Source organism: Siphonobacter sp. SORGH_AS_0500 (assembly GCF_031453245.1).
Taxonomy (GTDB): Bacteria; Bacteroidota; Bacteroidia; order Cytophagales; family Spirosomataceae; genus Siphonobacter.
Genome location: NZ_JAVIYT010000001.1, coordinates 4,640,858 through 4,698,528, shown reverse-complemented (window position 1 = coordinate 4,698,528; position 57,671 = coordinate 4,640,858). Strand labels below are relative to the sequence as shown.

Sequence of the window (57,671 nt, the reverse complement as noted above, 5' to 3'; positions counted from 1 at the left end):
CGAGTTACATTGCCATGCTGCCGCAGGAAACCAAAAACGAAGAAGTTTTGAAGTTTGCCAAAGCACTCGTAGAAAGCCATCCTGAACAAGTGCAGGGGCACGTCATTCTGGGAGATTTGCTGGCTCAGCGGGATGAAAAAGCCGCTGCCCGGGATAGCTATATTAAGGCTGCCCGGCTGGATAAATCACTCAATGAAGTCTGGCAACGGGTTATCCAGCTCGATGGGGATCTGAACCAAATGGATAGCGTCATTACGCACTCGGAAGAAGCTTTGGAAGTATTTCCCAACCAGGGTATTTTCTGGTACGCCAATGGCTCGGCTTACCTGGCTAAAAAGCAGTACAAAAAGTCGAGCGAATCCATGGAAGAAGCCCGGCGTTTGACAACGGATGCCAATTTACTAGGCTTTATCTACGCTCAACTCGGCGATGCCTATAATGCCATGGGCAAATTCGATGCCTCGGATCATTCCTACGAAGAGGCCCTCAAACTGAATGCCAATAACGAACATGTCTTAAACAATTACGGCTATTTTTTGTCTCTTCGAAAAGCCAAGCTAGAGAAGGCTACTGAAATGACGAGTCGGCTGGTAAAACTATTCCCCGAAAATGCAACGTATTTGGATACGCATGCCTGGGTGCTTTTTGTGAAAGGGGATTATGCCAATGCCCGCAAATTGCTTGAGAAAGCTACCCGGTTAGATGCCTCCAATGCCACTATTTGGGAACATTATGGGGATGTTCTTTTTCAGTCCAACGACAAAGAAAAAGCCCTGGAGATGTGGAAAAAGGCCAAATCATTGGGAGAAACTTCCGATCGTCTGGAAAAAAAGATCTCGACGGGTTCTATCTAGCCTGATCATCGCTCCAAAGGGGCCTTACGTAAAAGCAATGAAATACTGGATGTTATACGCCTTTATAATCGTTTTTTCATTAAGCGGTTGTAAGCGGCATAAAATGCAGAAATCAGCAACAGGTATTACGGTTGATACGCTCCAGAAAGGAGAAATATCGGTTCGTAGCCCGGAAAGTAAAGAGGGAGAGAACGTTAATTTCACGATCAAAGACGTGGATTTTTCGTACCTGACTACGCGATCAAAAGTTGGTTTTAAAGCGGGAAACAGCGGCATTGACAATGCGGACTTAACCCTTCGCATGAAAAAAGACAGCATCATCTGGTTTACTGCCGGGCAATTTGGCATTACCGGAGCCCGTGGTCTTATTACCCGTGATACGGTGACGATTGTTAATGTGCTGGATCGGAGTTATACCCAGTTAAGTTTTCAGCAATTAAGTGCCCGCTTCGGAATTGAGCTTAACTTTGATCTTTTGCAAGCCATAATCATTGGTACTATGCCCTGGAAATACGAGCCTGCCTCGGTCTCTAAAACCAGCGAGGCTTATTGGGTTCATCAGCAAGAGGGATCTTTAGTTATTGATAATCAGATTAATGTAGAAAATAACAAGCTTACAAACGTGAAAGCCACGCAGGGAAACCGAACGCTCGATCTAGCCTTTTCTGATTTTAATTCGTTGAATTCCTTTTTGTTTCCCTTTACCAGCCAATTGCAGTTACAGGCTCAGACGGCGGATGGGAAAACAGCCCAGACCTCGATTGAGTTGCGGCATAAGAAAGTGGATTTAACGCAGGAAAAACAGAGTTTCCCTTTTAGCATTCCATCCAGGTATACCCGTAAATAAGTTGGTCTGAAAGGCCTCAATTATACTGGTTTAACTATTTGTCTTTTAAAATCTTGAGTACCCCCAAACGTCATTCTATACTCCATTGGCTGCGGCGGCCCTCTCTTCTGTATCTGGGAGTAGGGCTTTTCCTGTTTTTAGTGCCCATGTCGGAAGCTCACGCTCAAAAAGGGAAGAAAAAAACGACTCAGCGTCAGCAGCCTGCCTCAAAGGCTAAGAAAGCTTCAGGGCAGAAGGCATCGGCAAAGGTCGCTCCTAAAAAGCAGCAGGTTCCCGTTAAAAAGACGACTACCCGGCGGCCCACTTCCCGGAAGACTTCGTCAGGGGGTGGAGATGAGATGGTCATCAAGCAAAGTCGTCAGCAACTGGAAGCCGAAAAACAGCAAAATCAGGAGCGAATCCGGGAAATCAACCGTGTACTAGGGCAGACTGCCACTAAAAAAACGGCCACCTTAACCGAATTGAAAGCCCTCAACAGCAAAATTGAAACCAAGACCAAGCAAATAGATCTGCTGGCTCAGGATATAAATTTATTGAACAGCGAGATGAAAGGCCTCTCGGTGCAATCGGCTGGTCTGGCCCGGGATTTAAAAAACCTTAAGAAAGAATACGCGGCCATGGTCTTTGCGGCTTCGAAAACGGCCAACACGTATAATAAACTCAGCTTTTTATTCTCGGCCAATAGCTTTAACTCGCTGGTAATGCGGTACCAATACCTGCGTCAGTATACGGATGCCCGCAAAAACCAGGCCCGGCACATTGAGCAGGTGCGGGGAGAGTTAAATACCAAGCAGCAAACCATTAAGTACAAACAGGTTCGTAAAAAAGACGTTTTACAGGCTCAGGTGAAAGAAAATGAGTCTTTAGAAGAAACAAAAGAGCGGCAGGCCGTTGTCGTCAACGAGTTAAGTAAACAGGAAAATACCCTTAAATCGGAGCTTACGGAGCGTACCAAAGCCATTAATCGACTCGATAACATGATTCGGGTTGTGATTGAACGGGAAATTCAGCGGGCCGCCCGCGAACGCGAAGAACGCCTCAGACGCGAGCGAATTGCCCGCCAGCAGGCCGAAGAACGCGAAGCCGCCGCCCGGGCCAGAGCCGAAGCTGCGGCAAAGGCTGCCGCCGCTCCAACGCCTGAAAAAGCCAAAGAAATTATCGAAAAAGCGGACGAGGCCTTAGCTAAAGCTCCTTCTGCTGAAGAGGTAGTCAAAAGTAAAGCGGAAGCCCGAGCCATTGCGGCTGCTCCCGAGGCTGAAGCCGGAGCTACTTTTGGCTCTTCCCGAGGCCGCTTGCCCTGGCCTGTTCGTTCGGGGTATATCTCTGAGCACTTTGGTGTACACTCACCCATGCCCGGAATTTCGGTGCGAAATCTGGGTGTGGATATTGCTACCAATGTTGGTGAACCCGTTCGGGCCGTTTATGACGGTATTGTTAGAAACGTTACTTCCATGTCGGGGGTAGGAACCGTCGTTATGATTCAGCACGGAGAATACTTTACTATTTATGCTAAACTTTCCAGTGCCTCCGTATCCGAAGGTCAACGGGTAAATGCCCGACAGGTCATTGGAGCGGCGAAAGCGGACCCCGATGGAGGAGCGGAGATTAACTTCCAGGTTTGGAAAGGAAACGGAAAGCTCAACCCCGAAGGATGGTTGGCTGGTAAGTAACCAATGTCGTATAAAAGCAAAAAGCCGTCCCTGCTATTAGACAGTGGGCGGCTTTTTGCCAGGTGGAAGTTGTTATTTTTTAGAACCCTCTTCGATATTTTCAATAATCTTTTCTAATAAGGTAGAATCAGCGTTAGGAAAATCGGAATTTTCTCTGGTTTCTACACTAGAAGGTTCTTCCTGATTGCCTTCATAATTAGGTTGTGGCTGGGGCTTAGGAGTAACTTTACTCCGTTCTTCATGGGTATTCATGGTCGTAAAGGTTTACTTGTTGCAACTATAAGACTAAAAAACCGTACCCTAGTTAAGCTATAAAAATAAATAATTCACTTATTTAAGAAATAAATTTTCCGTATTAATAAGCTCGAGCTCATCCTGCCTGCCTTGCTATTGTAGCTATTTCTGTATTGCCAAGAGGAGACTCTACTCACAAATTGACGTACTTGTCGTAATAAGAACGTCCCAAGGCCCTGCTTCAGCTCCGATCCCGATCAGAATGGAAGCAGGGTCTTGTATTTGATACCTCTTAGTCAGGTGTAATAATTAAGGCTAATTGCGAAAAGTACATAAAGGGTAAGCTTTGCCAAATTATATTTTTTTGATGTGCCTTAGTACTTAAATAACCTATTGAAATTTTATAAATATACTTTTATAAAATTTTTGATAATAGGTAATATCTTTACAGCAGTTACCCCAAAACCAAAACTACCTTATATGAAAAAATCTCTGTACTTCATCCTAGGGATGATGTGCTTGGCCTGGACGTCTGCCTGGGCCCAAGATCGCAAGATCACCGGTAAAGTCACGTTTGTTGACGACGGAACGGCCCTGCCAGGGGTCACAGTGCGAATCAAAAACACCGGAACGGGTACAAATACAGATGCCCGTGGTATGTTTAGCCTCACTATTTCGGGAAGTACCACCACGCTGGTTTTTAGCTCAGTAGGTATGCTCACTCAGGAAGTAGAAGTGGGGAATCAAACGACGGTGGATGTAGCTATGGCCTCCGACGCGAAAGGCTTGCAGGAAGTCGTGGTAACCGCTCAGGGGATCGTCCGCGAAAAGAAAGCTCTGGGTTATTCAGTTACCACTTTAGAACAGAAGCAGCTCGAGAATAGGCCCCAACCCGACATTGCCCGCGTCTTACAAGGCAAGATTCCTGGTGTAAATATTACCTCTACCTCCGGGGTATCGGGTACGGGTACCAGCATCAACATTCGTGGGTTTTCTTCCATTACGGGTTCTACGCAGCCGCTATTTGTAGTCGATGGAGTACCATTTAACTCCAATACCAACGGTCGGGGTAATTTTACCGAGGGTGGGCAGTCGTCTTCCAGCCGTTTTATGGATCTGGACCCCAATAATATTGAAAATGTAACCGTACTGAAAGGTCTGGCGGCAACGGTAACCTACGGGGATCAAGGCCGGAACGGCGTAATCTTGGTAACGACTAAAAACGGAACGAAAAAAGCTCGTCCAACCGAGTTCTCTGTTACGCAATCTTACTTTACCAACCGGGCTCACTTACCGCATTATACTGATAAATACATCGGTGGATTCCAGCAAAACTTAGGGTACTTCTTTAGTAACTTCGGTCCAACGCTCGACGAAGCCTATGCGTATCCTTCTCAAAATAAAAACACAGCCTTATCGACGCACCCTTACGCCAATTTCTCAAATGCCGCTCTGCGGGGAGCCTTTGCCGATTATGTCGCTTCCCAGGGTCCTTACCGGTTACAGATTTATCCTAACAACGTACGGGACTTTTTCCGTACGGGTCAGATTTCCAATACTTCCCTTAATATCTCCGGTGGAACGGATCGGGTGAGCTATAATATCTCGGCAGGATACAATGCTGAGCAGGGCTATGTTCCTGAAAATGGCATTAAGAAAATCACGCTGGGCACGGGCCTAAATGCTCAGTTAACCAAAAAACTACAGGTTACTACCTCATTTAACTTCACTAATACGGATCAGTATTCACCCCCGTTGAGTGGAGGTACGGGTAATAACGCTTTGAACTTTCCTTCGGTACTGGCGAACGTGATGTACACGCCGCGTCAGGTGGATTTGATGGGCTGGCCTTTTGAAAATCCTATCGACGGTAGCACAGTCTATTTCAGAAGTGGAAATGATATTCCTAACCCCCGCTGGATTCTTAAAAATTACAAGACTACAGGTCAGGTAAACCGGGTTTTCTCGGCTACTACGTTCACCTTCGATTTGGCGAAAGACCTTACACTTTTATATAAAGTTGGTTTAGACACCTACATTGAAAAGCAGCGGTACATGCTGAACAAAGGCGGTGTGTCCTATGTCAACGGTTTTTACGCGACCTACGACATTCAGAATACGATCTGGGATAACAGTATGATCTTATCTTACTCCAAGTCCTTTGGTGAGAAGTTTAGCTTTTCGGCCCGTGCAGGCGGAAACATGCGGAACGATTATACACGTTATTCGGGTGCCACTAGTGAAAATCAGTTAGCTCGTGGTCTCTTCCGTCATAGTAATTTTATTAATAACGTTGCTTTTGATAGTGAAGTTGAGCAAACCCGTATAGGGGTTTTCGGAGAGGTAACCGCCGATTTCAACAACTATCTATACTTGAATTTGGCGGGTCGTAACGACTGGACTTCTACTGTTGAGATACCCAACCGCCGGATTTTCTATCCTTCGGCCAGCCTTTCCTTCGTGCCTACAACGGCCTTCGGCATGCATTCGGATGTAGTTAACTTTTTAAAGGTAAGAGCGGGCGTTGGAACGTCAGCAGGCTTCCCTTATCCTTACTCTACCCGAAACATCCTCGATCAGAACGCTCGTGCCTGGCTTTCTGCCAGCGGAACAGCTTTGCAGTCGCAGTCGGTGAATAACACACTGGGTAACCCCAATCTTAAACCTGAATTACACACCGAATACGAAGCAGGTGTGGAAGGTAAAATCCTGAATAATAAAGTTAGCTTTGATCTGACGGCTTATCGGCGTATCACGCGGAATCTGATTACCAATTCTCCTCTGGATGCTTCAACGGGTTATACAGCTACGACGACCAACATTGGTAAAATCAAAAATGAAGGTATCGAAGCCAGCGTAACGATGACGCCCATTAGCCGGGGAGATTTTACCTGGAATGCAACGGTGGTCTTTAACCGTAACAAACCCAAAGTAGTAGACCTGGGTGGAACGCTTCAGGAAGTACAGATCTCAGGTTTTGGCGGAACGCTGGGTAACTACGCCGTAGTAGGTCAGCCTTTTAACGTAATTAAAGGCATCGGTTTCCGTCGGAACGAACAGGGACAGCTTATTGTCGGTGGTGATGGTTACTTATTATCTACGGCTAGTCCCGTCGTGTTAGGTGATCCTAACCCTGCTTTCACTACAAGCTTGATTAATAGCTTCTCTTACAAAGGTTTTACGCTGGATTTCATGATTTCTTACCGCCACGGCGGAGCCATGTATTCTACGACGGCAGGAGCACTGCTGGGTCGGGGAATGGTGGATCTGGCGATGGGTAAGAACGGCGGTTTTGATCGTGCACAGACCATCATTGTTCCTGGTGTGAAACTCGACGGAACTCCGAATGATATCCAGATCACTGCCTCGGATTTCTACTTTAATAACTACTACTTCTTTGGCGACGAAGGCCGTATTTATGACGGCTCGACCATTCGTTTGCAGGAGGCTTCGCTGTCGTATCAGTTCCCTAAAGCTTGGTTTAGTAAGCTAGCAATTAAAGGAGCATCGTTGTCTTTTACGGGTAATAACCTCTGGTACAGAGCTATTCACTTTCCTAAAGGACTCAATTTTGATACCGATAACCTGGGTCTGGGTGTAGGAAATGGGCTAGGTTTTGAATTCCTGACGGGACCAAGTTCTCGCCGTCTGGGAGGTACCGTCAAGCTAACCTTCTAATCCATACTCATCCGAAAATATAAAAAGATGATCAAGAAATTAAGTTTCGCTTTGCTGGCGGCACTAACATTGAGTGTAAGCTCCTGTAAGCTGGATCTGCTCGATAACCCCAATGCCGTAACCAACAGCAACACTGATATTAACTATTTGCTTAACAATATTCAGCTGAATTATGCCACACACTTCAATCAGGTGAGTGATCCGGGCATGCGATTAACCCGAATGCTGAATCAGGGATCGGCTATTTACGAAAATGCCGTTTCGCCTAGTAACTATGATGATACCTGGAGTAGAGCGTATGCCAGCTTGTTAACCGATATTAAAACGCTTATTCCGCTGGCGGAAAGCTCGCAATTGTATGTACACGCGGGAATTGCCCGCACGATTCGGGCTTCGGTTCTTCTGAATCTGGTAGATATGTTCGGCGATGTGCCTTACTCCGAAGCGATTGATCCAGCCAATTTTAATCCCAAAGTGGATGCCGGAGCTACCGTTTATGAAGTGGCACTTAAGGATTTAAATGACGCTATTTCCAATTTTGCGGCTAATTCGGCGAGTAGTCCTTCGAGTGATCTTTACTTCTCTGCCAGTAAAGACAATTGGACCAGAACGGCGAATTCACTCAAGTTAAAGGCCTATCTTAACCGTCGGTTAGTGGATAAATCGGGGTCAACTACGGCTATTAATGCCCTGATTGCTGGAGGAAAACTCATCTCGTCGGCGGATCAGAACTTTACCTTTAAGTACGGCTCAAACCTGACCAATCCTGATACGCGTCACCCGAGGTATGGGTATAGTAACACCGGAGCTGGAGATTATCAGTCGAATTCCTACATGGGAACGATGTATTACTCCAAGGGTTTCGTTGATCCCCGGATGCGGTTTTATTTCTACCGTCAAACGATTAAAAATCCGACGGACGTGAACGCTCTTCGTTGCATCACTAACTCAAAACCTAATCACTTTTCGGCGTCGGATTTCTTCTGCTTGCCAACGGATGTGGGCTACTGGGGACGCGATCACTTGAATAACGAAGGTATTCCACCCGATGGATTACTGCGGACGGCTTTTGGGGTATACCCTGCCGGTGGGCTTTACGATAACAATGCCGGAACAGGCGTGTTTTTAGGAGCCGGAGCAGGTGGAGCAGGTATTCAGCCTATTATCATGCGTTCGTTTGTAGACTTTATGCTGGCGGAATCAGCCCTGACTCTGGGTACGACGGGTTCGGCACGGAGTCTGTTACAATCAGCCGTTGAAAAGTCGATGGCCGATGTGCGAGCCATGGCCTTAGCCACCACCGAAAGTAGTAAGATTACCAGCTTCGAAGCGGCTAATAATATTGTCTGGACGACGGAAGTCAGCAAGTACGTAGCCAAAGTGCTTGAGAACTACGATGCTGCCACAACCGATGACGCTCGCCTGAATGTGATTGCTACGGAATACTGGCTGGCCCTATACGGGAATGGTGTTGAATCCTATAACCTGTACCGCCGGACGGGTAAGCCCGCGAATATGCAACCAGCTTTGGAGGCTAATCCGGGCTCTTTTCCTCGCTCGGTATATTACCCGGCTTCCTACATCAATCGTAACGCCAATGCTAAGCAAAAAGCCGGAGTTACCGTGCCCGTTTTCTGGGATAATAACGCAGCGAATCTGTTAAAATAAAGGTAAAAATTACTGATAATCAGACACATGATTGCACTGAAAAATAAACTGATCCTAGGTTTGCTGGCTATGGCTATGCTGGCCTGTAAAACCGATATGATCAACCGGATTGATACCGAAGAAATGGAAAACGGCGGTTATGTTCGCACAGTAACGCCTTACCCGGTATTATCCAGTACGTTCTCCTTTAATAAGGCTGCTCTCTCAAGCACGGCTATGAGCTTTGTTGCCGAGGCAATTACGCCTAATAAAGGAGGTTATTTATCTTCTTATGATTTAACGATTGGTTTTGTTGATAACACCCGAAGCCGGGGCAGTAACGCTTCGGTAAACCCGCTGACTTTAAAATCCATTGCCGCTTCGGCCTTTGCCAAAAACGATACAACGGGTTATCCGCGGACGGTGATTTCAGTAACGGCTACAGAGGCCCTGACTACCTTGAAGCTCCCCGCTGACAGTATAAACGTAGGGGATTACTTTGAAATCCGTGGGACGATGAAACTCACTACGGGTCAGAGCTTTAACGCTAACAATACCGGAGCCAACATTACTGGAGGAGCTTTCTATAGTTCTCCCTTTTACTACCGGGTAAATGTGGTAAGCCGTTAAGGAGAGTACCCTAGTAAACAGACGTAATCAGACCCGTTAAACGTACTTATGTTTAACGGGTTTTATTTTGTCGATATAGCTCTAGTTATTGCTTTTAATGAAGTATAAAAAGGTTAATTAAGCTGAATAAATACACAATACTTAAATTAAGTGATAGTGAAAAATTAAACGCTAAATGATAGCATAATAAGTGATTTATTTTATCCCCCTAAATCTTGGTATATTGTACTTCTTTGAGAAAAATAGCTCTCATGAGTAAACGATAAATAATAAATTGAATCGGAAATATGTAGTAATTATTTGCTCATAATGAGTGAATTAGGTGTATGTATATATTGGTATCTGTTTTTTTATAGGGCTTGCGGTTTAACTGCTTTTGATGGTTAGTAAGTAAAAGAATACTCAATTGTGAGTCTTACTTTACAGAGTGGTAAATAGGACGAATGCAAGAAAAGTATTACACTACTATTGTTACTTTACAAATGAAATAAGTACTTACGGTTCATTTATAAAAGGTCACAATAACTAATTTATCTGGGCAATACTATTCACCTTTTTCAAGCCCATTTATGTCAATTTTTTCTTCAGATACCCCTACGTCGGGTGATCTCATTGGCTCCAAATCTTCCGTGGGCCGTCGAACGTTTCTTCGGTTTGCAGGCATTTCTTCTGTTTCTGCCATGGCTTTGACTACGCTTGCCTGCGAAGATCACAGACCTACTCCTTTAAACGGAGCGGTAGATTTAGGAGCAGGTGATGTAGGAATCATGAACCTGGCTTATTCCCAGGAACAGCTCGAAGTGGCTTTTTATTCGCAGGTAGTTCAAACGCCTTATGCGAACATCTCTTCTGAAGAACTGGCCTTCTTTACGGATTTACGCGACCGGGAGCGAACGCACCTGGAGCTCTTCAAATACCTGCTGGGCGATAAAGCGATTCCCATGCTGACGCCTAATTTTTCTTCCGTAGACTTTTCCAGTCGCGAGAGTGTGTTGAAAACAGGTCATACGTTTGAAGACTTGGGAGTAGCGGCCTTAAATGGAGCCGGAAGATTTGTAACGGATATGGAGCTACTGGCTTTGTCGGGAAAAATCGTGTCGGTGGAAGCTCGTCACGCTGCTTTATTGCGTGATTTATTACACCCAAAATCGCAAGCGATGGGTTTTGCGGGGGATGATATCATCACTACGGATACGGGTTTGGATCGGGCCTTCTTGCCGCCGCAAGTTGTCATGATGGCTCAGCCCTTCATTCAGCAAAAAATTTCTGCGGAACGCCTACCCAAGGCTTAAGGTCCGTTTTGAAGTATCAAACACACCTGTTAGGTGCTGCTTTACCCTATTCATGCATCCTTTGAACAATCCAGTCAATGAATATTTTTCAACTGTTTTCTGATATTGAAAGCGTCGACGCAGACGCTCCTGAAAAGCTCTCATTTTATTCCAGACGGTTTTTCCTGAGAAAAGGCAGTAAAGCGGCTACGGCTGTGGCCTTACCCATGGCTTTGGCTTCCATTACACAGGAGGCTTTTGCTCAATCAACCGAAGTTCAGGAAGTACTTAATTTTGCTTTGAAGCTGGAATACCTCGAAGAGGATTTCTACAAAAAAGCCTTGGCCGAGGCCACGTTCGATTTTGGTGCAGACCGTCCTGTTTTCGAGCAGATTCACAAACACGAAGCTTCCCACGTGAAGCTCTTGCAAACCGCTTTGGGAGCTGCTGCGGCTCCTAAACCTGCCTTGAAATACGATGCCTTTCCAGACGTATTTACTAACTATCAGACGTTTCTAATCGTTGCTCAGGCTTTTGAAGATACGGGCGTTCGGGCCTATAAAGGGCAGGCTCCCAAACTCTATAAGTTACCTGAACTGACCACGGCTTTGCAAATTCACGCTGTAGAGGCTCGTCATGCTGCTGAAGTACGCCGTTTGCGGGAAGGACGGGTGTGGGTAACCAAAAATGAAAGTGATGGAGCTCCTGCTGCCGTTTATGCGGGCGAAGAAAACACCGTTCAAAAGGTAGACGTTCGCACGTTAGGACCCGGATTTTCGGATATCGTAGTGACTGAAGCGTTTGATGAACCGCTGACTAAAGAAGCGGTTCTGGAGATTGTGAAGCCCTTCGGCGTGGCTTAATCAGTAAGGGAGGGCTTAAAACCCTTTGAAGACCCAATAGGCAGGTTAGCTAACTCTTCATCTATAGAAGAGTTAGCTAACCTGATTTTTTATGAATTAAAAAGGCTAGGAGCACCAGTGTTCAGCCGCAGGCACTGGTCCCTCTTTTCGAATAACTTCCAGGCACTGCTCCCGATTGTTAAATCCCCAGGAATCCATTTGCTGGAGAACAGGGAGCAGAGACTGTCCCAAATCGGTGAGTACGTATTCTACTTTAAGCGGAATTTCAGCGTAGATAATGCGACGAATAATGCCGTGGTTTTCCAATTCCCGCAGTTGCAGATTTAATACGCGTCTGGAAGCCTGGGTGAGATAGCGTTGTAAATCAGAGGGACGGTGCGTGCCCCGGGAGATGGCTAGGATCAGGGCCGCTTTCCATTTACCACCAATAATTTCCATGATCAGGCTTATGCCGCAATTGTAAAGTTTAGGAATCTTTGTTTCGTACATAAGGGGTGTTTAGTAAGAGCTTCATATTCAGATAGGGTTAATTTTTTCCCCCTTTGAATCGAATTTCCCTGCTGGTAAGAATCCGTTTTATCCCTCGATTTTTAGAAGTGTAACCGGGAATACTCCCTTTTTATAACTTCCAATGAAAACTTTACTTTTATTTATTGCCGGGATATTCGGTTTTACGGGTCTGAGTGCCCAACACGTTTTGGCTCCGACTGGTTTCTTTTCTTATGCGTTTCATGATTATGAGATTACGGCTCTGAGTGACGGCTCGATTACTCTAGACTTTAATGCCCTGATTCCCCAGGCTAAAAAAGGCGTGGTCGATAGCTTATTAAATCTGGACCGGGTGAAGAATCCCGTGTCCGTCTCGGTGAATGCGTACGTGATTAAACACGGATCAAAACTGATTCTAATCGATGCGGGAGCGGGTAGTAGCATGGGCTCTTCGCTGGGTCAATTACCTGTTCATTTAAAGAGGGCGGGCTATGATCCTTCTCAGATTGATCTAGTTTTATTAACCCACATTCACGCTGATCACTCCAATGGTCTACTTGACCAAGGAAAACGCGTTTTTCCTAAGGCAACGCTCTATGTAAACCAGGTAGACCTTGATTTTTGGCTAAGTAAAACCCAGCAGGATGCGGCTGCCGAAAGCGAGAAAGAAGGCTTTATTCAGGCCCGTCGGGTGGTGGATGCTTATGCAAAAGCAAATCGCTTGAAGACTTTTCAGGCTGGATCATCGCTTTTGGAAGGCATTACAGCCCTGGCGAGTCCCGGCCATACCCTAGGTCATACGCATTACCGATTGAGCAGTGGGACAGAAACCCTGTTGTTTATTGGCGACGGCCTTCACTCGGCTCCGATTCAACTGCGAGAACCCTACTTGAGCACCTATTTTGATCGGGATAGAATGGCTGCGGCCACTCAGCGAAAAAAACTGCTGGAGCAGGCGGCTACCCATCATTACCTGATTGCCGGAGCTCACCTTGATTTTCCAGGGATGGGTTATATTCGAAAGAAAGGAGAAATCTATGAATGGGTGCCTTTAAAAAAATAAGTATTGACTAAGCAAAAAGCGGACTTATCTAAACTCATAGACAAGCCCGCTTTTCTTTTTCGTAGCCTTAAATAGCGGCTTCTGCTGATTCAGGCATGGTCATGCCTTCGGCTGGGTCTACTTTACCAAACCATTTCATACGTACTTTTTCATTGATGTAATAGAGACAGGGCACGATAACCAGTGTCAGGATGGTCGAGAAAATAACCCCATAGATAATGGTCCAGGCCAGGATGTTCCAGAATACGGCACTATCTCCACCGATCACAATGTTAGGGGCTAGGTCGGAGAAAAAACCAGCAAAGTCGATGGTCAGACCAATAGCCAACGGAATCAGACCCAGAATTACGGCAGAGGCTGTTAAAAGCACGGGGGTCATGCGAATGCCACCCGCTTCGATGATGGCTCTTCTCAAGGGAAACCCCCGCTGACGAAGCTCTTCGGTGAATTCAATCAAAAGAATGCCGTTTTTAATTACAATTCCAGCCAGGGCGAAAATCCCTACGCCCGACATGATTACTGAAAAACTTTGATTGAATATCGAAAAGCCTAGTAATACGCCAATCAGCGAAAGAAGAATCGTACTGAAAATAATAATGGGCTTCACCGCCGAGTTAAACTGCGTGGCCAGAATCAGATAAATCAGCATAATTGCTCCGAGGAAGGCTACGACTAAGAAATCTGTCGTTTCAGCCTGAGCTTCCTGCTCGCCACCCAACTGAATGTGGTAGCCATTGGGCAATTCCATCTGATTCATTACCTGGGTAATTTGCAGGTTAATGGCGTTGGCATTGGCTCCGGGTACGATATCTGAACTTAGGGTAATAACCCGCTGCTGATTTTTACGGTTAATCTGGCTGTAGGTGGTGGAGTAACTAATGGTTGCGACAGCTGATAAAGGAACTTTGCGAAGCTGACCGCCCATGTTCATATCCCGGTAGACGATTTCCTGACTCAAGAGTCGTTCAATTTGACTACGATCATCGGGTTTTAATCGAAGCATGATGGGATACTCATCTTTGGAATCGCGGAATTTACTGATCTCCAGACCGAATAAAGCCGTTCGGATTGAACCCGCAATTTGCTGAGAACTAATGCCTTCCCGCTCGGCTTTGATGCGATCAATCTGAACGATGATTTCGGGTTTGTTGGTAATTAAATCCGATTTTAGCTGATCAATTCCTTCAATACCCGCTTCCTTAATTTTTTGCCGAAATTCCTTCTCAATCTTCATCAAAGGCTCAAATTCATCACCTGAGATTTCAATCTGGATGGGCTTACCCGTGGCTGGCCCGTTTTGCTCGCGTTCGACCGAGATTTCAGTGCCTGGAATGCCCTGTACGGCTGTGCGGATTTTTTCCAGCATGGCTTGGGAAGAAACGCCATTCCGATCCACGCTTTTCACAAAAGCAATGGTAACCTTTGACTTATGCGGCGTGTCTGAGCGGTCGGGATTGAAGGGATCTCCTGCATTTTTACCCACGTTGGAAATAACTGAGTTCACGGCTCCCATGGCTTTGTTCTCCTGGAGAATCTTAAAGACCCGTCGCTCGATTTCCCTGGTGGTTTTATCAGTAACTACCGCATCTGTTCCCACCGGCATGACGTTATAAATGTAGACATAATCAGGCTCGCCGCTGGGAAAAAATACGACTGCTGGCTGGCGAATGCTTACGGCTATAAAGGAAATAATCAGTAAAGTTATGGCTGCTCCCACGGCAAAGACCGGGCGATACCCCGTAATGACCCAGCTAATAAGATTGCGATAGCCATGCTGAAGTTTAGGTAACATTCTTTCCTGAAAAGGCACCAGAATTCGAGGCGTCAGGATAAAATGATTAAAGTAATACAGCAGCAAAAGGAAAATAAAGAAGTTACCGACACCACGGTGAATAAGGTAACCTACCAAAGCTACTGCTAACAGGCTGATCGTAGGCTTGAATATCGCTTTGCGATGATTGACCTCTACGTGAGCCCCGTGCTGATCGTCGTGGCGTTGCATGAAAGTTACGGCAAAAACCGGGTTCATGACGTAGGCCACAAAAAGCGAAGCAAACAGGGTAATGATGAGGGTAATGGGTAGAAACTTCATGAATTCTCCCACAATGCCCGGCCAGAATAAGAGTGGGAAAAAAGGAGCAATGGTCGTCAGTGTTCCTGAGAGTACGGGCACGAATACTTCGCCCGCGGCTGCTTTGACGGCCTGCTTAATGTCCCAGTCTTTATGCTGATTAAACAGTCGGTGCGTGTTTTCAATAACTACAATTGCGTCATCTACCACAATGCCAAGGCCGAGTAAGAAAGCGAATAATACCAGCGTATTGAGCGTAAAGACCGAACCAATTAAGGGACCAACCAGCGGAAAACAGACGAAGGCTACGAGCGTTGAAAGTGGCACGGAAAGCCCTACGAAGATGGCATCGCGGACGCCCATAAAGAACATCAACACAAGCACTACGAAGATAAAGCCGAGAATTACGGTGTTAATCAAATCGTGAATGTCGGCCTTGGTTCGCTCGGACTGATCAGCCGTAATGATAACGTTCAGTCCCGCAGGCAACTGATTGGTCTTGTATTCTTCGATGATTTTTTCAATGCCTTCCGAGGCAGAAATCAGGTTAGTTCCCGCCCGTTTGATTACGTTTAGCGTGACAACGGATTTATTATTGAGACGGGCAAAGTCCTGCCGCTCTTCGTAACTGTCTTCTACCTGAGCCACATCGCCCAGGCGAACGGTTGCCCCCGTAGAGGTGCGAATCTGGAGTTCCCGCATTTGGGCTACATCCGTGAATTCTCCTTTTACGCGAAGCGTTCTTCTGACGTCGTTGACATTTAATTCACCACCCGAGATATTAATGTTTTCGCCCTGAACGGCCTGTTGAATATCATAGAAGGTTAAGCCGGAAGATTGCATGCGGGCTAAATCCACATTGATCTGAATTTCCCGCTCCAAAGCTCCCACAATATCTACGCGGCTGATTTCGGGTAAACCTTCAAAAGCATCCTGTAAATCTTCGGCGTAGTCCTTGAGTTTTTGCAGGGGGAAGTTACCCGCCAAATTCACGTTCATGATTGGAAACTCGGAAAACTCTACGTTTTGAGCGGTAGGACCCGCATCAAGCTTCACCGGCAAATCCTGCTTGGACTTATCAATCGCATCGCGAACCCGTTGCAGGGCTACTTCCGAATTCACTTCCGGCAAAAATTCTACCAGAATGACGGATACATCATTGAGAGCATTAGACTTCACTGATTTTACCCCATTGAGCGATTTTAACTGCTTTTCAATGGGCTTATTAATCAGGTTTTCAATATCGGCGGGAGCCGTGCCAAAGTATACCGTATTAATGTAAACCTGCGGAACTTTAATATCGGGAAACTGCTCTTTGGGCAAATTGCTGTAAACCAGCCATCCCGCCAGGGTAATAATTACCGTGAAGATGTAGACGGTGGTTCGGTTTTCCACGCACCAGTTGGTAAAACCGAGGGTTTTATATTCTTCGAATTTCATTTCGAATGAAGGTTAAATGGCAGATTAGTAACTAATGGGCTGTCCATCGGTTAACTCCTGATAGCCTACCGTAATAAGCTCGTCACCCGCAGAAAGGCCTTCGGTAATCTCAATTTTGCCGTTGTAACTCAGCCCCGTTTTTACTGGTCTGGCTTTAGCGATTTTTTTACCGCCTTCCTGCACGGCTACATACACGACTTGCCCATTTTCCGTATTTTGAATCAGGTTTTGTTCGATTACCAAAGCCTGAGGTTTAGTTACGTCATTAATGAGCATTTGAGCCAGCATATTAGGCTTGAACTCCTTGTTCGAAGGCAGGGTCGCTTCGATGGTAAAAGTTCTGGAAAGCGGATCAACGGTATTGGAAACAAACGTGATTTTGGCCTTAATTTCCTTATTCACATCGGGGAGCTTGATTGTTACCGCATCGCCCCGGCGGATGTTAGCCACGTACGTATCCGCCACTTTTCCAACTACTTTCAGACTACTCAAATTCACAATTCGCATTAAGGGCACGCCGGGCGTAGCCATCATACCCACTTTGCCGTCTACCTGATCGACCGTTCCCGCAATCGGAGCAGATACACGCGATTGGTTGAGCTGAACCTGTAGGGTTGCAATGCGTTTTTCCAGGGCCTCCTTATTATTCTTAGCCTGTAAATACTGAATCTCCGTACCAATTTGCTGATCCCAGAGCCGCTTTTGTTTGTCATAAAGCGTTTGAGCCAACGAAAGTTGATTTTTGGTTTCTTCGATGGATTCCTTCAAGATGCTATCGTCAATGCGGGCCAAGGTGGTTCCTACGCCCACGGCATCGCCTTCTTTGACCAGAATGGCTTTGATTACACCCGAAGCTTGAGGACTGATCTGTACGTTATTTTTGGCATCAACGCTGCCCTGCACCTCAATCATGTGTTCAAACGTGCTGGCTTGCAGCGGCTGAACCGAGACGGCTTTTACTTTTGCTTCTTCGGCTTTTTTAGGATCAAGCTTGGCAATTTCACCTTCCAGCTTTTTGATTTTAGTGTTGATTTCGGCCTGCTCACTTTTTAGTTCCGCTAACTCTTCTTTCTTACCTTCCAGACCTTCTTTTTTTTGAGAACAAGCGACTAAAAGAGCTGTGAGAATAAATAAGTAGGTGACTTTCATGATTGTATTTCTTGCGATGATAGGAGATGAGATTATTCGACGTAGAGCTTTCCGGCGGCTTTGTCGAGATCCACTTTAGCCACAATGGCGTTGTAAAGAGCCGTATAGTAGTTGGTCTGGGCCTCGCGGAAGCTGGCTTCGGCGTTGATGACTTCAATGTTGGAGCCTACGCCTTCTTTGTATTTGATTTGGGTAACCCGGAGGACTTCCTGAGCCAAATCCAGGTTCTTTTGCTGTTCCTGTAGCGTAAACCAGTAATTGCGAAGCTGAATTTCGGACTGACTTAGTTGTAGATCAATGCTTTGCTTAAGAAGCTCCATATTGTTTTCTACTTTCAAAAGATTGCTTCGCGATTGAGAAAGCTTGTAACGGCGGGTAAAACCATCAAACACAGGAACATTAATAGCAAAACCAATGGATCCCGCATCCAGCCAGGGACGAGTAATGAAACGGGCAATGCTTTGACGCCCATTATAATACCCATACGTTCCCTGCAAAGAAAGGGTAGGCCAAAGGCTCCGCTGAACGTTTTTAACATCAATCGTCTGTAAATCCCGCTGAGTTTGAAGCGTAGCATATTCAATGCGGTCGCCGTACTGGAAAGGGCGTTTAATAGCCTGAATCATTTCTTCAGAAAAAGAAAGCTTGGCTAGTTTCTCGCTTAATTCAAAGGATTGGTCCAGCGGATGACCCATTTGATACTTGAGCAGAATATAGGCCAGGTCCTGCAACCGTTGCACGTTTTGCTGCTCGGTGACCAAGTTGTTTCGCTGCACCTCAATGCGTTGTACGTCAATTTTCTCAACGAGCCCTTCCAGATTTGAAGCCCTCGTATCCCGCAGTAATGTATCGAGTCGATGCACGTTTACTTCTAGCAAATTCAAGCGTTCTTCATTGACTAAAACCGCATAATACGCCTTCGTAATGTTTTCAGCCACCGTAATCTTGCTGGCGGTAATGTTTTTACTGGACAGATCAGTATATACTTTCGCGGCTTTAAGGCCCAGTAAATACGAGTTACTGAATAACAGCCAGTTCAGACTAGCCACGGCACTGGAGTTGTAACGAACCCCGCCAAAAGCCAACGCAAGTTCTTCATCACCCGGCGGAGCAGGCTCGCCGGGAATAAAGCTCATGCCGGGGGGCATGAAAAAGGGTTGCGGCTTAATGGTATGCGAAAGGCCCAGAGCCACGTTGGCCTGAGGTAGACCCATGGCCTTGGTTTCGCCAATGCGGGCCTTGGCGATGGCTAGATCCAACTGAGCATTGGTAACGTTTCGGTTGTTTTTAAGGCCGTATTCAATGGCCTGTTGGAGTGAAAAAGCAGATTGAGCGTAACTGCCATAACTTGCCCAAAGCATACACAGCAGTAAGCCCCATCGATTTAGATAGAGTTTTTTCATTGGGAATGGTGGTCGTGCACAAGTTCAGATGCGTAATCTGAAGCGGCGGATAAATAGAGGAAAACGAGAGTAATGCACTGCGGACTTTAGCCAGAAAGCTGCTTAAGCCATTGGGTACGTTGGCTTACCTGAGGAGTAGACAGAGAGGTGTATAGAACTCCTGGTAATAGTCAACAAGGGGCTTTTTAGTGATACTAGTAATTCAGTCTGAAACTTAGCTGGGTCAGGTCGCCTAACGAGCGTGTTACCGATTCATGAAACGACTGGCATACAAAGATCTCCCTGGAAAATTTCGTATAATACCGCTTTGGGTGGAACGGGGATTTTTCGGGATGATCTACGAAGAATAGTACTAGCCCATACACCTACTTTCGCAGGCCAATGAAAGGATAAGAAAAGATCGAAACATACATAGAATTGAGGTTGTTAGAGAATTTGGCTGAATCGGTTCGAAAGTTCGTAAATATTCTTTTAAAACAAGCATGATGGTTGCTTAATTTGTTTAAAATATATTTTTTTTAGACAAAACCAGCAATAATGACTGAAAATGGCAGGTTGAATGATACGGTTGATTATAAAATTAACTCACGCTGGACGGTAGAGTCAAAAGTAGATGGTGGTTCTGACAACCCTATGTCAGCAGGAATTAGTAATTCAGGAATTTGATTAAATAGTTAACAAAATGGCCGATTGGATTCAACTGCGAGTAAAGGCAGTTCAGAATGAAACCTTAGAAAGTAAAACCTATACGCTTGAGCCCACGGATGGCCAGGGCCTGTCCTACGAGGCTGGGCAGTTTTTAACGCTAGGATTAATTCATGAGGGCCATGAAATCAGACGTTCGTATTCGCTGAGTTCTACGCCAGGAGTAGATACGGACGTTAAATTAACGATCAAGCGAGTGCCTAATGGAGAAATTTCCCGCTGGCTTTTGCAAACCCTGGAGGTAGGTTCAATTCTCAACAGCCTGCCCCCTTCAGGTCGCTTTACGCTGGTTTCGCCTTCGCAGGAAAAGTCAGATATCTTCCTATTTGCAGCGGGGAGTGGCATTACACCCATTTTTTCGATTTTAAAAGCCGTCTTAACCCAACAGCCGGATCGCCGGGTTGTTCTTATTTACAGCAATACCCATCCACGTAGCACTATTTTTCTAGCTGAACTTGAAAAGTGGCAAGAGTTATATCCCAACCGTTTGTTCATTGAACACATCTGGAGTAATCCGGGGGGAGATGCCGCAGGGCGACGCCTTAATAATACCTTACTTGAAAAACTTGTCAATCAGTATCATCACGCTCGATGGGGGAAGCCCGAATTTTACATTTGCGGCCCTGAAGATTACATGCGAATGGTTCGCATCGTGCTCATTTTTATGGGTTTTGACGCAGAATCAATCAGGAAGGAAAACTTTGTGATTCCGATGGTAACACCTCAGGTTCCCGAAGGCTTTGGCGTTGCTTCTAAAGTAACGATTCATTACCGTCAGCAGTCGCATGAATTAGCCGTAGAAGCCGGAACCTACATCCTCACAGCAGCTTTGAGAGCAGGCATTGAGTTACCCTACAGTTGCCGGGGTGGACGCTGTAGTACCTGCGTCGCTCTTTGTCAGGAAGGGCGGGTTAAAATGACCATTAATGACGTATTAACCGAGCGAGAACTCGCTGAGGGTGAGATTCTAACCTGCACAGCATTAGCCGAAACGAGTGAAATTGTGATTAGAGTAGAATAAGTTTAATTTTTTGGGAGATTCATGAGTTGAAAAGATTGTAAAACTGCTTTGTTTTGTAGTTGTTTACCTTTCACATTTCAACGTTAACATGAAAAAACCTCTTCTTGGGCTATGGGCTGCCGGATGGCTTGTGGCTGGATTGAGCACCATAGCCTCGGCTCAGTTCGGTACCCCTGCTCAACCTGTTACCCTAACCGACATGAGTGCGTTTCGTCCCACCAATGCTGGCAATTGGAAGATTGTCGGGGACGCAGCCGCAGATCTTCAGCAAAAAGAAGTATTAACGACCAAGCCCGGATCGGGCGTTTTAGTGAATCAGCCCAGTGATAAAAACCGGGCCAATTTACTGACGGCTTTCGAGCACGGTGATGCCGATTTTGAGTTTGACTTTATGATGGCCGTGCATTCCAATTCAGGTTTCTATTTGCAAGGACGTTACGAAATTCAATTGCTTGATAGTTGGGGCGTTAACGTGCCTACTTACGGCGATGTAGGCGGTATTTACAAGCGTCGTGAATTGCCTTCGGGCCGTTTATACGAAGGACACGCTCCCCGCGTTAACGCAGGTAAGGCTCCAGGACTTTGGCAGCACATGGAAATTTCTTTCCAGGCTCCCCGTTTTGATGCCAGCGGCAAAAAGATTGAAAATGCCAAGGTACTTAAACTGGTTCTCAACGGCGTTACAGTTCAGGAAAACGTAGAACTTTCAGGTCCTACGGGCGGCCCCATCTCAGAAGAAGAAGCGGCCAAAGGTCCCATAATGATTCAGGGAGATCACGGTGCGGTTGCGTTCAAAAACATGACGTACCGCAACTATAACGCACAACCCTTACAACTGACGGGAAATGCTTATAAGGTGTATCAACCTAGTAATGATGATGCCTTTTCTAAAATTCCTGATTTCTCGAAGCTTAAGGCCAGTAGCACCGGAAGCAGTCCAGAGGTAACCTGGGACGTAGCTAACCTGACGAATAATTTCGGTTTAGTTTCTACTTCCAAAGTAAAAATCCCGACGGAAGGCGAATATACTTTTTACCTTTCAGCCGGAGGTACTTCTCGCCTGAAAGTCAATAACAAAGTAGTAGTTGCGGAAGGTTTTGGTCAGCCTGGTCAGTTCCGTTCGGGTAAGGTGAAGCTTTCTCCTGGTGAAGCCACAGTGGAAGTTGAATACGTAAAACGCGATGAGTGGGTACGCCCTGGTCTGGCCGTTGAAGTAGAAGGTCCCGGCCTTCGTCACGCAACGCTGACGGCTGGTTCTTCCTTACTAAGTAACCCGGCTACGGATCCGATTCTGATCGATGCCCGTGAAGCAACTATCACTCGGAGCTTCATGGATTTATACACGAAAGAAGGCCGCAGAGGCAAACGCGTAGTTCACTCGGTACAGGTAGGTTCTCCTCAGGGCTTACACTATACGTTTGATCTGGACAATGGAGCTTTAGTGCAAGCCTGGAAAGGTGATTTCCTCGATGCTACGCCTATGTGGCACAATCGCGGCGATGGTTCTTCCCGTCCCCGTGGTGTGCTGGTATCTTTTAACGATTTTCCTGATTTTGCCGTTTTAGGTTCTTCGTCAGCCGCATGGAGTGATACGCTCTCAGGTAAAGAAAATTATAAACCCATGGGCTATGACGTAGACGAAGCAGGGTATCCTACTTTCCTTTACGCGTATGGCTCCACGCAGGTAAGCGATGCCATTCGTTTATCGGACGGAAATAAGGCCTTAAGCCGGGAAATTACGGTGAAAAACCCAGGCTCTAATCTCTATCACCTGGTAGCTACTGGGCAAGACATTAACGAAGTTGAGCCCGGTCTGTATGCCATTAATGGTAAGGCTTATTACGTACGCGTAAAAGGAGCGACGCTTCGCAAATCCGGGGATCGGCAGGAGCTGATTATGCCCGTTTCGGCTAACAAAATCAACTACGAAATTCTATTCTAAATAGTATAGTGCAGGTGCTGACTGCTTCGGCTTCTCGGGACTTGCCTAATAACGCATTGTCAATGAAACGTATTCTTCAAGCGACGCTTTTGAGTCTGGGAATGGCGACGGCTGCACTGGCTCAGGACAGTTCTCCGGCTGAAAGCGATCTCTATAAAATTGTTAAAGTAAGTACGCCGGAAGGCATCGTACTGGAAATTGGCGGGGTAACTTCCCTGCCCAACGGAGACGTGGCTGTTTCGACGCGTCGGGGTGATGTTTGGGTGATTGAAAATCCCAGTAGCCCTAGACCGCACTTCCGCAAATTTGCCAGTGGTCTGCACGAAATCCTGGGTCTGGTTTACAAAGATGGCTCTTTCTACTGTGCTCAACGCGGAGAGTTAACCCGTCTGACGGATACCAACGGTGACGGAAAAGCCGATCAGTACCATACCGTATACGCCTGGCCAATCTCTGGTCACTACCACGAGTATAGCTTCGGTCCTAAAATCGCTCCCGATGGCAGTTTCTTTGTGAGTGCTAACGTAGCCTTTGGTAATGAAGAGAATGGTGGAGAGGGGAGAGTAAAGTGCCTTACCGCGGTTGGGTCATGAAAATTTCTCCCGACGGAAAAATGGAGCCTTGGGCAACGGGTATGCGTTCTCCGTGCGGACTAGGCATGATTGACGGCGAACTTTTTTACACGGATAACCAGGGTGACTGGATGGGTTCAGGTGGCGTTTGGCACGTGAAAAAAGGAGCTTTCGTAGGACACCCTGCCGGGCTACGCTGGAGCAATCTGCCTGGCTCTCCCGTAAAACTTACGCAGGAAGAATTCTACAAAACCTACGATGAGCGTCGTCGCCGGGATGCCAATGGCCGAGCCATTAAGCCCGAAAACGATGCTTCAGAGAAGAATCCGTTACTGTTATTCGAAGCCAAGAAAAAATTCCCTGAAATTCAGCTTCCCGTTGTTTGGTTACCTCACGGAGTATTGGGAATTTCTAACTCGGAAATCATCACGGATGATACCAAAGGAGCTTTTGGTCCTTTCGCTGGCCAAATGCTGGTAGGGGATCAGGGCCAATCGAAAATCATGCGGGTATTTATGGAAAAAGTAAACGGCGAATTTCAGGGAGCAGCCTTTGATTTCCGTTCGGGTTTCCAGTCCGGCGTATTACGTATGGCTTTTGGTAAAGACAACTCATTATTTGTTGGTGAAACCAACCGGGGTTGGGGTTCAGCCGGGGAAGCGAATGAAGGCTTGCAACGTCTGGTTTGGACGGGTAAAATTCCTTTCGAAATGAAAGCCGTTCGTGCCATGCCTGACGGCTTTGAAGTAGAATTTACCCAGCCCATTGATGCTGCGAGTGCCGAAGATTTAGCAAGCTATAAAGTAAAAAGCTTCATCTATAAATATCACTCAACCTACGGAAGTCCAACGATTAACGAAGAAGAGAATCCCGTAAAAGGCGTGAAGGTATCCGCCGATGGGCTCAAAGCTCGTATCATCGTTGATAACCTGCGTCAGTATTACGTACACCAATTAACGCTGGACGGCATTCGGGAGAAAAACAGCAAGTTTAGCCTGGTTCACCCTAATGCTTACTATACGCTCAACAATATCCCAACGGGCGAGAAGTTAGCTATTTCGCAAACAAGCACGAAAAATTCGGCTACCACTACGACCGCCGCTCCTGCAAAAATGCCTGCTAAAGCAGTTGCTGGTAAAAATGCGAAGACGGATGTTACCAAGGTCGGTGCTACTGTGAAAACAAAGGTGCCTACTTACGAAGAAGTGAAGCCACTACTTTCCAAACACACCTGTTTGGCTTGTCACAACGCTGATAAACGCCAGGTAGGACCAGCTTATAAAGAAGTAGCCAAGCGTAACTATTCAAATGAGAAGATCGTGGATTTGATCTATAACCCTAAGCCTCAGAACTGGCCCGGTTATGCCACGGAGATGCCACCGATGCCTCAGGTTCCTAAAGGCGATGCTCTTAAAATTGCAGCCTGGATTAATTCATTAAAGAATGCTCCAGTAAGTGCTAATCCTTAATTGTTAATAAGGTGATTTATAGAAACGGTACGGCTCATTTGGGTCGTACCGTTTTTGTTTATGGAAAAGGGTTGAGTCTTTAAATGTGTTAATTTATTAAGTTTTTATACTTAATATTGGCGAAAGAATAAATGCATACTTATGGACAACCCCATTGAAATTTATCAGAGTAGTGAGGGAGACACGCAGATCGAAGTAAAGTTTGAAGAGGAAACTGTGTGGCTCACGAATAATCAATTAGTAGAACTATTTGACTCAAGCAAAGCAAACATTAGCGAGCACATTCGTAATATATTTTTATCAGAAGAACTCGATGAAAAGGCAACTGTTCGGAATTTCCGAACAGTTCAGAAAGAGGGGCAAAGGCTGATTCAACGTGACCGCGTTCATTACAATTTAGATATAATCATTGCTGTCGGCTACAGGGTCAATTCTCGGCAGGGAACCAGATTCCGGCAGTGGGCTACGCAGCGTTTAAAGGAGTATTTGATACAAGGGTATGCCCTTAATGAAAAACGGTTGGAGCAGAAACAACAGCAGATTCAAACCTTAAAAGAAGGCATTCGAATACTAAGCCGAGCCATCGAAAGTAAAAGTAGGTCGGAAGAGATCCAATGGCTTAGCTGGTATTCAACGGGGCTTGAGTTGCTGGATGATTACGACCATGAAAGGCTGGACAAGCTTGGACTTACGAAACGCCCGGCAGTCTACCCTGACCTGAAGGATTACTTCCAGGTGATTGATGCGATGAGAACCGAATTTGAGTCGGCAATATTTGGAAAAGAAAAAGACCAGGGTTTTCAGAGTGCAACACTTCAGATTGCTCAGGGATTTGGCGAAACGGACTTTTATCCCTCCATTGAAGAAAAAGCAGCTACCCTTCTTTATTTAATTGTCAAAAATCATGCATTCGTTGATGGTAACAAACGCATTGCGGCGGCCTGTTTTCTATTGTTTCTGAACGAAAATGAAATGCTCTATACCAAGAATGGGTTTACCCTGATTAGCAATGAAGCTCTGGCCAGTTTAACGTTGTTCATCGCGTCCAGTAAACCAGAAGAAATGGAAACGGTAAAAAAGCTAATCATAAGCGTTTTGAATAGAAATCAGAAAAATTTATAAGGGCTATTTCAAACAAAAGCGGTACCCGCATTGCTGATACCGCTTTTGTTTGAGGGCTTAATCCTGCAGTAACTCTTTGTAAATCTGCCAGTATTCTTCGGCAGTGTTTCTCCAGTTGAATTGCTGAGCCCAGGCTTTGATCTGCTGACTTTCAGCCTGCGTGTCAATGCTTTCCAGAATTTTGGTGGTTAACATACTCACCTGATCGGGATCGAACCCGTCAAAGTAATGAGCATGAGGACCGCCGATTTCAGGTAAGGACGTTGAATCCGAAAGAACCACGTTTTTGCCAAAGTGCATGGCTTCAATCACGGGTAATCCGAAGCCCTCAGCCAAGGATGGAAAACAGAATAAATCGCAATTTTTAAGTAACCAGTATTTTTCAGCTTCCGTAATAGGGCCCGTCAAATGTACTCGGTTATGCACACCCAGGCGTTTGGATTCGCTTAAAACTTTCTGGTGGTATTCTTTATGAAACATCGTTCCCGCAATGATTAAATCCAGATCATTGTCCAGCAACATGGCGGGTAATACGTGAAAATTCTTTTTGGGAGCAATCGTACCGATACTGAAAAGGAAAGGATTTTCTACCGAAAACTGAGGTTTGATGGGTCGAATATGCTCGTTAATATTGCAGCCATTGTAAATAACCTGAATTTCTTTTCCCCGAAGATTCATGGTTTCTTCAATCTCTTTTTTTACAAAATTGGAGATCGTTACAATGCGATCCGTTCGATCAATTTTATCCTGCAAATTCTTGATATACTTGGCAATTTTATCGGCAGGCTTGTTTTCGTGAAGAAAGTTTAAATCATGAACCGTTAATACTTTTTTGGTTGAACTTCGCAACGGAAAATAGTTAGAATCCTGATACGTTCCGTGCCATACCGAATACTTATTGGCAAAAGGCATGGCGTATTTATGGAGCGAACTATGGCTTTTATTGTAAGGGTTTTCACCAAAAAGCGAAGCCTCTTTTGAGGGCAAATAAAAGCCTAGACGATGATTTGAATGATTTCTGTTAAGCATCAAAGCATTGCCTAGTTGTAGACAGAAATGATACAGACCCGTATGAGCATGCCTCATTCGTTCACAGTCAAAAATGACATCTGCTTTTTTGTTGGATTGGTTCATGGGTAGAGCCGAAATGGTTTCTTTCCTAGTACTGGAATAACTAAAAAATCACTAAACAGACCCGGCCTCGTGTTAAAAGGTTGGAAGGGATATGTTATTTAATCAGCGTGAAAAGAATTTCTGACAGTAAGAAATTGATAATGAGATAGTAATGGGTTGAAAAATTCTGTAATCAGAAAATAATGCACAGCTTCAAAATGATTAATATGGAACCGATTTCACTTTTCAGAATCGGTCGTCTTTTTGATACTTACGCAATTCTACGACGGAATGTTGTATAAATTAGGTTTTTTGTACAAGCGACTTTTTTAAGGCTAAGTTAAAAAGCTTAAAATAAGCTACTTTTGAATGCCTCACAGTGGATAAAATAAAAATTAAAAAATCTGTTCCTACTCGATCATAACCCTTTTAGTAAATGATGACGTTTTCCATGATTCTAATCGCTCTGGTAGCTATAGAGCACGTTTATATTCTCTGGATGGAAATGTTCGCCTGGACCACGCGAGGCAAAGCCACTTTTAAAAGTTTGCCGCCTCATCTTTTTGAGCCCACGAAAGGTTTAGCGGCTAATCAGGGACTATACAACGGCTTTTTAGCCGCCGGATTATTTTGGTCCTTAGGAATTTCGGATCCGGAGTGGTCGAAGAATGTGGCTTTATTTTTTTTAGGATGTGTTACCGTAGCGGGTATCTACGGAGGGTTGACGGCTTCCCGTTCCATTATTTTCGTGCAGGCTTTGCCCGCATTAGTGGGGCTGATCGTAACGTGGTTTCGGCCATAGCCAGTCGTTTTTCGTAGGTATTCGGAAAGCTACCCGATTCGATTACCTTAAGAAAAGCTTTATTATGAAAAAACATTGGTTCATGTTAGGAACTATGATTCTTCTGTCTGCTTGTGGAGGAACTAGTTCCGAAGAGAATAAAGAAAATACTGAAACCGCCGTTACGGAAACTGCTCCGCAGGCTAGCAAAGTCAGTACACTCATCTTTTTGGATAAATCCCGCAGTGTAAATGAAGATAAAGACTTTGTGGAGAAAAAGTACACGAAAGTAATTAACTCATTAGTCCAGGAGGAGATCCGTCGGGCGGGAGATAACATACAGGTGTGGCTGATTCACGAAAATACTGCTCAAAGTAAAGCTCTGGATCTAACCAGCCAAACTACGCTGGATGCTACGGAAGGCATGAGCCAAACGGACGTAGAAGCAGCCGAAGCCAATTACGATTTGGCCCTGCAACGGGAGCGTTTGAATTTTGCGAAACAGGTACTAGCTCAACTCGCTACTCCCAACGTCAGCAAGAGTAGTGAGCAAACCGATATTCAGGCCAGTCTGGCTGCTATTAACGCAAGGGTAGGCGAAGGGTATGCCGTGAAGGTATATTACTTTTCAGACATGGTGGAAAGTATGAAGCAGCCGGGTCGACGGGACTTTCATAAAACGCCCCCCAAAAGCACTGCCGAAGCTGATGCCTGGGCTAAAGCGGACGCTGCATCGTTGAAGGCACGTTATCCTAATTTAAGCTCCGTAGAAGTATCGATTGTCTTACCTTTCGAACCCACTACTTCTTCCAAAGTCAATAATCCCAACGTAAGCGAATACTGGAAGACTTTCTTCAATGAGGTAGGCGTGAAGAAAGTAGAAGAGAAGATATAAAAAGTTAAACGAGTTATAATAACTCGTTTATTATGATGATCGTGAGTTATCGCAGCTAACGCTATCGCTCACGATTTCTTTTTGGCAAATGCCTTCGTTTATCTTTGAGCCTTAACCGTGGTAAATCCCAGGGGAGCTTTGGGCGTTTCAAAGTCGAAGATAGTAATATACAGAGTCGTCTTTTTGGCTACGTTTTTAGAATCCCGGTAATTCACTTCCAGCACCTCAATGGTACCCTTTCCATTAGGAGCATAGTTAGAGGCATACGGAAGCGTTCCCGTCTTTTTGTATTCCACGGTTTTATTCTGTCCATCCCGAAGCAAATCCATGTAAGTCGATAGGTTTTCGTATTCCCCGGCGGGGCTGGTTCCTACTTTGATGGGATTGGTCTTTGTAGTGCCGTATTTAGGGTCCGTAGCTACACCACTGAGTTGTAAAAGAGGCTTTCGGTTAGCCGGAACGGGCAGTGGATTAGCACAGCTCTCTACTTTCAACTCGGCTGGTTTCAGTCCGTTGGCGAGAGCCGCTTTGTAATCATTGCAGGCTTTTTCGGTATTTCCCAACAATTCATAAACCAAAGCCCGGTTATAGTAGGCTTCTGCCATTTTAGGGTCTACTTTGATGGCCGATGAAAAATCACTGATAGCTCCCTGATAATCGGCTAGCTTCTTGCGGGCTACGCCGCGTCCAACCATTGACTTCTTGGCGTCGGCTTTGAAAGAAATGGCTTTCGTGAAATCTTCCACCGCATTTTCATATTGCCGTAGTAAGGAATAAGCCATGCCCCGGCTTTGCCGAACGGGGTAATCGTCTTTAGCGGCAATTGACTGATTGAATAGCGTAATGGCCTGACTTACCTGGCCCGCCTGAGCCTTTTTTAATCCTTCATCCAATAAACTTTTGGCATCCTGAGCAAAGGTGTGAAGGCTGGCTATACAAATGCCTGCGGTTAGTAAGGTTTTTAATTTCATAAGGTAAACCAAAGGATTTCAGAATTTATAGGGAAACGGGAATATTGAAAAGTTTAGTGTAAAAAATAGGTTAAGCTCTAACAGAATATTGATGGAAAAGGGTTTCCTGAATTTTGTCTGCACATACTTAGATTGGAATACCTTAGTTGAAAGGTTCATTCCTGATCTGATAACGTATACGCACTCAAGTTCAGCTCTGCTTTTGCAAAGGGGCAGTTCTCAGACCTTTAGCCTCGATACTATGTAAACTAGGAATGAACGATTGGTTCCTAATGAACAATGGCCTGATAAGGCTTTGGAATTTTTGATGAGAGAAGCGGCTAAAGGGGCCACTTCTCTCGTTAATGGACTGAACACTAATTTTTAGCGTGATTTCCTGATTTTCTTTCCTCGGTTTTCGCCCCATTCTTTTGCTTTCTCAGTAGCAATGGCAATGGCAGAATCTTCAGGGCGACCGTCGGCAACTAAGGCGTTTGCAATTTCAATGGCTTTGTTTCGAATCGGTGCCATGAAATTTTTCAAAGAGTCGGGATATTCGGATTTAGTCCAGGGCATTGTTTTAAGGGTTGATAGACCTGGTAATACGCTCAAAAAATATACCAGAAAGAAGAAGGCCATCGCAAGTCTGGGAAATGTTACAGAAATGATATTTTTTTGTAAGAATTTTTCGGCCTTATATTCGAAGGTTAGAAATACCAATCATTGAGTAAATCATTGACATACACGGACGATACAGAACTTTGGCTTGCCTTTAAACAGGGAGAACTGAAGGCTTTTGAACAAATCTACCGAAATCACTTTTCCATGCTTCTCTCGTATGGAAAGCGGATTTCCAGTGACGTAGAAATGGTCGAAGACGCCATTCAGGATGTATACGTAGAGCTTTGGAAGCGGAGAGAAAACCTGAAAAGCCTGCATACCATCAAGTTTTATTTATTCCGGGTTTTAAGAAATCGCCTGTATAACCTTCGGCAGGCTGATTTGCAGATTCCTCAGGAAGATATTGATTTCCCGGAGGATCAGATCCCTGATTACTTTAGCCCTTCCATTGAGGCAAATCTGATTGAAGAGGAATCTACTACTTTTCAGAACGCCCGCCTGAAACAGGCGATTAGTGATCTGCCTGCTCGGCAGAAAGAAGCTGTTCTGTTGGCTTTTTACGATGATTTCAGCACCGAAGAAATTGCGGGAATCATGGGCATTAACCAGCAATCGGTTAATAATCACCTGAATCGGGCTTACACTTCTTTGCGAAAACTACTCTCGGATTCTATTATTCTACTGTCGTTTTTCTGCTTACATTTTTAAGGCTTTCCTGCTTACAGCCTTTAGAAGTCCAATTATTAGAAAAAATAATTTAAAAAACTGAGTTGAGAAAGGGCCGCCGCCGCTATCTCTACTAGAAACGCACGCAGTACATGGATCAAATGCCTGACTCACAGGAAGATTTTATTAACAATCCATCTTTTCGTAAATGGGTGAAAACTCCCGATGAATCGACTTCGATTTATTGGGAAAACTACCTGCGTGAACACCCTGAACAACAGGAAAAGATTATCCAGGCTATCGAGTCAGTCAAACGTCTGAGCCGAGCCAGTCAGGAATTGGTCGAGGTTTCGGATGCTTCCGCTGAGGAAGAGAAAATATGGCAGCGAGTGAAAGAACAGGTGCAGACGCCCGTTCTTAAAAAACGTCCGTATTGGGGTTGGGCTGCTGCCGCAGTTATCGTGATTGCAGGCGGACTACTTTGGCTCAATCTGGGTACGCCTGCTACTAAAATTGAACAAACGATTGCTCAACAGAATCCAGAGTCTCTGATTGACTCAGTTATGGTGACTAATTTTGAGCAAAAACCTCGTTTGGTTTCCCTGCCCGACGGTAGTTCTGTCATTCTTCAAAAAGGAAGTAACCTTCGTTACGAAAATCCATTTCCTAAAGAATCGCGTCCGGTTGCTCTTTCCGGTGAAGCCTACTTTGAAGTAGTGGAAGATGCTAAAAAACCCTTTACGGTTTATGCCAATGGATTAATAGCCAAAGTTTTAGGGACTAGCTTTAATGTGAAGGCCTACGAAAAAGATGCGAATGTTACCGTAACGGTTCGTACGGGGAAGGTCTTTGTAACGCCTGAGAAAGATGTACAGACTAAGAAAAACGAGCGGGAGGACATGATTCTCACGCCCAATGAGCAAGTCGTTTTCACCATTAAAGAAGCGAAGATGTTCCGGAGTCCGGTTAATGCTTTGGCGGAGCGGAAAACGTTTGTCATTCGTCCGGTAAATCTGGTTTTCAATGCCGTACCGGTAAAGGATGTATTTGCTGAAATTGAGAAAGCTTACGGTATCAAGGTAGTTTTTAAAGATCCTTCGCTCCAAAACTGCCGCATAACCACTGACCTGAAAGAAGGAACGCTTTCCCAGAAACTAGACATTATTTGTAAAACCCTGGAAGCCACCTGGAACACGGAAGCTGAATTTGTAGCCGTTACGGGTCGCGGTTGCCATCCCTAGAAACATTTCATTACCTAAACCATACACTAAACCACCAGCACTTTATCGACTACATGCCCTAATACCCTCTTGCTAAATGAAAAGAAGCCAGCGGTGTCCTACCACCACTGACTTCCAAACAAAATCCCCTGTTGAGCTGTCCTACTGCCCATCCGCATGCACGGATGCAGGGATCTATTTGTGTTTTTCGATCAAAAAAAACCATTTCAAATGTATGAAAGAACCGTTATTTTCCAAAGAAATTGGGTGGAAGATCATGCGATTAACAGTACTCCAATTCTTTATCGTAGCCTTGTTTACCAATGTGTCGCTGGCCTTAGACAGCCGGGCACAGGAAGTATTAAATAAGAAGATTTCGGTAGAGCTTAATAACAAGAGTGTGAGCGAAGTGCTTTCCCGGATTGAGAAAGCCGCTGACATTAAATTTTCGTATAGTCCTGATCTGATTCAATCGCATCGTTCGGTCAATTTAAATGCCGCTAACGAGCGTCTGGATCTGGTACTTCGTCGTTTTTTCCAACCGCTTCAAATTAAATTTGAACTGGTAGGGAATCGTTTTATTCTGACTCGGGCCAGTCGCATGGAGCCCACGTTCATTGATCGCTACATTACCCTCGTAATGCCCAGTAAACTGGAAAGCGGTCGTCCGCTGATTACCGTGACGGGTCTGGTTACTGATGAAACGGGTGGTCCGGTTCCCAGTGCTACGATCTTACTCAAAGGTACGCCTAACGTAGGAACGGTAACGAATGCGGATGGTCGTTATACCTTAAATATTCCAGATGGCAACGCTACGATTGTGGTTTCTTCGATTGGCTACGTAAGCCAGGAAATTCAGGTAGCTAACCGCACTACGATTGATGTAGTATTAAAATCAGACATCAAATCTTTAAATGAAGTGGTGGTAGTGGGTTACGGTACGCAGCGTCGTCAGGAAGTAACTTCTTCAGTAGCTACCATTAAAACGGAAGATTTTAACCAGGGCGGTACACGCAGCCCACTGGATTTGATTCAGGGTAAAGTAGCCGGTCTGCAAATCACGCGGGCTTCCGGTAACAACCCTAACTCTTCGGCGTCGATTCAGCTTCGGGGTATCGTTTCTATTAATGGAGATCAGCGTCCATTAGTAGTTATTGATGGTATTCCTGGGGGTAACCTGGATCTTCTTCAACAGGATGATATCGAATCTTTTGATGTATTAAAAGACGGTTCTGCTGCTGCTATCTACGGAACACGGGGTAATGCCGGGGTAATTTTGATTACCACCAAAAAAGGAAAAGGAGGAGCTCCTACGCTTTCTTATTCTACGTATGCTCAACGGGAAGTTATCACCCGTCGTCCACAATTCTTATCGGCTAGTGACTGGCGGGCTGCAATGCAGAACCCGAGCAATCCTAAAGCCAGCCAGATGCGTGATTTAGGAGCCAGCACTGATTTCTATGACCTGTTAGTAGATAAGAAAAACATCAGTCAATACCATAACCTGGCTCTTTCGGGAGGAAGCGGAGCGAATAGCAACTACCGCGTTTCGATGTATTACAACGAAGCTAATCCGATTGCGATTCAAAACTGGCGTCGTCAGTACGGCGGTCGTTTGAGCGTGTTCCAGAAGTCTCTGAATAACCTGCTTTCTACTTCGGTAAACCTGGCTACCAACTTCAACAAGGCTAACTTGTTAGGTGGACAGGCGGGTGACTTTGAAAACGCTCTGGGTCGTAACCCAACGCAGCCGTTATTTGATAATACGGGCCGCTATTACGAAGAAGGATCAACGGTAAACCCCATTGGCCGCTTAGCCCAGGAAAAACTCATCCGCGATCAACAGACGACCTCTGCCGACGTTCGTTTCTCGCTGGAACCTTTTAAAGGATTCAAAGCAAGTGCGTTCGGGGCTATCCAGCATGACGTTCGCAATGACAACGAATATCGTCCCCGGGATTCCCGCCGCTCGATTTTGGAAAGCTTGAACGGAACGCCTATTGCCGGGACGGGTTACGCTCGTAAATACAATTACGTCGATAACTTAAGCACGTTCGAATCTACGCTGGAATACGAAACCAAGTTTGCTGAGCATCATGGTTTTAAAGCTTTAGCGGGTTATAGTTATCAGTACCGCGTATCTTCCTGGTTTGAAGGCATCAACTCTGGCTTCTTAAATGATCAGTTCCAGGAGAATAACCTGGGAGCGGGTAACTTCATTGCCCTGGGTAAATCTTCTTTGGGATCTTTCAAAGAAGACAATAAGCTGGTGGCGTTCTTCGGTCGTTTGAACTACGATTACAAGGGTAAATACATTGCTCAGTTCATCTTACGTCGCGAAGGTTCATCACGCTTCGGTGCTAATAACAAGTTTGGTAACTTCCCCGCCGCTTCAGTAGGCTGGAACCTGGCTCAGGAAAACTTCATCAAGTCCATTCAAGTGTTTGATGATTTGAAACTGCGGGCAGGCTATGGTATTACGGGTAACCAGGGGATTCCTAACTACCGCTCACTGGTACGTTTAGGTACGGGTAACTTCTACCTTAATGATGATGGCGTATGGCGTCAAACCTACGGACCGGGTAACAACCCAAACCCGAATCTTCGCTGGGAGCGTAAGGCAGAGTTAAACATTGGTTTGGACTTTGCTTTATTCAAAGGTCGCCTGAGTGGTACGTTTGATGTGTATCGTCGTCGCACTTCCGATTTATTGGGTGATTTTAATACTCAGTTACCTCCCTACATTCAGTCTACGCTGTTTACGAACGTAGGAACGATTGATAACAACGGTATTGAGCTAAGCCTGAGTGGTTCAGTAATTAAGAAGAAAGACTTTAGCTGGAATGTAGACTTAGTAGGTAGTACGCAGAAAAACCGTCTGGTTTCACTGTCAAGTGATGTATTCAAAGCTACGTACTTGAACTTCGGAGCCATTGGTGGAACGGGTGCATTAGGTGATGCCATTCGTACCATTGAAGGTGGTTCACTGGGTAGTTTCTACGGCAAGCGTTTTGCGGGCTTTACCCCTGAAGGCCGCTGGTTGTTCTACAAAGCTTCGGGTGAAGCCGTTACTTCAGACAAAATCGTAGCTAACGAAGACTATACCTACATTGGTAATGGTATTCCTAAGTTCCTGGTATCCTGGAATAACAACCTGCGATACAAAAACTTTGATCTGACGGTATTCTTCCGTGGAAAGCTGGGTTACGACATTCTGAACCTGCAACAGGCCTTCTTTGGTAACAAAGTGTACTTGCCAACGAACGTACTGAAAGATGCTTTGGGTCGCAACAACCAGATCAACGATGCTCTCCAGTATTCGGATTATTACCTGGAGCCTGGTGGATTTGTGAAGCTTGACAACGTAACGCTGGGTTATAACTGGAAATTTAATTCTCCCGTTATCAAAAACCTTCGTCTCTACGCTACAGGTCGTAACCTGTTGACCATTACTAAGTACCGTGGTGTGGATCCTGACATTGAAGATACAGGTCTGGCTCCGGGTATCGATGGCCGTGGTTTCTACCCACGCACGCAGTCTTACACGCTTGGTCTTAATGTTCAATTCTAATCTCGAAATTCAATGAAACGTTCCTATAAAGGGCTTGTGTTTGCAAGCTTGCTGGCGATTCTCTCGGGTACGAATGCCTGTACTAACCTGGACGAGACGCTGTATAATGAAATTGATGCCTCTAAGTTTTATAATAACCGTCAGGAAATCCTTTCAGCCGTATTGCGTCCGTATACGCACGCCAACGCCTGGACAGCTCCGACGGGTCAAAACGGGCACTGGCGGATTACCGAGCTTTCGGGTGATCAGTTAGCCTGGCCGCAGAAAGGTCGTCACGGCTACGATGATGCCCAGTGGATTCGTCTGCATGGCCATAGCTGGTCTTATACGGAGAATACGGTGTGGAATCCCTACAGTTTGATGTTTACCGGTGTTGGTTTTTGTAACAATGCCTTAGGTGATTTTAGCCGGGTGGATTTTGCCAAGGCGGGCGTAAGCGAGACGGACAAAAACGCCTTCATTTCAGAATTGCGGGTTTTCCGGGCTTATCATTACATGAAGCTCATGGATATGTACGGTAATATCCCCATCGTTACGACGGTAGGATCGCCAACGAGTCCTGAGACGCGTCCCCGGGCAGAGGTGTTTGCCTTCGTTGAAAAAGAACTCAAGGAAAGCGTGGACTTACTGCCCAATCTGGAGCAGAAGTACATTGGCCGGATTACCAAAGCAGCGGGTTACTCCATGCTGGCAGAGTTATATCTGAATGCAGAAGTATGGTCAGGAACTCCTCGCTGGGATGATTGTATTGCTGCTTGCGACAAAATCATCAATGGTCAGACGGGTGGACTAAACGGAACTCCCGTACTGGACGCTGATTTGGTGTCCACCTATAATAACACCAACAATAACTCGAAAGAAATTCTCTTTCAGTTAGTGTATGATGCTCAGGCTACGCCTACCCGTTGTGGTTGGAATGGTGACTTCTATCATTTCAATCAGCGTTTCATTTACGATGGTGATGGTAATGGAAACAACGGGATCGTCGTGATACCTTCGGCTTACGATGCCTTTAATGATAAGGATCTTCGTAAAAAAGAGTGGTTCCTGATTGGCCCTCAGTTCTACGCCGCTGATCCGACTCGTCCGGTACTGGGTACGGAAGAATACAAAGACCAGCAATTAAACTTTGTGAAAGAAATCCGTCGGGCAAGCGAAAACGGAACGGCTTCGAGTATGATTACGGGTGAAGAGAACAGCGGGGCTCGCTTCAATAAGTATCGTCCCGGCCGTCAGTCAGAAGCTAAATACTGGAGTAACGACTGGTCGCTTTACCGTTTAACGGAAATCTATTACAACAAAGCTGAAGCTTTGATGCGTAAGAATGGCGGCCAGGCTACGGGCGAAGCCCTGACACTGGTAAACGCCGTTCGCAAACGGGCGTTCGCTGCGGCAGATTTCGTGCCTTACACTACAGCCAGTTTAACGCTGGATGAAATGCTGGCCGAACGTGGCCGTGAGTTCATCTTTGAAGGGAAGCGTCGGACGGATCTGATCCGTTTCGGTAAGTTTACGACAGCCTCCTGGTGGGATCACACGCCATCGAATGATCCTAACAAGAATCTTTACCCGATTCCGCAACGGCAGCTGGCGGCTAACCCCAATCTGAAACAGAATCCGGGTTACCCAGCTCAATAAAATAAAAAAGGGTTAGAGCCTGCTCTCTAACCCTTTACCTTCAACCCTTTTATTTATGCAACCGGGTTAAACCCTGAACCTCATCCTGCTTTCCTCTAAAATAGCTATGAAAACGGCGTTGATTCCCTAAGAATCCTAACCCGCTCATCTAAAAGTGTTCGTTCCTCCGAGAATGAACACTTTTTTTATGTATCTTATTTAAAAACCTAATGAAGTTATGGCAGAAGAAAAGCCCATGCAGGCATTAATGAATCATTTTGCCCAACCCGGAAAACTGGAATGGATCGGTCTGCGAACAGGTCCGCGGAAAGCCGTAATTGGAGCTCAGAAAGCATACGTTCGTATTGGTACCGGCCTTGACGGCGATCGCTATAAAGGTCAGCCCGAAAGCAAACGGCAAGTGACGCTGATTTCAGCCGAGCATTTACAAGCCGTTGCTTCATTTCTGGGTAAAGAACAAATTGACCCCGCCGATGTGCGACGGAATTTGTTAGTAAAAGGGGTAAATCTGCACGCTCTGAAAGACAAACGGTTTCAAATCGGAGAAGTTATTCTGGAATACACGGGCGAGTGCCATCCCTGTAGCCGTATGGAGGAAGTCCTTGGTGTAGGTGGGTATAATGCCATGCGAAGCCACGGCGGGATTACGGCTCGGGTTATTCAGGAAGGTGAAATCAACGTAGGCGATGCTTTGATGGTGGTGCGGGAATAAGTGTTGTTTCAACTGAGTCTGAATAACTTTCTCTACAAGCTAAACTAGCGGGTACGTATTACTTTTGTAGTTTACCACTAACGAGCATGAAGTACAAAAAACACGTATTCATCTGTACCAATCAGAAACCGGCCCCCAAACGTTCCTGCGGTGAAGAGCGGGGAATGGCTTTAGTTGACGCTTTTAAAGAAGGTTTGAAAAATCGGGGATTGCAGATTGAAATTCGGGCTCAGAAAACGGGCTGTCTTGATGTCTGTGCTTTTGGCCCTTCGATGGTTGTCTATCCTGAAGGAGTATTTTACGGAAATGTCCAATTATCCGATGTAGAAGAAATCATCGAAAGTCACCTGGTTAATGACCAGCCCGTTGAGCGGTTGAAGTTAGCCGTTTAGATAATCTCTTTCGCAAAAACAGTCTATGAATCCACCACTCATAGACTGTTTTTTTATGGCTAATTTAAAAAGTGGGTAAATAAATCTACGTTTTCTACAGTTGTGGAATTTTGAATTATTTAGAAATAAGGCCCTTGTACTTCAGCAAGTTACTGAGTAATTAACAGCTATTAACAGCGTTTTTGTAGAGAAAAGCATCTAAGGCTAAGCTTTTTATCGTAGGTAAAACCGTAATCAATCTTTAGTACAGCCATGAAACGCCTGTTTGTAAAAGGAATGTGGATGCTCACGTTAGTTTCCATGCTTAGTTCAACGTTTATCTCGTGTAATAAAAATGCTCAGGGACAGAAAAAGTCCAAATTGAATAAGACCCAGAAAGGTGCTGGTATCGGTGCCGGAGCGGGAGCCATCATTGGTGGAGCCATTGGAAGTGCTTCAAAAAATACAGCCATTGGGGCCATTTTAGGAGCTACCGTAGGTGGAGCAGCTGGGGCAATTATTGGTCGTAAGATGGATAAGCAGGCCAAGCAGATTGAGAAGGATATGGGCGAGGCGGCCAAAGTAGAACGGGTGGGCGAAGGGATTCGTGTAACCATGGATGGCCAGTTACTTTTTGCCTATAACTCAACCGAGCTGACTCCTCAAACGCAGGAGAACCTAGCGAAGCTAGCAGAAACGCTTCAGAAAAATCCAGATACGAATCTATTGATTGAAGGACACGCTGACAACCGGGGTACGGCTGAGTATAACCAGGATTTATCCGAACGTCGGGCTGCTTCAGTTTCAAGTTATCTGCGTTCGCAGGGGGTATCCGCTTCCCGGATGACGATTAAGGGATATGGCTTTTCGCAGCCCATCGCAAGCAATGATACGGAGGAAGGCCGTCGTTTAAATCGACGCGTAGAAATTGCAATCTCAGCTAATGAGAAAATGCAAAAAGAAGCTCAAAACGGTAACTAATAAACAACCTTAAAGCAGGAGAATCTGCATTTCCCTGCTTTTTTTCAACCAATTCCCATGAAACAACTTACGCTCATCATCGCCTTTACGCTCACCACCTTGGGAGCGTTTGCTCAGGAAACCACAGCCCGGACGGGTATTCGTGGCGGCTTTTCAGCCAGCAACCTGCGACTCAAAGAATTCACGGATCGTAACCCTCGTTACGGTTTCCATGCCAGTTTGTTTACGCAGATCCCCGTCGTAACTGACTTTTTCTACATTCAGCCTGAAATCGGGTATACGAATAAAGGAACCCGTGCTGAGTTCAATATTGCTGGCTTTGAGGGTAGCAATACTTTTAAATTAAACTACGTAGAGGTGCCCGTTCTGGCTACTTTCAAAATTGGTAACTTTGTTGATTTACATGCCGGTCCTTATGTGGCTTACCTGTTAAAGGCGGCTGGAGAAAACACGAGCAATTTGGGTAGTGCTACCACTACACTTAACACGGATGCTTTCAAGCGTTTTGATTACGGGGTAGGAGCAGGTTTAACCCTTTACTTTGGTAACTTTCTCATCAGCACCCGTTATAACGTTGGTCTTCAGAAAGTGGCAGATTCTTTCGTAGCTCAGCAGGTGATGGGTAATGCTAAAAACACTTCAGCTCAATTATCGGTAGGAGTTACTTTCTAGAGTTTTGAGTTAATGGATTTCGAGTTGTTAAGGAAATGACTCTTAACTTTCTCTATAAACTAAAGCGGCACGAATTTTGAATTCGTGCCGCTTTAGTTTATAGAGAAGCATTTAAATGGCCAGATGCTCGGGACTTATACTTAAAATTTCTTCTATGTATTCCCTTGAATTAGATAATCGGGGTACTTTATGCTGACCACCCAGTTTTCCTTTGTGTTTCATCCATTCGTAAAACGTCCCCGGAGGTACCATGTGGACGATGGGTCGAATTAAAGCGATGTTGAAACTTCGCTTGGCATCATAATCCGAATTAATCTTACGAAGCGTGTCGTCTAATACTTCTACGAAAGTATCTGGATTATCAGGCGGCGTAGAGAATTCAATGACCCACTCGTGTCCCCCGCGTTTGACCTGCTGGTTTTCGTTGCTACCCATGTAAATGGGAGCAGCAGTATAATCAGAAATCGTAGCTCCGGTCATTTCACAGGCGGTAGTCAGGGCTGTTTCCGCATTCTCTATGATTACTTCCTCCCCAAAAGCATTAATAAAATGTTTGGTTCGACCTGATATCTTAATGCGATAGGGGTTTTTAGAAGTAAAGCGAACGGTATCGCCAATGAGATAACGCCAAAGTCCTGAATTAGTGGAAATAACAACGGCATAATTGCGGTTAAGCTCTACTTCGCCCAGCGTTAAGGCTTTGGGGTGATCCTTGTGAAGCTCTTCCAAAGGAACAAATTCGTAGAAAATACCGTAATCGAGCATTAACAGTAGCTCATCAATGTGACTCAGGTCATCCTGAAGGCCAAAAAAGCCTTCGGAAGCGTTATAGGTCTCTAAATAATGAACGTGATCGCTTTTAAAAATTTCCCGACGGAATAAATCCCGGTACGGATGAAAGGCGACGGCTCCGTGAATGAATACTTCAAAGTTGGGCCAAACGTCAAGAATATTTTTCTTACCCGTCAGTTCAAGCACCTTCTGAATTAATACCAAAGTCCAGGTAGGAACGCCCAGAGCACTCGTTACATTCACCTGAGAAGCTTCTAAGGCCATGGCTTCAATCTTCTCCTCCCAACGATCCATCAGGGCCGTTTTCAACGTCGGGGTACGGATAAACTGAGCCCAACTCGGCAGGTTTTTCATGACGACTGCCGAAATATCGCCCGTTAAGGTGCGGTCATTGAGCTGGTTTTGGGATAAACTACCCCCAACGGATAAGCCCTTACCTTCAAAAACGCGGGTGTCGGGTTTGTTATCAATCCAGAGGGCCATCATGTCTTTTCCCGCCCGGAAATGGCCTTCATCCAGCGATTCACGCGAAACGGGGATGAATTTGCTACGGGCATTAGTCGTACCCGAAGACTTCGAGAAAAAGCGGACGGGCGAGGGCCACAGCACACGGTCTTCTCCCTTCATCACCCGTTCGATGTAGGGAAAAAGGTCTTCATAACTCGAAATGGGTACTTGCTGCTGGAAATCGGCAATGCTGCGGATGTTTCGGTAACCATATTCTTTACCCCAGAGCGTGGATCGTCCCGAGGCAATCAGTCGACGAAACTGACGTTCCTGGACGGGCCAGGGATCCCGGCGAAATGCTTCAATCCGAGCCATTCTTCGCTTGAGAATCCAGACGAGGGAATCATTAAAAACGGGTAGCATAGGCATGCTGAAGATTTACTGGATTAACTGAACAGCTTGGCAGTAGGTTCTCCGCTGAGCGATAGCCAAATCTATAACTTTTTCGCTCGATTCGGAAAATCGGTAATAAATCCGTCAATGCCCATTTTTCTTAAACGAAGCATCTTTTGAGGTGAATTGACGGTCCAGGGAATGATTTTTACCCCTTTTTGCTTCGCTTTTTTAATTTTTCGCTTCGATACAAATCGGTAAAAAGGGCTAAAAATATCGGGCCTGAATCCCAATTTTTTTTCCGTACATGCCAGACTTTGGTGATGAACCAGAGCAGATAATGCATTGGCATCGAAGCTTCGGATGAGTTGCTGACTTTTCCAGTACTTTAAAATAGCCAGGTCAAAACTTTGAATACTATACCGATCAGGCGAAAGCAAGGGCTTCAATACGTGATAAACTAAAGAGCAGAATTCTTCAGGGTAAGGCTGAAAAAGTCCGTATTGACTCGAAGCTGACTTAATCTCGATGCTGTAGCGGGGCGGGGGAAGCTGGTGCTCCCGGGCGTAGACATCACAGGTCGTTATAACCTCAGCAAGTAAAGGTTTTACCGCCGCCAGACTTGCTTGCTCGGGAAAGGCTGGATTTTGCCGTTTACCTACGTCGTAACGTTGAATGATGGCATAATCCAGCGTGTACATTTTTAAGGAAGATGCTTCAGCTTTAGTAACCTCTGTTCCATCGGGTTTAGTAGTGAAAGCGGCGTTCATGTAGTTGTCGTGCGAGACAACGACCTGTTTGTCTTTAGAAATCACCACATCCAGCTCCAGCGTAGAAACGCCCAGCTCCAGAGCTTTCAGAAAGGCCGGAATAGTATTCTCAGGCATTATCCCCCGGCAGCCTCGATGACCCTGAATGTCGAGCGTTTGGGCTGATAATAGGGGATTGGTGAAGAAGAGGAGAATACAGTAGAGGTAACGCATGGGAAGATATACTTTCCTAATCAATTCATGAGTTGCCAATAGCTTGACAATGCAGAAGTTAAAAGAGAATAAGTACTAATTCAATTGATTAAAAAATTTAAGTAACAGAACACTGTACAGCCCAATCATGACAAGAGGGATACTTATTCCTAGGATCTTATATATCTGAAAAGCTTTAAAGCTTAAAGCTGAAATGACTATTAAATACAAAGGATAAGCAACAATGATGATACAATCTCTAAGCCAATCGTCAGTTGGATTGTCTGCAAAAAGAAAAAGAAATAAAGTAACTAGAGGCCAAGCTAATGATGGTAAGAGAACAATCCCATTTAAAGCTTTAAACCAAAAAGGAAAGCTTTGAAGGTAAAATGGTGATAGATGCTTTTTCATTAGGGACAATGTACATTATTCCTAAATGAAAAACGAGGTATTGAATTATAAACTTCGTTTAGACGATTGTTAGTTAGTAGAGGATTATAAAAGAATGTAAACCAGAATATGAAATACAAGTTTTCATGATGAATGTTGTTTATTATCAACAAAATTGGCTTTAATGCCGATAATAAACAACACATAATAATTCTTAGTGTCTTCTCTCTTCTTAATTATTGAGTCCTAGCAAAGGTTTACCAATAGCAAAGCATATCGCCTCAAATCCGCTTCACCCTTCACCTCCCTCTGCGAATAGATTTTTTAGGAGTTTTAGAAAATAGTATCTTTGAAACTCCCTTATTACCAAGGACCAACCCTCAAACCGGGTGATGAAAGCATTATGGCACAGAAAGAAAAAATACAGAAGCACGTCGAAATCAAAAATCGTCGGGCTTCTTTTGAATATCAGTTTTTAGAAACTTTTACCGCCGGACTGGTGCTGACGGGTACGGAGATTAAATCCCTTCGTCAGGGAAAAGCGAACTTGACGGATGCCTATTGTCTGATTCTCAACGAAGAACTCTTTGTTCGGAATATGAACATTTCCAAGTACGAAGAAGGTACCCATTATAACCACGAACCCCTGCGGGATCGGAAGTTACTGCTGCAAAAGCGGGAAATTCGCAAGCTGGAAGATAAACTCAAAGACCAGGGACTTACCATCGTTCCTACGCGTCTGTTTATTTCGGATCGGGGTTTTGCCAAGATCAATATCGCTTTGGCGAAGGGTAAAAAGCTGCACGATAAACGTCAGGATATCAAAGAAAAAGACGTCAAACGCGACATGGCCCGGGGTGAATAAACCCTGATTTTGTAAAGGGAAGGCTTACTCTAAAGGCTTTCCCTAAAGAAACCCTTACCTTTGTTCTTGTAAATCCATCCTTGTTTTCTGTGCCGTCCGACGAGATAAAATCCCAGTACGAGCTGGTTATTGGCCTGGAAGTCCATGCCCAGCTACTTACCGAAAGTAAAATTTTTGCATCCGATGCCAATCAGTTTGGCTCACTGCCTAACCGCAATATCTCAGTAATTACGCTGGGTCATCCCGGCACGCTGCCCAAACTTAATCAGAAGGCCGTTGATCTGGCGATCCGCTTTGGATTGGCAACGAATTCGACGATTTCCCGGCGGACGGTATTTGATCGTAAAAATTACTTTTATCCTGATCTTCCTAAAGGCTATCAGATTTCGCAGGATAAAGCTCCCATTTGCTGGGGCGGAGAAATCTGGATTAAACTGAAAGATGGCTCGGAAAAGGCCATCGAAATGCACCATACGCATTTGGAAGAAGACGCGGGTAAGTCCATTCACGACGAGCACTCTTCAGATACCCAGCTTGATTATAACCGGGCGGGAACACCTCTGATTGAAATCGTTTCGGATCCTTCCATGCGATCTGCTGAAGAGGCCGCCGCTTACGTTACGGAAATTCGGAAGCTGGTTCGTTACCTGGACATTTGCGATGGGAATATGGAGGAAGGAAGCCTTCGCTGTGACGTGAACGTTTCGGTGCGTAAATACGGCGAGCCGTTGGGAACGAAGGTGGAAATTAAAAACATGAACTCGGTTCGTTTCCTGCAAAAAGCGATTGAGTACGAATATGATCGTCAGGTAGAGATGGTCGAGGCGGGCGAGACCATTATTCAGGAAACCCGGATGTTCGATCCCGAAACGGGTCGGACTTACGGCATGCGGGTGAAGGAAACCATGAACGATTACCGTTATTTCCCCGAGCCGGATTTGGTACCTATTTTAATTACCGATGAGAAACTCGACGAGGTCCGCCGGCAAATGCCTACGCTGCCCCGGCAACTCGTGAAAACCTATACGCAGGATTTCGGCATTCAGGAAGCTGATGCGTTAAGTATTACCGAATCCAAAGAGTTAGTAGCTTATTTCGAAGCCGTGGTGGCCGAAAAAGTTAGTCCGAAAGTGGCCGCTAACTGGCTTATGGGACCCGTTCGCAGTTGGATGAACGAAAGCAAACAGGATATTGACGGCTTTACCTTAACTCCGGCTACACTAGCGGCTTTAATTCGTTTGGTAGAAGAAAATAAGGTTAGTAACTCGGCAGCGGCTCAAAAGCTGTTTCCGGCTCTTCTAGAAAAGCCCGAAGCTGAGCCATTGGCTTTAGCGGAAGAGTTACAACTCATCCAGCAGGGCAATAGCGAGGTACTTCAGGCGTTGATTGATGAGGTACTGAAGAGTCTTCCTGATAAGGTCAAAGAATATAAAAAGGGCAAAAAAGGTCTTTTGGGTTTATTCGTAGGCGAAGTCATGAAGAAATCCAAAGGTCAGGCCGATCCCAAAGTCACGAACCAACTCGTGATCCAATCCCTAGATGCTATTACTGTATGAAAATCGTTGTATCCCTGATTCTATGGCTTACCGGAGTGGTCGCTCTGGCTCAAAGCAATACTTCTTATACCATTCGCGGACGGGTTAATAATCCCAATGCGAATGAGAAGGCGTATTTACAGCTCATGAATGATCGGGGATTACCCGTTTCCATTGATTCTTCGCTGATTACTGCCAATGGCTTTGAAATGAAAGGTCAGGTTACCAATGGGGGCAGTTTTTACCGACTTTTAATGGGAGGTATTCCTCCCGTGATATTACTGCTGGAAGGCGGTGAAACCCTGGAAGTGGAAGCGGATACCAGACCCGGTAGCAAAGCGAAGGTAACGGGTTCCAAGAATATGGAGTATTACGCTCAGTTGAATAGCCTGAACGAAAATTTCAAAGCAAAAGTCGAGAAGTTGAATTTGTCTTACGAGCAGGCGACTCAGAAAAAAGACAAGGCCGCACAGCAGAAAATCCAGCAGCAGTTTGAGCAGGGACAAACCGAAATTGTTACTCAGGTAAAAAATCTGATTCCCCAAATGGGTTCTTCGCTGGCTACGCTTTATGCTACTAATTTTCTGAATCAGGAGCAGGACTTTGAAATATTTGAGCAGTTAGCCGATCGCTTTGAAAAAGAAAAGCCCAACGTTCGTATTTACCAAGCCTTTGTAGCGACCGTTCGACGGGTGCAGAGTAAAAAAAATGGGCTAGCCATCGGTTCTCCCGCCCCGGAGATTAACCTGCCTACGCCGGATAATAAAATCGTTTCATTGTCTTCTCTGAAAGGAAAATACGTCCTGATTGATTTCTGGGCGGGCTGGTGTGGTCCTTGCCGGAAAGAAAATCCTAACGTAGTTCGTCTGTATAATCAGTATAAAGACAAAGGCTTTGAAGTCTACGGGGTCTCGCTGGATTCGGACCGTAAGCAATGGCTGGATGCTATCAAGAAAGATGGCCTAACCTGGACGCAGGTATCCGATTTGAAATATTTTGATTCGGCGGCGGCAATGGCTTATGGCATTCAATACATTCCTTTTACGGTTTTAGTGGACCCCAAAGGTAACATCGTAGCCAAAGAACTCAGAGGCGAGGCACTCGAGGCCAAGCTCAAAGAATTACTGCCTTAAGGCTCTTATTTACCTTTGCTTATCTACCTTATACATCATGAAGCTCGCCATTATTGGATGCGGTAATATGGGAATGGCCTTTGCCAAATCCTTTATTCAGTACGATCTGGTTAAAAAAGAAGATCTGTTTCTCATTGAAAAATCAGCCGAACGCGGCGAAGCTCTCCGCAAGGATAAAACAGGGGTGGTGGTAGATACCATCGGCCCGAGAATCAGTGAAGTAGATTTAATTATTCTGGCCGTTAAGCCCCAGGATTTTGCAACGGTTCACGCCGAATTAAAACCCGTGATTCGTTACAATCAGGTTGTTTTGAGCATCATGGCAGGGGTTTCCATTCAAAAAATTCAAACCGTTCTTGATCATCCTTTAGTAGTAAGAGCCATGCCTAATACGCCCGCCATGCTGGGCATGGGTATGACGGCTTTTGCGGCGGCAAAGGAAGTAGATATTCAGAATTTACGCCGGGTAGAAAACCTGATTAATGCTACGGGCCGTTGCGTGTTTTTAGAAGATGAAAGCCTGTTGGATGCGGTAACGGCGGTGAGCGGCTCGGGACCCGCTTACTTTTTCTATCTGGTGAAAGCCATGGTGGAAGCGGGCAAGCAAATGGGCTTTTCCGAAAGTTTGTCTTCACAACTCGTCAAGCAAACCATGCTCGGTTCGTATCACCTGATTCAGACGTCCGATAAAAGCCTGGACGAATTAATTAAAGCCGTAGCCTCCAAAGGCGGTACGACTGAAGCCGCTTTAAAAACTTTCGAAGAGAATAATCTGGCTGAATCGCTGATCGCGGGGTTGCACTCGGCTCAGAAGCGTTCGACGGAGTTATCGAAATAGCGAATAAATGCCAAGATCAATCAGTAGCTGCTCTTTTAGGGCAGCTATTTTTATGGTCTCTATTAAAAAAAGTTAAAGGGTAGCACTAAAAAGAAAAGAGGCATTAAAATCGTGTATTCTTGCCTACCGGGCTTTGTAAAGCCTTTTCAGAAACCTACGTAGACCGAATTATGAAAACGAAAGTAACCGTCCTCTTGGGCATCTGCATCATAAGTATACTGATGGGGTGTGCCTCTACGAAGTCCAGTAAGTTTAGTTCCATGAGCGTGCCAATGGGCATGGATAAAAAGGACGTACTGGCCAAGTTTGGCTCACCTTATAAGTCAGGATATTTTAAAGATACAAATCAGATTTTTCGAGAAGATTGGTATTACAAAGAGAGTTTCTATATACATGGCTGGGTTGACGTGGTTAATATCATCCACTTTGAAAATGGAAAAGTAGTCAGCCTTGAGCCCTTACCCGAACAACGGCCTTATCTGGTGGGCGGGGATCGGGAGATAGGGACAACGTCCGCTGAGAAGAAGCCTTGATATAGGAAGCGTATTACATAACTCTATTGACTATTAAAGGAGCATTTTAGCTCATCTTTATGGAATTAATGAACAATTATTCCTGCAATTTTGGAATTTATTTCCAAAATTGCAGGAATAATTGTTCATTCTATGCCTTTTGATCGAATTATCGCTAATCGCGTTACAGAACGCTTAACCAATTTACCATCTGTAGCACTCGTTGGTCCTAGACAAGTAGGAAAGACGACGTTAGCCAAGAGGTTAGTTAAGCAAATTGATAAGGATAGCATTTATTTGGATTTAGAATCACAGGAGGATTTTAACAAACTAAGCAATCCTGAGCTATATCTTACTGAAAGACAAGATAAACTTGTCGTCATTGACGAAGTCCAGCGAATGCCGGAATTATTTCCGATACTTCGTTCCGTAATTGACCGAAATCGAGAAAACACTAGATTTTTATTGTTAGGATCAGCTTCCCCTGAATTGCTGGCTAAAAGTTCAGAAACGTTAGCGGGGCGTATTTCCTATATAGAAATTCATCCTCTCCTCTTTCCTGAAGTACAGCAGGAAATTTCATTTCGGGAATTATGGCTAAAGGGAGGATTTCCTGATATGCTATTAGCGGCGAGTGACGAGGTAAGTTTCCTTAATCGGCTAGATTTCATTCAGACCTATATTGAGCGAGAGCTACCATTGTTAGGACTCTCAGCTTCGCCCGTTTTGCTTAGAAATTTACTACGAATGATCGCTCACGTACATGGGAATATTTTAAATTACTCGGATATTTCCCGGTCATTGGGAATTGATGTAAACACCCTCAAGAGATATCTGGATTACTTCGAACATTCCTTCTTGATACGACGATTACAGCCTTACTACGCTAATATCTCAAAGAGGCTAGTTAAGTCACCGAAAATTTTCATTTGTGATTCAGGACTTTTGCATGCAGTTACTGGCATTGAGACAGAAGAAGACCTAGAGGGGTTTGCGAGGAAAGGAAATTCGTGGGAAGGCTTTGTTCTTCAGCAGGTAATCTCGCAGTTGAAACCCTCAGTCGAGCCTTATTTCTATCGTACTCAGGATGGTTCGGAGCTTGATTTAGTCTTAGTGAAAGGAATGACTCCAGTAGTAGGGATTGAAGTGAAATATACGAATACCCCCAAATTAATGAAGGGTAATACCGTAGCTGCTCAGGATTTAGGGAATATCCCAATTTATGTAATAACTCCTTCGATAGGAGAAGATTACGAATTAAACCAACAAACAAAAGTGACCAGTTTTGAACGCATCTTTACTCATCTAAAGCAGGCCAAGCTTATCTGAAATTTAGGAATCCAACGTTAAAAAAAACGCACTTCTACGCGAACCGTACTGCTAACGCTTTTCCCTTTCCTACGAGCCGGCTTCCATTCCGGCCCTTCTTTAACCAGACGAATGGCTTCTTCATCACAGCCATAGCCTAGGCCTTTCCTGACTTTGATAGTGCCTATGCGGCCATCATCTTTAATTTGAACAGATAGGATTACCGTACCGGAAATGCCTTTTTCTTTGGCTAACTCCGGCTTGCGAAGGTTTTCTTGCAAATAGGTTTTGTAAGCCTCTGAGCCCATCACTGGTTCGGCTTCTGTTTTCCGCTTTGTTTTTCCGTATCCAACTACTACCACTTCGCTTAAAGCCTCATTATCGGCTTGAAGCGTAATGACCGAAGGAAAAGGAGCCTGAAGGGTCTGATTTTTATAACCGATCAACGCTAGGACTATTTCTGGCCCTAAAGTATTGGGTATGAACGCCCGGCCCATGCTGTCGGTAACTACGCCTTTTCTACCGTCTTTATCCTGAATCATTACCCCCGGAATGGGATTTTTTCCCTCATCAACGATAGTAATAAGATTTTTTTGGTTTTCCGTATCTACTTTTCGGGCTAAGGGAGTATCCGTTCTAGCGGCGATGTTAACCCCGGCAGCCTTACCTTGTAACGCAAGTGAAATGATATCAGGAGTTTGTATATTCTTCGTAAAACCAGAATCAGGTAATTGAAAACTCCGGGCGGCTAGTGCTGGCATTTTTGCTAAGGTCTGCGAGTCAGTAGGTGGAGCAGCCCGCATGGCCATTACCTGAGGCTTTTCATCTTCTGCCAATGCATCAGCAGAAACTAACGGCTTTTTTGGTAGAGCTTCCACCCGAGGAGCTTCAGCCAGGCTAATTTCTGGCTGACTTGCTTCAGGAGTAAGGAGCGAATCAGTGGATTGGGTTTGTGGGCTGGCCGCCGGAGCCGTGACCTGACTGATTTCAGGAGTGGAATCCAGTTGCAGCCACAGCACATAACCCGTCAATAACAAACCTATGAAACTGGCCGCTAAAGCCCATTTCTTCCAGCCTAGTTGCAGGATTGGCGTGGGGCTGATGCGGTTATCTAACTGATCGTACAGGGCTTTTAAGTCCGGCTTTTTTTCCGCCATTGCCTCGAAACCTTCCAGTGCATCCGCAATGAAAGGATCCTCCAGAGCCGCCCGCTCGACGGCGTGCTGCTCCTGAGCATTTGCTTCGCCCGCTATGTAGCGGCGAAGTAAATCCGGGGTGATATCAATGGGGCTTTTAGCCATAGTTTTTCTTACGCCAAACGCTCGTTTATACGTTCGATGCAGAGCTTTAAATTTCTTCTTCCGTTCTGAATAAAACTTTTGACCTGATTAAAATCATAACCCGTTTCATCGACGATCTGCTTGTAACTTTTTTCCTGCAAAAAAAATAAACTCACCGTGCGGTGTTGATCGGGGTTAAGCTTACCCATGCATTCTTCCAGAGCCTGCACCTCAAGTGGCTCGTCAGATTCTTCGATGATTAGATGCTCGGGAGCCTCGGATTCCATACGCTCAGGATCAAAAAAATCCTGGACTTTTGTTTTCTGGCTTCTCAGCCGCATCAGACAGTAGTTTTTCACTACGCTATGTAGCCAGCTTTTCCAGTTACTAATTTCATGCTGCTGGGCTTTGGCAATGACCTCCTCAAAAACCTGCATCACGGCATCCTTCGCTTCGTCTTCGTCCTTCAGATACTTGTAGCAAACTGCGTAAAGCATTTCCATGTGCGGCTGATAAAGTTTTCCCAGTAATTGCAAATCACCGCTCTGTCGGTACTGGCTAAGCAGTTCCGATTCGTCGGGAGTGGATTCTGATTTGCGAAATACTTTTAGAAACACTGAATCAAAAACGTTGATGGATTATCCTGCGAATAAAGGTGAGCGTATTGGCTTTTACAAAAAATGAAAAAAATGAACCTGCTCTTATGGAATTTATAAAGTGGCTGCATCCATGAGCTGAACACAAACTCTGGACAGCCATGCGATACCTTTTTCTTTTGTTGTTACTTCCCTTTATAAGCCACGCCGAGATAGAACCCAAAGGGCTCGATTCCAGACTTGAAAAGGTAACGGTGTTTTTAAATGGTGCCCAGATCAGCCGTAAAGCTCAGACGGCTATTCTGGCGGGCAAGTCCGTCTTTTATTTCAGAAATCTGTCGCCTAAACTTGATAAGGAAAGTATTCAGTTGAAAGCCGAAGGAGATTTTACCGTTTTGTCCGTTCAAACCGAAAAGTCTTACTATGAACTAGGGGCTAGTCGGCTGGCTAAAAACAGGGAATACGAAAAGAAAAAAGACGAGATAGAGGCCAAACAGCAGGTTGATCAAAAGCTCTTGGACGTTTATCGACACGAAGAAGAACTGTTGTTGAAAAATCAGACCCTTGGGGGAAAGGAACAATCGCTCAAGGCGAGTGAAGTAAAAGAAGCCGCCGATTTTCAGCGGCAACGATTAACCGAAGTGTATACCAAACAACTGGAAATTGATCGCAGAATAAAGGCTTATGCCGAAGAAATCAAAGAGTTGAACCGCCAGCAAACTATTCAGTTAGCCAATGCGGATCAACAGGTAACCGAAGTTTGGGTAACGATTAATGCGGCCCGGCCCGTGGCAACAACTCCTTTGACCCTAAGCTATTTTGTGAGTGACGCGGGTTGGATTCCCAGTTATGATTTACGGGCGAATGATCTTTCCAAGCCTTTAAAGTTAGGATACAAAGCTCAGGTTTTTCAGTTTTCGGGAGAAGACTGGGATCAGGTGAAGCTGAGTCTCTCTACGGCAGACCCGCGACGGAAAAATGTGCAACCCGAACTTCGGCCCTGGTATGCAGGTCGGACGAACACCTATAAAGAATTTGAAAAAGAAGCCCTCGCTCTGTATAATCCATCCGTTCGGCAGGTTTCTGGTAAGGTAAGCGATGAAGAGGGTAACGGAATAGCAGGGGCAACGGTTATGCTGGTTGGTACTTCGTTAGGGACCATTACGGATGTTAATGGGATGTACCGTTTAAGTATTCCGCCGAAGCTCTCTCAGGAGAATAGACAGATCAGTTACTCCATAATTGGAACCGTAACCGCGTATCGACCCATTGAAAATGAAATAACAAATGTGTCGCTAGTTTCGGATACAAAGGCTTTGCAAGAAGTAGTGGTTGTTGGTTATGGCAATGCAAGAAGAGAAGAGGGTTCGATGGCTCTTGCTTTAAGGGGAAAAGGTATGGCAGTGCCGCTGGAAGTCCAGGAAAAGCAAGCTCCTACCAGCTTTACCTATCAAATTGAAATGCCTTATAGTATTCTCAGTGATGGAAAATCCTACGCTGTAGAGATCAAGGAAGAAGAAGTGCCGGCTCGTTATATCTATACAGCCGTTCCGAAGTTAAGCTCCGACGTAATGCTAACGGCTGAGATTGCAGACTGGAGTAATTATCAGTTGCAGGAGGGTGAAATAAATCTTTTCTTAGAAGGAACCTTCGTAGGTAAAACGCAACTCACTCTGCCGCAATCTTCGGATACCCTGAAACTGAATTTAGGCCGGGATGCTTCTGTTCAGGTTAGTCGAAAGGCGGTGAAGGAATTTAGCAAAACTTCTTTTTGGGGAAATAACCGCATACAGGATTTCGCTTATGTAATCAATCTGCGTAATGCTCGTAAGCAGTCCATTAACCTGATGGTGTACGATCAGTTCCCTTTGTCGAACGTGAAAAACATAGAAATTCTTAATAAAAAAGCTTCCCAAGCCGAGGTCAATGAAGAAACAGGACTTATCATCTGGAATGTACAGATAGCAGCGGGTAAAGCGGAAGCTCTGCGATTCGAATACCGGATTCAATCGCCAAAGGAAACTCTTCTAGCTGAGCGTTAAACTTAAAATCAAAGAGCGAAACCCGAGTATCAAACCACTAAAAGCTCCACGAGGATGGAGCTTTTAGTGGTTTGATATAGATGTTTGGTTAAGGGAAAAAGTTCCAGGAGAGCGGGGATTAGAGACTTTTGACCTGAGTGACGTAGGCACCGAAGACACCTAACCCGTTTTTGATATTGCTATACACCGGCATAGCCTCGGCAAAGGGATTGTCTCCCACTTCACGTTGCCGCTTGATGGTCCGATAGAATTCGTAATAATTTTTATCGACGTGATAAACAAACGAGTAACGAGGAGCCGTGCTGGTGATTTTGGTATCGGTAGCACTGCTGGCATGACCTACTAAAAAGTTTAGTGTCTGAGTAGAATAGGTGGCACCTGCGGCCTGATTCTCGTTTAAGAATGCTACCACTTCGGCGTTTTTGAGTTTGATGCAGGTTGAATCACCCGAAGCGGCCTTGACTTTGTAGGCAGAACCTTCGCCGCTCCCCACCAAGTAATACTGCGTAGCCTTGGTTTGGGTATTGGTCCAGGACAAACTTCTTTTACGGTATACTTTATACGTCGAAGTCTGATCCCGCTCGTAGGTTAGTTCACTATCCTTAGCTGAGAGGGCACTCGGAACCCGGGGAATGGTGCAGGTAGCCTCAGTAGCGGGCAAACCGGGGGCGGTTACTTTCAGTGTGTAGGTGCGTCCGGCCACGAGTGCAAAGCGGCTGGCGGCAATTGTATAGGTATTGTTTTTAGCGTTGGTGAGTTGTACTTCCCGGTTACCATCAGAAAGGAAAACAGTGGCGTTGAGAATAGGATTAACCTGACCACGGTCGCCGCTGCCGGGTCCGTCGATGGGACGGTTTTCGTTGACAATGGCAGTAATGTCGGTATCGGTGGGATTCAAATAGCACTCCACCACGAGCTTGGGATCATTTTCAATGATAATGTCATCGGATTCTTTGACGCAGGAAGTCAGTGAGAAAACGATCATAAAGAGAGCAGAGATAATGGGTAGGGATTTCATAATCAAGGGCATGAGAAATGGAGCAGAGTTAAAAACAGGCACTAGAAATTCTGTCTGACTTCGGAGTAGAAGTCGGAAAGGGGTTATGTTTGAATAATTACTGGCGGAGTTAAAAAGGGCAATTCAAACCTTACGTCAGAGAGTAGCAGGACCCTCGGTCGTAAAAGAGATGTTTTAAGTAGCGGTGTTGTTTGACTTTACAAAGATGGTAAATGATGATAAATTGATATAAGTTAGTTCGACCAATTGTAAGAAAAGGGGGGTATTTGGTGAAAGAGGGGTAATTATCGAAAGATAAGAGCTTGAAATAGCCCCCAAATGGTTCTAAATGCACTTTTTTCGGAAAAAGACAAGTAGTTGATTAAAAGTAGTTGATGGGAAAATCTGATGAATTCATCAGATTAAATGATGATGGAAACGCTTGCGTATACTTATATTTTATCTTATATATGAGTATAAATATGTATTAATTGCTTTTGTTAGTGATGAGTGCTAAAACTTAAGATAGAGTTACCAGGAGATAAAGGAAAGATTTGACCTGAATGCAAAAAAAAGGAGAGGAATATCCTCTCCTTTTTAAGTAATCTGCTCTATTATTATGAATCTGCTTTTACTAAAATTTGAAGTTATACGATACGCTGGGCAGGATAGGGAATAAGGTTACCTGCTTGAGCGTGTTGGTGGTGTTCTTCGTTCCGGTTGTCGTGCTGCTTTGCGAAGCATCGAAATAGTAGAAGAAGGGATTTTGGTGGTTAGTGGCGTTAGATATGCTGATTTCCCAGGTACGCTCGTGCCCTTTTTTCGTTTTATGGAACTGTACCCCTACGTCCAGACGCTGGTAAGCGGCAGCCCGGAAGTTGTTGCGTTGACCATATTCCTGGTATACGCGTCCGGTGTAGTTGCTTTTATCACCCAGGTTTTTCAGGGCACTATTGCCTTGAATCCAGTATTGTCCTTTGGGTAGTGTCATGGCCTGGCCTGTTCCGTAAACGTAAGTAGCTGAGAAGGTTACTTTAGGGCTCAGGTGATAGGTACCTACCAGCGATACATCGTGACGACGGTCATAACGAGCCCAGAATTTTTTACCGAAATTCAGTTCGTCGAACTGTTGTTGAGTCCAGGATAGCGTATAGCCAGCCCAACCCGTAAAACGACCCGCTTTTTTCTGAAGCAAGAGCTCCGTTCCGTAACTCCAGCCTTTTCCGTAAGTGATTTGATCTTCCCAGCTTACTTGGTCAGAACCGTCGTAAGAAAACGAACTCGCTCCTTCCTTGTAAGCAACCATGTTATTCATGCTCTTGTAAAATCCTTCTGCCGTGAAGCTCCATCCTGATTTCATATCTTTAGCGATACCGAAAGCCGTCTGTTGAGAATACTGAGGAGCCGTTTGATCCGAAGAAGGAATCCATAAATCCGTGGGTAGGCCGATACCTGAGTTAGACAGCAGGTGAACGTACTGGTTCATGACGGAGTAGGAAGCTTTTAATGCCCACTGTCGCGGCAGGGTATAAGCAATAGCTAAACGTGGCTCAGGGTTAGTGTATACTTTTGTCTCACTTTTGAAGGCACTCAGGCGAAGACCAGCATTGATTTTCAGAGCAGGAGTGGGGCTGTAAGTATCCTCCAGGTATATCGCACCTTCCACACTACGTAAGGTTTCAATGGCGGGAGCAGGCGAATTAAAATCTTTATTAACCGTTGATGTGCTGGGGTTAAACTGGTGGGCCGTTGCGATCACACCCGCTTTGAAGATGTGCTGACTGCTAGGTACCCAGGTGAAATCCGTTTTCAGGCTCATGTCGCGAATGCCAGTCGCGTTGTTGAGGCGGAAGGTAGTGGCAGCTTCATCAGTAACTACGTCGCGGGACATATGAACATGAGAATGATACTGCGTAAAAATGGCTGAAGTCGTTGCCGTAAGACCGGGGCTGAAGCGGTGTTTCCAGCGAAGCGTTCCGACGGTGTTACCCCAGTTAAGGTTACCGCTTTCGTTGCTGATCTGACCAGCCGTAGTGTAAACGAAGCGATCTTTACCCGTATAGGCACTTACCGAAATGTAATCGTTAGGTGTAACGTCGAAGCTTGCTTTTACATTGAAATCGTAGAAATATCCATTGCGGTCAGCGATGTTTTTCACGAAAGGGCGAAGAACCACGTCTGCATACGTACGACGAGCCGAGACCAGGAAGGATGATTTGCCTTTTTGGATGGGGCCGTCGAGAGTGAAACGGCTGGAGATCAAACCAATACCGCCTTCGCCGTGCCATTTTTCCTGATTACCGTCTTTCATTTCCATTTCAACTACCGATGAGAGACGACCACCGAAGTGAGCTCCAAAACCGCCTTTGGTTAAGTTAACCGACTGGATGGCATCCCCATTGAAAAGAGAAAAGAAGCCAAACAGGTGAGAAGTATTATAGACCGGAGCGTCGTCGAGGAGAATCAGGTTTTGATCAGGACCGCCGCCGCGAACGTACATACCCGTTGAACCATCCGTGCCTTTCTGAACTCCAGGCATAAGTTGAAGCGACTTGAGCACATCTTTCTCACCCAGCAGGGAAGGAATTTCTTTGATTTGCTGGATGGGCACAGAAAGCGTAGACATCTGTACGGACTCCGACACTTTGGATGAGCCATTACCCGTGCGACTCTTAACAACTACTTCCTGAAGCGTAGAACTTTGGGCCTCTAAAGAAACATTAATGGTAGTGTTGGTATTGACATCGGTGGCCATGCTTTCGGTTTTGTAACCAATGAAGGAGAAAGCAATTTGAACGAAAGGCCGGGCTGGTAATTCGATGGAGTAGTAACCCTGAGCGTTTGTGGTGGCTCCCAGACCTAAGCTAGGCAGTGAAACACTTACGCCGACCAGAGCGGTACCCGACTGGGCTTCCCGAACATAACCACTGAGGGTACGAACGTTACGGCGTTGGTTTTGGGCTACTTGCTGAGCAAAAACCAGAGAGCTGCTCAAAATGAGCATCAGCGTAATCAGGTGGCGTGCGGCAGATTGGAGCGGTTTCATGTAAAGTAAGAGCGATACTATTTTTTTAGAGCAGTTATTGTCTTTTGACTTTACAAAGATGAAGGACGAAAAGGGGGCAGAGGGGCCGAATTCGACTAAGGGAAGGAGCTACGGGGTAATCAGTAAAACTAGGTGGATAAACAAAAGTCAATAAGTAGAAAGGGGGAGACGAATGGCAGGAAATACCCTTTTTTTGGGAAAAGC

At 45.3% G+C, this 57,671-nt stretch carries 44 protein-coding genes and 1 pseudogene (1 of these 45 cut by a window edge); 30 read left to right on the top strand and 15 right to left on the bottom strand.

Annotated features, from left to right (window positions below; translation table 11 throughout):
• The 3 genes in view from QE357_RS19685 to QE357_RS19675 are tightly spaced (at most 53 nt apart) and all read left to right on the top strand, a layout consistent with a single transcriptional unit that may run on beyond the window.
• On the top strand, positions 1 to 854 hold the 3' portion of the coding sequence (locus tag QE357_RS19685) for a tetratricopeptide repeat protein (RefSeq protein ID WP_307141497.1). 844 nt of this gene lie to the left of the window's left edge; 854 of the gene's 1,698 nt are visible here — the last part of the coding sequence; the start codon falls outside the window, past its left edge; its stop codon occupies positions 852 to 854.
• A 37-nt stretch (positions 855 to 891) separates the two neighbouring features.
• Complete coding sequence (locus QE357_RS19680; RefSeq protein ID WP_157830351.1) at positions 892 to 1,701, top strand: DUF4292 domain-containing protein; 810 nt, start codon at positions 892 to 894, stop codon at positions 1,699 to 1,701.
• 53 nt (positions 1,702 to 1,754) lie between these two features.
• Positions 1,755 to 3,371 (top strand): peptidoglycan DD-metalloendopeptidase family protein, encoded by a 1,617-nt coding sequence (locus QE357_RS19675; protein WP_309711072.1) that lies wholly within the window; start codon positions 1,755 to 1,757, stop codon positions 3,369 to 3,371.
• A 72-nt stretch (positions 3,372 to 3,443) separates the two neighbouring features.
• Here QE357_RS19675 and QE357_RS19670 read toward each other — a convergent pair whose 3' ends face one another.
• The gene (locus QE357_RS19670) at positions 3,444 to 3,623 is read right to left on the bottom strand and encodes a hypothetical protein (protein WP_309711069.1); all 180 of its coding nucleotides are present in this window, start codon (positions 3,621 to 3,623) and stop codon (positions 3,444 to 3,446) included.
• A gap of 462 nt (positions 3,624 to 4,085) precedes the next feature.
• Here QE357_RS19670 and QE357_RS19665 point away from each other — a divergent pair, with 462 nt between their 5' ends.
• From QE357_RS19665 to QE357_RS19645, 5 genes are all read left to right on the top strand, one after another.
• Positions 4,086 to 7,283, top strand: coding sequence for a SusC/RagA family TonB-linked outer membrane protein (locus QE357_RS19665; protein ID WP_309711066.1), 3,198 nt, complete (start codon positions 4,086 to 4,088; stop codon positions 7,281 to 7,283).
• A 27-nt stretch (positions 7,284 to 7,310) separates the two neighbouring features.
• Positions 7,311 to 8,951, top strand: a complete 1,641-nt coding sequence (locus tag QE357_RS19660) for a SusD/RagB family nutrient-binding outer membrane lipoprotein (protein WP_309711063.1) — start codon at positions 7,311 to 7,313, stop codon at positions 8,949 to 8,951.
• A gap of 27 nt (positions 8,952 to 8,978) precedes the next feature.
• Complete coding sequence (locus QE357_RS19655) at positions 8,979 to 9,560, top strand: hypothetical protein (RefSeq protein WP_309711060.1); 582 nt, start codon at positions 8,979 to 8,981, stop codon at positions 9,558 to 9,560.
• Between the two features lie 569 nt (positions 9,561 to 10,129).
• Positions 10,130 to 10,852 carry a ferritin-like domain-containing protein gene (locus QE357_RS19650; protein WP_307141492.1) on the top strand — a complete coding sequence of 241 codons (723 nt, stop codon included), beginning with the start codon at positions 10,130 to 10,132 and terminating at the stop codon, positions 10,850 to 10,852.
• Positions 10,853 to 10,929: 77 nt separating this feature from the next.
• Positions 10,930 to 11,694 carry a ferritin-like domain-containing protein gene (locus QE357_RS19645; RefSeq protein WP_309711055.1) on the top strand — a complete coding sequence of 255 codons (765 nt, stop codon included), beginning with the start codon at positions 10,930 to 10,932 and terminating at the stop codon, positions 11,692 to 11,694.
• Positions 11,695 to 11,799: 105 nt separating this feature from the next.
• Here the strand turns inward: QE357_RS19645 and QE357_RS19640 are convergent, their stop codons facing one another.
• Entirely contained in the window at positions 11,800 to 12,183 is a 384-nt protein-coding gene (locus QE357_RS19640; protein WP_307141490.1) for a helix-turn-helix domain-containing protein, read from the bottom strand.
• 142 nt (positions 12,184 to 12,325) lie between these two features.
• On the opposite strand from QE357_RS19640, the gene QE357_RS19635 reads away from it, so the two are divergent.
• Positions 12,326 to 13,246 (top strand): MBL fold metallo-hydrolase, encoded by a 921-nt coding sequence (locus QE357_RS19635; protein ID WP_309711052.1) that lies wholly within the window; start codon positions 12,326 to 12,328, stop codon positions 13,244 to 13,246.
• 67 nt (positions 13,247 to 13,313) lie between these two features.
• On the opposite strand, the gene QE357_RS19630 is transcribed toward QE357_RS19635, so the two are convergent.
• The 3 genes from QE357_RS19630 to QE357_RS19620 are packed head-to-tail and all read right to left on the bottom strand — an operon-like array spanning position 13,314 to position 19,309.
• Complete coding sequence (locus QE357_RS19630) at positions 13,314 to 16,757, bottom strand: efflux RND transporter permease subunit (protein ID WP_309711050.1); 3,444 nt, start codon at positions 16,755 to 16,757, stop codon at positions 13,314 to 13,316.
• 24 nt (positions 16,758 to 16,781) lie between these two features.
• Positions 16,782 to 17,906, bottom strand: coding sequence for an efflux RND transporter periplasmic adaptor subunit (locus QE357_RS19625; protein ID WP_307141487.1), 1,125 nt, complete (start codon positions 17,904 to 17,906; stop codon positions 16,782 to 16,784).
• A 32-nt stretch (positions 17,907 to 17,938) separates the two neighbouring features.
• Positions 17,939 to 19,309, bottom strand: a complete 1,371-nt coding sequence (locus QE357_RS19620) for a TolC family protein (RefSeq protein ID WP_309711044.1) — start codon at positions 19,307 to 19,309, stop codon at positions 17,939 to 17,941.
• 682 nt (positions 19,310 to 19,991) lie between these two features.
• Between QE357_RS19620 and QE357_RS19615 the strand changes: the two genes are divergently transcribed.
• From QE357_RS19615 to QE357_RS19600, 4 genes and pseudogenes are all read left to right on the top strand, one after another.
• Positions 19,992 to 21,035 carry a ferredoxin--NADP reductase gene (locus tag QE357_RS19615; protein ID WP_309711041.1) on the top strand — a complete coding sequence of 348 codons (1,044 nt, stop codon included), beginning with the start codon at positions 19,992 to 19,994 and terminating at the stop codon, positions 21,033 to 21,035.
• An 88-nt stretch (positions 21,036 to 21,123) separates the two neighbouring features.
• A complete protein-coding gene (locus tag QE357_RS19610; RefSeq protein ID WP_309711038.1) occupies positions 21,124 to 22,977 on the top strand; it encodes a family 16 glycoside hydrolase in 1,854 nt (617 codons plus the stop codon).
• 62 nt (positions 22,978 to 23,039) lie between these two features.
• A pseudogene (locus QE357_RS19605) lies at positions 23,040 to 25,018 on the top strand (hypothetical protein).
• A gap of 141 nt (positions 25,019 to 25,159) precedes the next feature.
• Positions 25,160 to 26,140 (top strand): virulence protein RhuM/Fic/DOC family protein, encoded by a 981-nt coding sequence (locus tag QE357_RS19600; protein ID WP_309711035.1) that lies wholly within the window; start codon positions 25,160 to 25,162, stop codon positions 26,138 to 26,140.
• A gap of 57 nt (positions 26,141 to 26,197) precedes the next feature.
• Here QE357_RS19600 and QE357_RS19595 read toward each other — a convergent pair whose 3' ends face one another.
• Entirely contained in the window at positions 26,198 to 27,274 is a 1,077-nt protein-coding gene (locus tag QE357_RS19595) for a glycosyltransferase family 1 protein (protein WP_106636968.1), read from the bottom strand.
• A 415-nt stretch (positions 27,275 to 27,689) separates the two neighbouring features.
• On the opposite strand from QE357_RS19595, the gene QE357_RS19590 reads away from it, so the two are divergent.
• Positions 27,690 to 28,055 (top strand): DUF1304 domain-containing protein, encoded by a 366-nt coding sequence (locus QE357_RS19590; RefSeq protein WP_307141482.1) that lies wholly within the window; start codon positions 27,690 to 27,692, stop codon positions 28,053 to 28,055.
• A 64-nt stretch (positions 28,056 to 28,119) separates the two neighbouring features.
• Entirely contained in the window at positions 28,120 to 28,929 is an 810-nt protein-coding gene (locus tag QE357_RS19585; protein WP_309711032.1) for a hypothetical protein, read from the top strand.
• 98 nt (positions 28,930 to 29,027) lie between these two features.
• Here the strand turns inward: QE357_RS19585 and QE357_RS19580 are convergent, their stop codons facing one another.
• Together QE357_RS19580 and QE357_RS19575 are read right to left on the bottom strand one after the other, a co-directional pair.
• Positions 29,028 to 29,900: a tetratricopeptide repeat protein gene (locus QE357_RS19580; protein ID WP_309711029.1), complete on the bottom strand. Its 873-nt coding sequence runs from the start codon at positions 29,898 to 29,900 to the stop codon at positions 29,028 to 29,030.
• A gap of 363 nt (positions 29,901 to 30,263) precedes the next feature.
• Positions 30,264 to 30,455: a hypothetical protein gene (locus QE357_RS19575; RefSeq protein ID WP_106637094.1), complete on the bottom strand. Its 192-nt coding sequence runs from the start codon at positions 30,453 to 30,455 to the stop codon at positions 30,264 to 30,266.
• Positions 30,456 to 30,602: 147 nt separating this feature from the next.
• Here QE357_RS19575 and QE357_RS19570 point away from each other — a divergent pair, with 147 nt between their 5' ends.
• The 8 genes from QE357_RS19570 (at position 30,603) to QE357_RS19535 (ending at position 40,331) form a co-directional block, all read left to right on the top strand.
• The gene (locus tag QE357_RS19570; protein ID WP_309711025.1) at positions 30,603 to 31,208 is read left to right on the top strand and encodes a sigma-70 family RNA polymerase sigma factor; all 606 of its coding nucleotides are present in this window, start codon (positions 30,603 to 30,605) and stop codon (positions 31,206 to 31,208) included.
• A gap of 110 nt (positions 31,209 to 31,318) precedes the next feature.
• The gene (locus QE357_RS19565; RefSeq protein ID WP_309711022.1) at positions 31,319 to 32,407 is read left to right on the top strand and encodes a FecR domain-containing protein; all 1,089 of its coding nucleotides are present in this window, start codon (positions 31,319 to 31,321) and stop codon (positions 32,405 to 32,407) included.
• A gap of 214 nt (positions 32,408 to 32,621) precedes the next feature.
• A complete protein-coding gene (locus QE357_RS19560) occupies positions 32,622 to 35,957 on the top strand; it encodes a SusC/RagA family TonB-linked outer membrane protein (protein ID WP_309711019.1) in 3,336 nt (1,111 codons plus the stop codon).
• Positions 35,958 to 35,969: 12 nt separating this feature from the next.
• Positions 35,970 to 37,595, top strand: coding sequence for a RagB/SusD family nutrient uptake outer membrane protein (locus tag QE357_RS19555; RefSeq protein ID WP_309711015.1), 1,626 nt, complete (start codon positions 35,970 to 35,972; stop codon positions 37,593 to 37,595).
• Between the two features lie 217 nt (positions 37,596 to 37,812).
• Positions 37,813 to 38,307, top strand: a complete 495-nt coding sequence (locus tag QE357_RS19550) for an MOSC domain-containing protein (RefSeq protein WP_106636960.1) — start codon at positions 37,813 to 37,815, stop codon at positions 38,305 to 38,307.
• An 86-nt stretch (positions 38,308 to 38,393) separates the two neighbouring features.
• Entirely contained in the window at positions 38,394 to 38,699 is a 306-nt protein-coding gene (locus tag QE357_RS19545; RefSeq protein ID WP_307141477.1) for a ferredoxin, read from the top strand.
• A gap of 252 nt (positions 38,700 to 38,951) precedes the next feature.
• Entirely contained in the window at positions 38,952 to 39,659 is a 708-nt protein-coding gene (locus tag QE357_RS19540; RefSeq protein WP_106636958.1) for an OmpA family protein, read from the top strand.
• 57 nt (positions 39,660 to 39,716) lie between these two features.
• A complete protein-coding gene (locus QE357_RS19535) occupies positions 39,717 to 40,331 on the top strand; it encodes a porin family protein (RefSeq protein WP_307141476.1) in 615 nt (204 codons plus the stop codon).
• A gap of 111 nt (positions 40,332 to 40,442) precedes the next feature.
• Here the strand turns inward: QE357_RS19535 and QE357_RS19530 are convergent, their stop codons facing one another.
• The 3 genes from QE357_RS19530 to QE357_RS19520 form a co-directional block, all read right to left on the bottom strand.
• Positions 40,443 to 41,993 carry a GH3 auxin-responsive promoter family protein gene (locus QE357_RS19530; RefSeq protein WP_106636956.1) on the bottom strand — a complete coding sequence of 517 codons (1,551 nt, stop codon included), beginning with the start codon at positions 41,991 to 41,993 and terminating at the stop codon, positions 40,443 to 40,445.
• A gap of 71 nt (positions 41,994 to 42,064) precedes the next feature.
• Entirely contained in the window at positions 42,065 to 42,946 is an 882-nt protein-coding gene (locus QE357_RS19525; RefSeq protein ID WP_309711008.1) for a glycerophosphodiester phosphodiesterase family protein, read from the bottom strand.
• A 75-nt stretch (positions 42,947 to 43,021) separates the two neighbouring features.
• Positions 43,022 to 43,336 (bottom strand): hypothetical protein, encoded by a 315-nt coding sequence (locus tag QE357_RS19520; protein ID WP_307141474.1) that lies wholly within the window; start codon positions 43,334 to 43,336, stop codon positions 43,022 to 43,024.
• A gap of 382 nt (positions 43,337 to 43,718) precedes the next feature.
• Between QE357_RS19520 and smpB the strand changes: the two genes are divergently transcribed.
• The 6 genes from smpB (at position 43,719) to QE357_RS19490 (ending at position 49,527) form a co-directional block, all read left to right on the top strand.
• Positions 43,719 to 44,180, top strand: a complete 462-nt coding sequence (smpB, locus tag QE357_RS19515; RefSeq protein ID WP_309711004.1) for an SsrA-binding protein SmpB — start codon at positions 43,719 to 43,721, stop codon at positions 44,178 to 44,180.
• An 89-nt stretch (positions 44,181 to 44,269) separates the two neighbouring features.
• On the top strand, positions 44,270 to 45,736 hold the full coding sequence (gene gatB / locus QE357_RS19510; protein ID WP_309711427.1) for an Asp-tRNA(Asn)/Glu-tRNA(Gln) amidotransferase subunit GatB: 1,467 nt from the start codon (positions 44,270 to 44,272) through the stop codon (positions 45,734 to 45,736).
• Positions 45,733 to 46,848, top strand: a complete 1,116-nt coding sequence (locus tag QE357_RS19505) for a TlpA disulfide reductase family protein (RefSeq protein ID WP_309711001.1) — start codon at positions 45,733 to 45,735, stop codon at positions 46,846 to 46,848. Before gatB ends, QE357_RS19505 begins: the two co-directional genes overlap by 4 nt.
• Before the next feature lie 37 nt (positions 46,849 to 46,885).
• Positions 46,886 to 47,686, top strand: a complete 801-nt coding sequence (gene proC, locus QE357_RS19500; protein WP_309710998.1) for a pyrroline-5-carboxylate reductase — start codon at positions 46,886 to 46,888, stop codon at positions 47,684 to 47,686.
• 170 nt (positions 47,687 to 47,856) lie between these two features.
• Positions 47,857 to 48,219, top strand: a complete 363-nt coding sequence (locus tag QE357_RS19495; protein ID WP_309710995.1) for a hypothetical protein — start codon at positions 47,857 to 47,859, stop codon at positions 48,217 to 48,219.
• 90 nt (positions 48,220 to 48,309) lie between these two features.
• Complete coding sequence (locus QE357_RS19490) at positions 48,310 to 49,527, top strand: ATP-binding protein (RefSeq protein ID WP_309710993.1); 1,218 nt, start codon at positions 48,310 to 48,312, stop codon at positions 49,525 to 49,527.
• A 17-nt stretch (positions 49,528 to 49,544) separates the two neighbouring features.
• Here QE357_RS19490 and QE357_RS19485 read toward each other — a convergent pair whose 3' ends face one another.
• Positions 49,545 to 50,807 carry a TonB family protein gene (locus QE357_RS19485; protein ID WP_309710990.1) on the bottom strand — a complete coding sequence of 421 codons (1,263 nt, stop codon included), beginning with the start codon at positions 50,805 to 50,807 and terminating at the stop codon, positions 49,545 to 49,547.
• An 8-nt stretch (positions 50,808 to 50,815) separates the two neighbouring features.
• On the bottom strand, positions 50,816 to 51,403 hold the full coding sequence (locus tag QE357_RS19480; RefSeq protein ID WP_309710987.1) for a sigma-70 family RNA polymerase sigma factor: 588 nt from the start codon (positions 51,401 to 51,403) through the stop codon (positions 50,816 to 50,818).
• 140 nt (positions 51,404 to 51,543) lie between these two features.
• Between QE357_RS19480 and QE357_RS19475 the strand changes: the two genes are divergently transcribed.
• Entirely contained in the window at positions 51,544 to 53,424 is a 1,881-nt protein-coding gene (locus QE357_RS19475; protein WP_309710984.1) for a mucoidy inhibitor MuiA family protein, read from the top strand.
• 118 nt (positions 53,425 to 53,542) lie between these two features.
• Here the strand turns inward: QE357_RS19475 and QE357_RS19470 are convergent, their stop codons facing one another.
• Complete coding sequence (locus QE357_RS19470) at positions 53,543 to 54,442, bottom strand: DUF4249 domain-containing protein (RefSeq protein WP_307141464.1); 900 nt, start codon at positions 54,440 to 54,442, stop codon at positions 53,543 to 53,545.
• Between the two features lie 613 nt (positions 54,443 to 55,055).
• Positions 55,056 to 57,467: a TonB-dependent receptor gene (locus tag QE357_RS19465; RefSeq protein ID WP_309710981.1), complete on the bottom strand. Its 2,412-nt coding sequence runs from the start codon at positions 57,465 to 57,467 to the stop codon at positions 55,056 to 55,058.
• Between the last annotated feature and the right edge of the window lie 204 nt (positions 57,468 to 57,671).

What these genes read in the sequence shown, in the direction of transcription:
- QE357_RS19520 (WP_307141474.1), bottom strand. Translation starts at nt 43,336, where the DNA reads ATGAAAAAGCATCTATCACCATTTTACCTTCAAAGCTTTCCTTTTTGG.
- QE357_RS19635 (WP_309711052.1), top strand. Translation starts at nt 12,326, where the DNA reads ATGAAAACTTTACTTTTATTTATTGCCGGGATATTCGGTTTTACGGGT.
- QE357_RS19680 (WP_157830351.1), top strand. Translation starts at nt 892, where the DNA reads ATGAAATACTGGATGTTATACGCCTTTATAATCGTTTTTTCATTAAGC.
- QE357_RS19630 (WP_309711050.1), bottom strand. Translation starts at nt 16,757, where the DNA reads ATGAAATTCGAAGAATATAAAACCCTCGGTTTTACCAACTGGTGCGTG.
- QE357_RS19600 (WP_309711035.1), top strand. Translation starts at nt 25,160, where the DNA reads ATGGACAACCCCATTGAAATTTATCAGAGTAGTGAGGGAGACACGCAG.
- QE357_RS19470 (WP_307141464.1), bottom strand. Translation starts at nt 54,442, where the DNA reads ATGAAATCCCTACCCATTATCTCTGCTCTCTTTATGATCGTTTTCTCA.
- QE357_RS19620 (WP_309711044.1), bottom strand. Translation starts at nt 19,309, where the DNA reads ATGAAAAAACTCTATCTAAATCGATGGGGCTTACTGCTGTGTATGCTT.
- QE357_RS19475 (WP_309710984.1), top strand. Translation starts at nt 51,544, where the DNA reads ATGCGATACCTTTTTCTTTTGTTGTTACTTCCCTTTATAAGCCACGCC.
- QE357_RS19650 (WP_307141492.1), top strand. Translation starts at nt 10,130, where the DNA reads ATGTCAATTTTTTCTTCAGATACCCCTACGTCGGGTGATCTCATTGGC.
- QE357_RS19560 (WP_309711019.1), top strand. Translation starts at nt 32,622, where the DNA reads ATGAAAGAACCGTTATTTTCCAAAGAAATTGGGTGGAAGATCATGCGA.
- QE357_RS19590 (WP_307141482.1), top strand. Translation starts at nt 27,690, where the DNA reads ATGATGACGTTTTCCATGATTCTAATCGCTCTGGTAGCTATAGAGCAC.
- QE357_RS19465 (WP_309710981.1), bottom strand. Translation starts at nt 57,467, where the DNA reads ATGAAACCGCTCCAATCTGCCGCACGCCACCTGATTACGCTGATGCTC.
- QE357_RS19565 (WP_309711022.1), top strand. Translation starts at nt 31,319, where the DNA reads ATGGATCAAATGCCTGACTCACAGGAAGATTTTATTAACAATCCATCT.
- QE357_RS19545 (WP_307141477.1), top strand. Translation starts at nt 38,394, where the DNA reads ATGAAGTACAAAAAACACGTATTCATCTGTACCAATCAGAAACCGGCC.
- smpB (WP_309711004.1), top strand. Translation starts at nt 43,719, where the DNA reads ATGGCACAGAAAGAAAAAATACAGAAGCACGTCGAAATCAAAAATCGT.
- QE357_RS19585 (WP_309711032.1), top strand. Translation starts at nt 28,120, where the DNA reads ATGAAAAAACATTGGTTCATGTTAGGAACTATGATTCTTCTGTCTGCT.
- proC (WP_309710998.1), top strand. Translation starts at nt 46,886, where the DNA reads ATGAAGCTCGCCATTATTGGATGCGGTAATATGGGAATGGCCTTTGCC.
- QE357_RS19495 (WP_309710995.1), top strand. Translation starts at nt 47,857, where the DNA reads ATGAAAACGAAAGTAACCGTCCTCTTGGGCATCTGCATCATAAGTATA.
- QE357_RS19550 (WP_106636960.1), top strand. Translation starts at nt 37,813, where the DNA reads ATGGCAGAAGAAAAGCCCATGCAGGCATTAATGAATCATTTTGCCCAA.
- QE357_RS19660 (WP_309711063.1), top strand. Translation starts at nt 7,311, where the DNA reads ATGATCAAGAAATTAAGTTTCGCTTTGCTGGCGGCACTAACATTGAGT.
- QE357_RS19595 (WP_106636968.1), bottom strand. Translation starts at nt 27,274, where the DNA reads ATGAACCAATCCAACAAAAAAGCAGATGTCATTTTTGACTGTGAACGA.
- QE357_RS19525 (WP_309711008.1), bottom strand. Translation starts at nt 42,946, where the DNA reads ATGCGTTACCTCTACTGTATTCTCCTCTTCTTCACCAATCCCCTATTA.
- QE357_RS19645 (WP_309711055.1), top strand. Translation starts at nt 10,930, where the DNA reads ATGAATATTTTTCAACTGTTTTCTGATATTGAAAGCGTCGACGCAGAC.
- QE357_RS19640 (WP_307141490.1), bottom strand. Translation starts at nt 12,183, where the DNA reads ATGTACGAAACAAAGATTCCTAAACTTTACAATTGCGGCATAAGCCTG.
- QE357_RS19485 (WP_309710990.1), bottom strand. Translation starts at nt 50,807, where the DNA reads ATGGCTAAAAGCCCCATTGATATCACCCCGGATTTACTTCGCCGCTAC.
- QE357_RS19580 (WP_309711029.1), bottom strand. Translation starts at nt 29,900, where the DNA reads ATGAAATTAAAAACCTTACTAACCGCAGGCATTTGTATAGCCAGCCTT.
- QE357_RS19575 (WP_106637094.1), bottom strand. Translation starts at nt 30,455, where the DNA reads ATGCCCTGGACTAAATCCGAATATCCCGACTCTTTGAAAAATTTCATG.
- QE357_RS19555 (WP_309711015.1), top strand. Translation starts at nt 35,970, where the DNA reads ATGAAACGTTCCTATAAAGGGCTTGTGTTTGCAAGCTTGCTGGCGATT.
- QE357_RS19530 (WP_106636956.1), bottom strand. Translation starts at nt 41,993, where the DNA reads ATGCTACCCGTTTTTAATGATTCCCTCGTCTGGATTCTCAAGCGAAGA.
- QE357_RS19665 (WP_309711066.1), top strand. Translation starts at nt 4,086, where the DNA reads ATGAAAAAATCTCTGTACTTCATCCTAGGGATGATGTGCTTGGCCTGG.
- QE357_RS19505 (WP_309711001.1), top strand. Translation starts at nt 45,733, where the DNA reads ATGAAAATCGTTGTATCCCTGATTCTATGGCTTACCGGAGTGGTCGCT.
- QE357_RS19610 (WP_309711038.1), top strand. Translation starts at nt 21,124, where the DNA reads ATGAAAAAACCTCTTCTTGGGCTATGGGCTGCCGGATGGCTTGTGGCT.
- QE357_RS19535 (WP_307141476.1), top strand. Translation starts at nt 39,717, where the DNA reads ATGAAACAACTTACGCTCATCATCGCCTTTACGCTCACCACCTTGGGA.
- QE357_RS19540 (WP_106636958.1), top strand. Translation starts at nt 38,952, where the DNA reads ATGAAACGCCTGTTTGTAAAAGGAATGTGGATGCTCACGTTAGTTTCC.
- QE357_RS19615 (WP_309711041.1), top strand. Translation starts at nt 19,992, where the DNA reads ATGGCCGATTGGATTCAACTGCGAGTAAAGGCAGTTCAGAATGAAACC.
- QE357_RS19655 (WP_309711060.1), top strand. Translation starts at nt 8,979, where the DNA reads ATGATTGCACTGAAAAATAAACTGATCCTAGGTTTGCTGGCTATGGCT.
- QE357_RS19625 (WP_307141487.1), bottom strand. Translation starts at nt 17,906, where the DNA reads ATGAAAGTCACCTACTTATTTATTCTCACAGCTCTTTTAGTCGCTTGT.
- QE357_RS19670 (WP_309711069.1), bottom strand. Translation starts at nt 3,623, where the DNA reads ATGAATACCCATGAAGAACGGAGTAAAGTTACTCCTAAGCCCCAGCCA.